At 66.6% G+C, this 47485-nt stretch carries 51 protein-coding genes (1 of these 51 only partly in view); 26 read left to right on the plus strand and 25 right to left on the minus strand.

The genetic code is table 11. The features are described from left to right. The 4 genes from FEZ61_RS12490 to pyrE form a co-directional block, all read right to left on the minus strand. Nucleotides 1-247: the beginning of a DUF1989 domain-containing protein gene (locus FEZ61_RS12490; RefSeq protein ID WP_017639224.1), read on the minus strand. Its footprint begins 605 nt before the window's first position; only the first 247 of its 852 coding nucleotides appear in the window; it begins with the start codon at nucleotides 245-247; its stop codon lies off the left edge, out of view. Nucleotides 248-262: 15 nt separating this feature from the next. Then, entirely contained in the window at nucleotides 263-928 is a 666-nt protein-coding gene (locus FEZ61_RS12495; RefSeq protein ID WP_017639225.1) for a GntR family transcriptional regulator, read from the minus strand. A 143-nt stretch (nucleotides 929-1071) separates the two neighbouring features. Continuing rightward, the gene (locus FEZ61_RS12500; protein WP_068384510.1) at nucleotides 1072-1668 is read right to left on the minus strand and encodes a DUF4124 domain-containing protein; all 597 of its coding nucleotides are present in this window, start codon (nucleotides 1666-1668) and stop codon (nucleotides 1072-1074) included. Nucleotides 1669-1691: 23 nt separating this feature from the next. Beyond that, nucleotides 1692-2333, minus strand: a complete 642-nt coding sequence (gene pyrE, locus FEZ61_RS12505) for an orotate phosphoribosyltransferase (RefSeq protein WP_017639227.1) — start codon at nucleotides 2331-2333, stop codon at nucleotides 1692-1694. A gap of 80 nt (nucleotides 2334-2413) precedes the next feature. On the opposite strand from pyrE, the gene FEZ61_RS12510 reads away from it, so the two are divergent. After that, nucleotides 2414-3193, plus strand: a complete 780-nt coding sequence (locus tag FEZ61_RS12510; RefSeq protein ID WP_007160046.1) for an exodeoxyribonuclease III — start codon at nucleotides 2414-2416, stop codon at nucleotides 3191-3193. Nucleotides 3194-3251: 58 nt separating this feature from the next. On the opposite strand, the gene FEZ61_RS12515 is transcribed toward FEZ61_RS12510, so the two are convergent. Both FEZ61_RS12515 and FEZ61_RS12520 read right to left on the minus strand, forming a co-directional pair. Beyond that, nucleotides 3252-3680, minus strand: a complete 429-nt coding sequence (locus FEZ61_RS12515; protein ID WP_017639228.1) for a universal stress protein — start codon at nucleotides 3678-3680, stop codon at nucleotides 3252-3254. Between the two features lie 81 nt (nucleotides 3681-3761). Further along, complete coding sequence (locus tag FEZ61_RS12520) at nucleotides 3762-5120, minus strand: PAS domain-containing methyl-accepting chemotaxis protein (RefSeq protein WP_173148871.1); 1359 nt, start codon at nucleotides 5118-5120, stop codon at nucleotides 3762-3764. 216 nt (nucleotides 5121-5336) lie between these two features. Between FEZ61_RS12520 and glyA the strand changes: the two genes are divergently transcribed. The 6 genes from glyA (at nucleotide 5337) to purU (ending at nucleotide 12850) form a co-directional block, all read left to right on the plus strand. Then, nucleotides 5337-6590: a serine hydroxymethyltransferase gene (gene glyA / locus FEZ61_RS12525; RefSeq protein ID WP_017639230.1), complete on the plus strand. Its 1254-nt coding sequence runs from the start codon at nucleotides 5337-5339 to the stop codon at nucleotides 6588-6590. A gap of 78 nt (nucleotides 6591-6668) precedes the next feature. Beyond that, entirely contained in the window at nucleotides 6669-7919 is a 1251-nt protein-coding gene (locus tag FEZ61_RS12530) for a sarcosine oxidase subunit beta family protein (protein WP_017639231.1), read from the plus strand. A gap of 11 nt (nucleotides 7920-7930) precedes the next feature. Then, on the plus strand, nucleotides 7931-8230 hold the full coding sequence (locus tag FEZ61_RS12535; protein ID WP_017639232.1) for a sarcosine oxidase subunit delta: 300 nt from the start codon (nucleotides 7931-7933) through the stop codon (nucleotides 8228-8230). Continuing rightward, entirely contained in the window at nucleotides 8227-11247 is a 3021-nt protein-coding gene (locus FEZ61_RS12540) for a sarcosine oxidase subunit alpha (protein WP_017639233.1), read from the plus strand. Before FEZ61_RS12535 ends, FEZ61_RS12540 begins: the two co-directional genes overlap by 4 nt. Nucleotides 11248-11262: 15 nt before the next feature. Then, nucleotides 11263-11892 carry a sarcosine oxidase subunit gamma family protein gene (soxG, locus tag FEZ61_RS12545; protein WP_017639234.1) on the plus strand — a complete coding sequence of 210 codons (630 nt, stop codon included), beginning with the start codon at nucleotides 11263-11265 and terminating at the stop codon, nucleotides 11890-11892. Between the two features lie 100 nt (nucleotides 11893-11992). Then, nucleotides 11993-12850 carry a formyltetrahydrofolate deformylase gene (gene purU / locus FEZ61_RS12550; RefSeq protein ID WP_017639235.1) on the plus strand — a complete coding sequence of 286 codons (858 nt, stop codon included), beginning with the start codon at nucleotides 11993-11995 and terminating at the stop codon, nucleotides 12848-12850. Nucleotides 12851-13160: 310 nt separating this feature from the next. Here the strand turns inward: purU and choV are convergent, their stop codons facing one another. The 4 genes from choV to choX form a co-directional block, all read right to left on the minus strand. Continuing rightward, nucleotides 13161-14393, minus strand: a complete 1233-nt coding sequence (gene choV, locus FEZ61_RS12555) for a choline ABC transporter ATP-binding protein (RefSeq protein ID WP_017639236.1) — start codon at nucleotides 14391-14393, stop codon at nucleotides 13161-13163. 3 nt (nucleotides 14394-14396) lie between these two features. After that, the gene (choW, locus tag FEZ61_RS12560; RefSeq protein WP_017639237.1) at nucleotides 14397-15239 is read right to left on the minus strand and encodes a choline ABC transporter permease subunit; all 843 of its coding nucleotides are present in this window, start codon (nucleotides 15237-15239) and stop codon (nucleotides 14397-14399) included. Nucleotides 15240-15355: 116 nt separating this feature from the next. After that, nucleotides 15356-16294 carry a choline ABC transporter substrate-binding protein gene (locus FEZ61_RS12565; protein WP_017639238.1) on the minus strand — a complete coding sequence of 313 codons (939 nt, stop codon included), beginning with the start codon at nucleotides 16292-16294 and terminating at the stop codon, nucleotides 15356-15358. 272 nt (nucleotides 16295-16566) lie between these two features. Next, nucleotides 16567-17505, minus strand: coding sequence for a choline ABC transporter substrate-binding protein (gene choX, locus FEZ61_RS12570; protein ID WP_017639239.1), 939 nt, complete (start codon nucleotides 17503-17505; stop codon nucleotides 16567-16569). Nucleotides 17506-17970: 465 nt separating this feature from the next. Here choX and FEZ61_RS12575 point away from each other — a divergent pair, with 465 nt between their 5' ends. Further along, a complete protein-coding gene (locus tag FEZ61_RS12575; RefSeq protein WP_017639240.1) occupies nucleotides 17971-19068 on the plus strand; it encodes a GlxA family transcriptional regulator in 1098 nt (365 codons plus the stop codon). A 15-nt stretch (nucleotides 19069-19083) separates the two neighbouring features. On the opposite strand, the gene FEZ61_RS12580 is transcribed toward FEZ61_RS12575, so the two are convergent. From FEZ61_RS12580 to FEZ61_RS12590, 3 genes are all read right to left on the minus strand, one after another. After that, nucleotides 19084-19869 carry an N-acetylmuramoyl-L-alanine amidase gene (locus tag FEZ61_RS12580; RefSeq protein ID WP_017639241.1) on the minus strand — a complete coding sequence of 262 codons (786 nt, stop codon included), beginning with the start codon at nucleotides 19867-19869 and terminating at the stop codon, nucleotides 19084-19086. A gap of 25 nt (nucleotides 19870-19894) precedes the next feature. After that, entirely contained in the window at nucleotides 19895-21664 is a 1770-nt protein-coding gene (locus FEZ61_RS12585; RefSeq protein WP_173148873.1) for a GGDEF domain-containing protein, read from the minus strand. A gap of 177 nt (nucleotides 21665-21841) precedes the next feature. Beyond that, nucleotides 21842-22471 carry a thiol:disulfide interchange protein DsbA/DsbL gene (locus tag FEZ61_RS12590; RefSeq protein WP_017639243.1) on the minus strand — a complete coding sequence of 210 codons (630 nt, stop codon included), beginning with the start codon at nucleotides 22469-22471 and terminating at the stop codon, nucleotides 21842-21844. A 201-nt stretch (nucleotides 22472-22672) separates the two neighbouring features. Between FEZ61_RS12590 and yihA the strand changes: the two genes are divergently transcribed. Beyond that, a complete protein-coding gene (gene yihA / locus FEZ61_RS12595) occupies nucleotides 22673-23311 on the plus strand; it encodes a ribosome biogenesis GTP-binding protein YihA/YsxC (RefSeq protein WP_173148875.1) in 639 nt (212 codons plus the stop codon). A gap of 188 nt (nucleotides 23312-23499) precedes the next feature. Here the strand turns inward: yihA and argC are convergent, their stop codons facing one another. Next, a complete protein-coding gene (argC, locus tag FEZ61_RS12600; protein WP_173148877.1) occupies nucleotides 23500-24453 on the minus strand; it encodes an N-acetyl-gamma-glutamyl-phosphate reductase in 954 nt (317 codons plus the stop codon). Nucleotides 24454-24714: 261 nt separating this feature from the next. On the opposite strand from argC, the gene FEZ61_RS12605 reads away from it, so the two are divergent. The 5 genes from FEZ61_RS12605 (at nucleotide 24715) to FEZ61_RS12625 (ending at nucleotide 28030) form a co-directional block, all read left to right on the plus strand. Further along, the gene (locus FEZ61_RS12605) at nucleotides 24715-24924 is read left to right on the plus strand and encodes a DUF1127 domain-containing protein (protein ID WP_064307700.1); all 210 of its coding nucleotides are present in this window, start codon (nucleotides 24715-24717) and stop codon (nucleotides 24922-24924) included. Between the two features lie 73 nt (nucleotides 24925-24997). Further along, nucleotides 24998-25318: a DUF2388 domain-containing protein gene (locus tag FEZ61_RS12610; protein ID WP_007160027.1), complete on the plus strand. Its 321-nt coding sequence runs from the start codon at nucleotides 24998-25000 to the stop codon at nucleotides 25316-25318. A gap of 99 nt (nucleotides 25319-25417) precedes the next feature. After that, nucleotides 25418-25717, plus strand: coding sequence for a DUF2388 domain-containing protein (locus FEZ61_RS12615; protein WP_037006567.1), 300 nt, complete (start codon nucleotides 25418-25420; stop codon nucleotides 25715-25717). Between the two features lie 34 nt (nucleotides 25718-25751). After that, the gene (locus FEZ61_RS12620) at nucleotides 25752-26072 is read left to right on the plus strand and encodes a DUF2388 domain-containing protein (RefSeq protein ID WP_007160025.1); all 321 of its coding nucleotides are present in this window, start codon (nucleotides 25752-25754) and stop codon (nucleotides 26070-26072) included. 17 nt (nucleotides 26073-26089) lie between these two features. Then, on the plus strand, nucleotides 26090-28030 hold the full coding sequence (locus FEZ61_RS12625) for a DUF4105 domain-containing protein (RefSeq protein WP_178121545.1): 1941 nt from the start codon (nucleotides 26090-26092) through the stop codon (nucleotides 28028-28030). 205 nt (nucleotides 28031-28235) lie between these two features. Here FEZ61_RS12625 and FEZ61_RS12630 read toward each other — a convergent pair whose 3' ends face one another. Then, on the minus strand, nucleotides 28236-29696 hold the full coding sequence (locus tag FEZ61_RS12630) for a YdgA family protein (protein WP_173148880.1): 1461 nt from the start codon (nucleotides 29694-29696) through the stop codon (nucleotides 28236-28238). Between the two features lie 273 nt (nucleotides 29697-29969). Between FEZ61_RS12630 and FEZ61_RS12635 the strand changes: the two genes are divergently transcribed. Next, nucleotides 29970-30641 (plus strand): nucleoside/nucleotide kinase family protein, encoded by a 672-nt coding sequence (locus FEZ61_RS12635; RefSeq protein WP_173148882.1) that lies wholly within the window; start codon nucleotides 29970-29972, stop codon nucleotides 30639-30641. On the opposite strand, the gene FEZ61_RS12640 is transcribed toward FEZ61_RS12635, so the two are convergent. Further along, nucleotides 30638-31459 (minus strand): AraC family transcriptional regulator, encoded by an 822-nt coding sequence (locus FEZ61_RS12640; RefSeq protein WP_173148884.1) that lies wholly within the window; start codon nucleotides 31457-31459, stop codon nucleotides 30638-30640. The genes FEZ61_RS12635 and FEZ61_RS12640 overlap by 4 nt on opposite strands. Nucleotides 31460-31582: 123 nt before the next feature. On the opposite strand from FEZ61_RS12640, the gene FEZ61_RS12645 reads away from it, so the two are divergent. Then, nucleotides 31583-32098: a peroxidase-related enzyme gene (locus FEZ61_RS12645; RefSeq protein WP_173148886.1), complete on the plus strand. Its 516-nt coding sequence runs from the start codon at nucleotides 31583-31585 to the stop codon at nucleotides 32096-32098. Between the two features lie 98 nt (nucleotides 32099-32196). Here the strand turns inward: FEZ61_RS12645 and FEZ61_RS12650 are convergent, their stop codons facing one another. The 4 genes from FEZ61_RS12650 to FEZ61_RS12665 form a co-directional block, all read right to left on the minus strand. Next, nucleotides 32197-32772, minus strand: a complete 576-nt coding sequence (locus tag FEZ61_RS12650) for a PIN domain-containing protein (protein WP_173148888.1) — start codon at nucleotides 32770-32772, stop codon at nucleotides 32197-32199. Further along, entirely contained in the window at nucleotides 32772-33236 is a 465-nt protein-coding gene (locus FEZ61_RS12655) for a helix-turn-helix domain-containing protein (protein ID WP_173148890.1), read from the minus strand. Before FEZ61_RS12655 ends, FEZ61_RS12650 begins: the two co-directional genes overlap by 1 nt. Nucleotides 33237-33425: 189 nt before the next feature. After that, the gene (locus FEZ61_RS12660) at nucleotides 33426-34190 is read right to left on the minus strand and encodes an SDR family NAD(P)-dependent oxidoreductase (protein ID WP_173148892.1); all 765 of its coding nucleotides are present in this window, start codon (nucleotides 34188-34190) and stop codon (nucleotides 33426-33428) included. Nucleotides 34191-34216: 26 nt separating this feature from the next. After that, the gene (locus tag FEZ61_RS12665; RefSeq protein WP_144945900.1) at nucleotides 34217-35017 is read right to left on the minus strand and encodes an SDR family oxidoreductase; all 801 of its coding nucleotides are present in this window, start codon (nucleotides 35015-35017) and stop codon (nucleotides 34217-34219) included. A gap of 97 nt (nucleotides 35018-35114) precedes the next feature. Here FEZ61_RS12665 and FEZ61_RS12670 point away from each other — a divergent pair, with 97 nt between their 5' ends. Then, nucleotides 35115-36062 carry a GlxA family transcriptional regulator gene (locus FEZ61_RS12670; protein ID WP_044343147.1) on the plus strand — a complete coding sequence of 316 codons (948 nt, stop codon included), beginning with the start codon at nucleotides 35115-35117 and terminating at the stop codon, nucleotides 36060-36062. Nucleotides 36063-36073: 11 nt separating this feature from the next. Here FEZ61_RS12670 and FEZ61_RS12675 read toward each other — a convergent pair whose 3' ends face one another. After that, complete coding sequence (locus tag FEZ61_RS12675) at nucleotides 36074-36607, minus strand: DUF924 family protein (RefSeq protein WP_173148894.1); 534 nt, start codon at nucleotides 36605-36607, stop codon at nucleotides 36074-36076. A gap of 196 nt (nucleotides 36608-36803) precedes the next feature. Between FEZ61_RS12675 and FEZ61_RS12680 the strand changes: the two genes are divergently transcribed. Both FEZ61_RS12680 and FEZ61_RS12685 read left to right on the plus strand, forming a co-directional pair. Beyond that, the gene (locus FEZ61_RS12680; protein ID WP_173148896.1) at nucleotides 36804-37118 is read left to right on the plus strand and encodes a type II toxin-antitoxin system RelE/ParE family toxin; all 315 of its coding nucleotides are present in this window, start codon (nucleotides 36804-36806) and stop codon (nucleotides 37116-37118) included. Between the two features lie 5 nt (nucleotides 37119-37123). After that, entirely contained in the window at nucleotides 37124-37411 is a 288-nt protein-coding gene (locus FEZ61_RS12685) for a helix-turn-helix domain-containing protein (RefSeq protein WP_027598600.1), read from the plus strand. A 305-nt stretch (nucleotides 37412-37716) separates the two neighbouring features. On the opposite strand, the gene FEZ61_RS12690 is transcribed toward FEZ61_RS12685, so the two are convergent. Beyond that, nucleotides 37717-38475, minus strand: a complete 759-nt coding sequence (locus FEZ61_RS12690; protein WP_027600415.1) for an SDR family oxidoreductase — start codon at nucleotides 38473-38475, stop codon at nucleotides 37717-37719. Between the two features lie 147 nt (nucleotides 38476-38622). Then, nucleotides 38623-39252: a glutathione S-transferase family protein gene (locus FEZ61_RS12695; RefSeq protein ID WP_242455155.1), complete on the minus strand. Its 630-nt coding sequence runs from the start codon at nucleotides 39250-39252 to the stop codon at nucleotides 38623-38625. Nucleotides 39253-39328: 76 nt separating this feature from the next. Between FEZ61_RS12695 and FEZ61_RS12700 the strand changes: the two genes are divergently transcribed. Together FEZ61_RS12700 and FEZ61_RS12705 are read left to right on the plus strand one after the other, a co-directional pair. Continuing rightward, nucleotides 39329-39919 carry a TetR family transcriptional regulator gene (locus tag FEZ61_RS12700; protein ID WP_173148898.1) on the plus strand — a complete coding sequence of 197 codons (591 nt, stop codon included), beginning with the start codon at nucleotides 39329-39331 and terminating at the stop codon, nucleotides 39917-39919. A gap of 37 nt (nucleotides 39920-39956) precedes the next feature. Beyond that, nucleotides 39957-40445 carry a GNAT family N-acetyltransferase gene (locus tag FEZ61_RS12705; RefSeq protein ID WP_173148900.1) on the plus strand — a complete coding sequence of 163 codons (489 nt, stop codon included), beginning with the start codon at nucleotides 39957-39959 and terminating at the stop codon, nucleotides 40443-40445. On the opposite strand, the gene FEZ61_RS12710 is transcribed toward FEZ61_RS12705, so the two are convergent. Continuing rightward, nucleotides 40442-41338, minus strand: coding sequence for an alpha/beta hydrolase-fold protein (locus tag FEZ61_RS12710; RefSeq protein ID WP_173148902.1), 897 nt, complete (start codon nucleotides 41336-41338; stop codon nucleotides 40442-40444). The two genes, FEZ61_RS12705 and FEZ61_RS12710, sit on opposite strands and share 4 nt — an antisense overlap. Nucleotides 41339-41435: 97 nt before the next feature. On the opposite strand from FEZ61_RS12710, the gene FEZ61_RS12715 reads away from it, so the two are divergent. Then, the gene (locus FEZ61_RS12715; protein ID WP_173148904.1) at nucleotides 41436-42083 is read left to right on the plus strand and encodes an HAD-IA family hydrolase; all 648 of its coding nucleotides are present in this window, start codon (nucleotides 41436-41438) and stop codon (nucleotides 42081-42083) included. Between the two features lie 55 nt (nucleotides 42084-42138). Here FEZ61_RS12715 and FEZ61_RS12720 read toward each other — a convergent pair whose 3' ends face one another. Beyond that, nucleotides 42139-42474: an I78 family peptidase inhibitor gene (locus FEZ61_RS12720; RefSeq protein WP_173148906.1), complete on the minus strand. Its 336-nt coding sequence runs from the start codon at nucleotides 42472-42474 to the stop codon at nucleotides 42139-42141. Between the two features lie 394 nt (nucleotides 42475-42868). Here FEZ61_RS12720 and FEZ61_RS12725 point away from each other — a divergent pair, with 394 nt between their 5' ends. Genes FEZ61_RS12725 through FEZ61_RS12740 form a run of 4 tightly spaced genes read left to right on the plus strand, consistent with a single transcriptional unit; the run spans nucleotide 42869 to nucleotide 47375 of the window. Beyond that, nucleotides 42869-44332 carry an alginate export family protein gene (locus tag FEZ61_RS12725; protein WP_173148908.1) on the plus strand — a complete coding sequence of 488 codons (1464 nt, stop codon included), beginning with the start codon at nucleotides 42869-42871 and terminating at the stop codon, nucleotides 44330-44332. 10 nt (nucleotides 44333-44342) lie between these two features. Next, entirely contained in the window at nucleotides 44343-45575 is a 1233-nt protein-coding gene (mhpT, locus tag FEZ61_RS12730; protein ID WP_173148910.1) for a 3-(3-hydroxy-phenyl)propionate transporter MhpT, read from the plus strand. Next, on the plus strand, nucleotides 45568-46119 hold the full coding sequence (locus FEZ61_RS12735; protein ID WP_017639261.1) for a DUF3237 domain-containing protein: 552 nt from the start codon (nucleotides 45568-45570) through the stop codon (nucleotides 46117-46119). Before mhpT ends, FEZ61_RS12735 begins: the two co-directional genes overlap by 8 nt. An 11-nt stretch (nucleotides 46120-46130) precedes the next feature. Further along, on the plus strand, nucleotides 46131-47375 hold the full coding sequence (locus FEZ61_RS12740) for a thiolase family protein (RefSeq protein ID WP_242455156.1): 1245 nt from the start codon (nucleotides 46131-46133) through the stop codon (nucleotides 47373-47375). Nucleotides 47376-47485 lie beyond the last annotated feature (110 nt).

Below are 47485 nucleotides of genomic sequence, written 5' to 3' on the forward strand. Positions count from 1 at the left end.
TCCGTTCGCGTGGATCCTCGGCGTTCCAGACGTTGAAGTCGCCGACCTGGGGGCCGTGCGGGGTGGTGACGCGGAACAGATGGCCCGCCGGGACCTTCCAGGCACGGCCGGTGCGGATCGGAATCTCGAATTGCTCGATCAGGGTGCGCCCGTCCTTGCGTTCACGCAGCCGATCATAGAAGGCCTGATCGACCTGCAGGGCGGAGCCCTGGGTGGACTGGTAGGCAGCGGGGTAGTCCTTGTACATGGGAGGTCTCCTCGGTCAGAGCGGCCTGGCTGCGCTGAGCAGATCCAGCAACCGGTTTTCGGAATCGTCGAGATAGCTGGCCATGGCCTCGCCGGCCGCCTGGCGCTGTCCGGCGCCGAGCAGGTCGTGGATCTGGCGGTCACGGGCTGTCCAGGGCCGCTGGAAGTGTTCCTCGTCGGGCGCGAGGGAAAACAGCAGGCGCATCTGGGCGGCGACGGTGGCGAAGAATTCATCGAACAGCGGGCTGCGCAGCAGGCCGACGATGTGCTGATGGAAATGCAGGCCGTGGGTACCGAGGGCGCGCCAGTCTTCCCGCGACTGCGCCAGCTCGGCGGCCTCCAGGGCATCCAGCATCCGATCGGACTGGTATTCGCGCAGCGGGCGGCTGGTGAGGATGGCCTGCAGTTCCAGGGTGCGGCGCACGGTGAAGAGGTCACGCACCTCGGCCAGGCCCAGGCGCCGCACCATCACCCCCTTGTGGCGCACATAGGTGGCCAGGCCCTCGCGATCCAGCTGGTGCAGGGCTTCGCGGATGGTGTTGCGCGAGGCGTTGTAAGCCTTGACCAGTTCACTCTCGACCAGCGCCGTGCCGGGCAGCAGGCGACCGCCGATGATGTCTTCACGCATTTCCAGCAGCAGCTGAGCCCCCAGGGGCAACTCGCCGGCGTCTTTACCACTCATGAATCTTCACGCCCGATTGTTCAACAATGTGTTGAAAACCGTTTTGCACGGTGCGTGCCAGAATCTGGCTTGAAAGAGTCAGGGAGTTCGTCGCTACCCAGGTGGCAACGGCCGGATACGACCAGGTAGCGGATTCTGCAGGACTAGCGATTCGCGCCCTGAGCCGCTTCCAGTCGCTGCATGCGCGCACGGTCGGCGTCGAAGGCAGCGCTGGTGCTGCTGCGCAGCTCGTCGAAGCGCTGCAGATCGGCCTGCAGACGCACCTGATCGGCCGCCGCGGCGTCGAGGCGGGCCTGCAGATCGGCCGGGAGCGCCTGGCCATTGCGCTGCTGTACCGCCGCCTGCTCCATCAGTTGGCTCTGCAACTGGCGCGTGGCTTCCAGGTTGGCCTTCTTGATCTGCAGCAGGCCGTCCAGCTCGGCCAGCTTGCGCGCCTTGGCGCGGTCGACGTCCTCGACATTGCTGTAGAGCCTGCGCAGCTGGCCATCGACCAGGGCCTGCTGGCGCTCGCGTTCACGGCGGTCGAGTTCGGCGGCGGGCAGTGCCGGGGCGACCTTGCGGATCACCCGGCCCTGCTCGTTGAGCACGTCGTAGCCCTTGCCGGCGTATTCCGGCGGCACGCCTTGGCGGTCGATGACCAGGGTGCCGTTGCGGTCCAGATAGCGATACAGCTCGGCCGCCTGGCCGGCCAGCGGCAGGGCGATGAGCAACAGACTGGCAGCGGCGCGACGTACGACCATGACCGTCTCTCCTGGGCTGACGACTAGATACCGTATTGAGCGCGATAGTCCTGGACGGCGGGCAGGTGACGCTTGAGCTCGGCGTCCTCGGCCAGGTATTCGAGCACCTGGTCCAGGGCGACGATGCTGAGCACCGGGATGCCGTAGTCGCGCTCGACTTCCTGGATGGCCGACAACTCGCCGCGGCCACGCTCCTGGCGATTCAGGGCGATGAGCACCCCGGCCGCGCTGGCGCCCTGGCCGTCGATGATCTGCATGACCTCGCGGATGGCGGTGCCCGCGGTGATGACGTCATCGATGATCAGCGCCCGACCGGTCAGGGGCGCGCCCACCAGCAGGCCGCCCTCGCCGTGGTCCTTGGCTTCCTTGCGGTTGAAGCACCAGGGCACGTCGCGGCCGTGGTGCTCGACCAGGGCCACCGCCGTGGCCGCGGCCAGGGGGATGCCCTTGTAGGCCGGGCCGAAGAGCACGTCGAAGGGCAGGTTGGCCTGCACCAGCGCATCGGCATAGCAACGGCCGAGCTGGGCCAGGGCCGCACCGCTGTGGAACAGGCCGGCGTTGAAGAAATAGGGGCTGATACGACCCGATTTCAGGGTGAATTCACCAAAGCGCAGAACTCCGCGCTCGATGGCGAAACGAATGAAATTACGCTGATACGCCTGCATATAAGTCCTTGCGCGGCTTGTATTTAGCTAAACCGGTTTAGCTCGGGTATCATACATCCACGATTTTTTGGGGGCCATTTATGCGGATCATCAGCTTGAACGTCAATGGTATTCAGGACGCTGTGGAGCGGGGCCTGTTGCCCTGGCTCAAGGCGCAGAATGCCGACGTGATCTGCTTGCAGGATACGCGCGCCTCTTCTTACGACATGGACGATCCGGCCTATGCGCTGGAAGGTTACATCCTCTATGCCTGCGACGCCGAAGTGCCGTCCCAGGGCGGGGTCGCACTCTATACCCGGGTCCAGCCGAAGGCGGTGATCAGCGGCCTGGGCTTCGAGTCCTGCGATCGCTTCGGTCGCTATCTGCAGGCGGACTTCGACAAGGTCAGCATCGCCAGCCTGCTGCTGCCCTCGGGCAAGCGCGGCGACGAAGACCTGAACATGAAATTCAAGTTCATGGACGACTTCACCCACTACCTGAACAAGCAGCGCCGCAAGCGTCGCGAGTACATCTATTGTGGCTCGCTGTATGTGGCGCACCAGAAGCAGGACGTGAAGAACTGGCGCGATTGCCAGCAGATCCCGGGCTTCCTGGCCCCCGAGCGGGCCTGGATGGACGAGGTGATCGGCAACATGGGCTATGTGGATGCCCTGCGCGAAGTGAGTCGCGAAGGTGACCAGTTCAGCTGGTGGCCGGACAGCGACCAGGCCGAGCACCTGAACCTGGGCTGGCGCTTCGACTACAACATCCTCACCCCGGGTCTGCGCCGCTTCGTGCGCTCGGCGCGCCTGCCGCGGCAACCGCGCTTTTCCGAGCACGCGCCGCTGATCGTCGACTACGACTGGACCCTGAGCATCTGATCCACGCGGTGCCCGGAAACGAAAAAACCAGCCCAGTGGCTGGTTTTTTGTTGGGCGGCTATTTCACCAGGATCACCGGCAAGGGCACCTGGTGCACCACGCGATGGGCCACCGAGCCGAGCAGCAGGCCACTGAGCGACCCCAGGCCGCGGGTGCCCATGACCACGGTGTCCACCTCCAGGCGCCGGGCCGTCTCGCCGATGGTCTCGGCGATGCTGCCGAAACCGACATGGGTCTGGGCCTCGATACCGGCTTCGAGCAGGGCCGGGCGCGCCCGCACCAGGATGTCTTCGGCCTTGTCCTGCAGGCTGCCGCGCCATTCGCGCAGGATGCGGTCGTCGAAGGGCGCGCCGTAGATCTCCGGCTCGTTCTGCACGTTGAGCAGGTGCAGCTCCAGCGACAGCCCGGCCTTCACCAGGTCGAGGATGTAGCGCAGGGCGTTGTCGGCGCTGGGGGAACCGTCGTAGGCGACCAGGACATTGTGCATGGGGCATCTCCACGAGAGGGGTATGCCTTCATGCTAGACCCTGGCTGTCAGAGGCGCTTGATCCCGATCAAGCCCGCGCTCTCAATGCCCCACCCAGTTGCGCGCGCCCTTGGGAATCACCTCGGATTCGTCCAGCTTGCTGGCGAACATGCTCACGGCTTCCACGGCGTCGCTGGCGCCATCGCGGATCTGCACGATCACCGCACCGGCCTGATCGGCCAGCTCGACGCCCTTGGCCGCCCGGCCCTGGGTGCTTTCCATGCTGGCGACCGCCTGCTGGGTTTCGCTCAGGATCCGCCCGATCATCTCGGCGATCTCCGCCGTGGCGCTACTGGTGCGTCCTGCCAGCTGGCGGACCTCGTCGGCGACCACGGCGAAGCCACGGCCCTGGTCACCGGCGCGCGCGGCCTCGATGGCGGCGTTGAGCGCCAGCAGGTTGGTCTGGTCGGCGATGCCGCGGATGGTGTTGACGATGGCGGTGATCTGTTCGGAGCGCTGGCCCAGCTGTCCGATCACCTCGGCGGAGGCGCTGACGTTGTGGGCGATCTCGCGCATCTCGCCGGCGGCCGCCTGGATGATCCGGGTGCCGTGCTCGGCGACCTTCTCGGTCTCGGCGGAGATGTGATAGGCCCGCGAGGCGCTGCGGCCGTCGCTTTCGTGCTTTTCCACCCGCTCGCTGATGTCGCTGGCGTACTTGACCACCTTGTATAGCCGGCCGGTGGCGTCGTACACCGGGTTGTAGCTCGCTTCCAGCCAGATCACCCGGCCGTGCTTGCCCAGGCGCTTGAACTGGCCGCGAAAGAATTCGCCGGCGTTGAGGCGGCGCCAGAAGTCGGCGTATTCGCTGCTGTTGACCAGAGCCGGTTCGCAGAATAGCCGATGCTGCTGGCCCTGGAGCTCCTTCAGGCTGTAGCCCAGAGTGGCCAGGAAGTTGTCGTTGGCGTCCAGGATACGTCCGTCCAGGTCGAACTCGATGCGCGCCAGGGCGCGGTCCAGCGCCTTGAGCTTGCTTTGGGCTTCGCTGTCGCGCTCGACCTGGGCGGTGATGTCGAGGGCGTACTTCACCACCTTGGCGATCTTGCCGCTGCTGTCGGGTACCGGGTTGTAGCTGGCTTCCAGCCAGAGGGTACGGCCCTGGGCGTCCAGGCGCTGGAAGGTGCCGGAGACGAAGTCACCGCGTTTCAGGCGCGCCCAGAAATCGCCATAGTCGCGACCCTGGACCACGGCGGCCGGGCAGAGTCGGCGGTGCTGCTGGCCGACCAGGGCGTCGGCGCGATAGCCGGTCAGCCGGAGAAAGTTGTCGTTGGCGCGCAGGATGGTGCCGTCGAGATCGAACTCGATCACCGCCATGGAACGCTCCAGTGCCAGGGTCAGGCCCTGGTTGGCGTGCAGCTCGGCTTCCAATCGGGCGATGGTCTTCTTGTAGTGGGCGTTGAACATGGCGGAGCTCGCTGGCCGGTAGAGGTGATACGTCTACTTATCGGCGCGGATCAGAGCGACTTGACGGGATCCGGCGAACGGCAGAACCCACCTGTTGAGTGGCTGTCGCAAACGCGCCGGCCCGGGGCGTAAACAGGCATCTTGGGGGTTGGGGCCGGGCCTACCATCGCGGCCAAGGGGGTGGTTTTCACCGCCACAGACTTTAGGAGCGCCGCGATGTTCAGCAAGCAGGACCAAATCCAGGGCTACGATGATGCGTTGTTCGCCGCCATGGGCGAGGAAGCGCGGCGCCAGGAGCATCACCTGGAACTGATCGCGTCCGAAAACTACACCAGCCAGCGCGTCATGGAAGCCCAGGGCAGCGTGCTGACCAACAAGTACGCCGAAGGCTATCCGGGCAAGCGCTACTACGGTGGCTGCGAGCACGTCGACAAGGTCGAGCAGCTGGCCATCGAGCGCGCCAAGCAGCTGTTCGGCGCCGACTATGCCAACGTCCAGCCGCACTCCGGCTCCCAGGCCAACTCGGCCGTCTACCTGGCGCTGCTGCAGCCCGGCGACACCATCCTCGGCATGAGCCTGGCCCACGGCGGTCACCTGACCCACGGCGCCAAGGTCAGCTCCTCCGGCAAGCTCTACAACGCGGTGCAGTACGGCATCAACACCGACACCGGGCTGATCGACTATGACGAGATCCAGCGTCTGGCCGAAGAGCACAAGCCCAAGATGATCGTGGCGGGCTTCTCCGCCTATTCCAAGACCCTGGACTTCCAGCGCTTCCGCGACATCGCCGACAGCGTGGGCGCCCTGCTGTTCGTCGACATGGCCCACGTGGCCGGTCTGGTCGCTGCCGGTGTCTATCCGAACCCGGTGCCCTTCGCCGACGTGGTGACCACCACCACCCACAAGACCCTGCGTGGCCCCCGTGGCGGCCTGATCCTGTGCAAGGCCAACGCCGACATCGAGAAGAAACTCAACGCCGCGGTGTTCCCGGGTGCCCAGGGTGGCCCGCTGATGCACGTCATCGCTGGCAAGGCGGTGTGCTTCAAGGAAGCCCTGGAGCCGGGCTTCAAGACCTACCAGCAGCAGGTGATCAAGAACGCCCAGGCCATGGCCGGCGTGTTCAAGGCCCGCGGCTTCGACGTGGTCTCCGGTGGCACCGACAACCACCTGTTCCTGGTCAGCCTGATCAAGCAGGGCATCACCGGCAAGGATGCGGACGCCGCCCTGGGTCGCGCCTGCATCACCGTGAACAAGAACGCCGTGCCCAACGATCCCCAGTCGCCCTTCGTGACCTCGGGTCTGCGCATCGGTACCCCGGCCCTGACCACCCGTGGCCTGGGCGTCAGCGAAAGCGAGCGCGTCGCCGGCTGGATCTGCGACATCCTCGACCACCTCGGCGATGCCGATGTGGAAGCCCAGGTGGCGCGCCAGGTGGCCGCGCTGTGCCGCGACTACCCGGTTTACCGCTAGTCGCCGCGCGCCTGACGCAACCCTTATCCAACCCCTTTTCTCCTCGCGGAAAGGGGCGTCGTCTGCAGGAGTCTCCAGATGCAACGCTATTCCGGCTTCGGCCTCTTCAAGCACTCCCTGAGCCATCACGAGAACTGGCAGCGGATGTGGCGTACCCCGACGCCCAAGCCGGTCTACGACGTGGTCATCGTCGGCGGTGGCGGTCACGGTCTGGCTACCGCCTATTACCTCGCCAAGCAATTCGGCGTGAAGAACGTCGCGGTGATCGAGAAAGGCTGGCTGGGCGGCGGCAACACCGCACGCAACACCACCATCGTCCGCTCCAACTACCTGTGGGACGAGTCGGCGCACCTCTATGAGCACGCCATGAAGCTGTGGGAAGGCCTGTCCCAGGACCTGAATTACAACGTCATGTTCTCCCAGCGCGGCGTCTACAACCTCTGCCATACCCTGCAGGACATGCGCGATTCCGAGCGCCGGGTCAGCGCCAACCGCCTCAACGGCGTGGACGGCGAGCTGCTCGACACCCGCCAGGTGGCTGAGGAGATTCCCTACCTGGATTGCAGCAAGAACACCCGCTATCCGATCTTCGGCGCCACCGTGCAGCGTCGCGGTGGTGTGGCCCGTCACGACGCCGTGGCCTGGGGCTTCGCCCGCGCTGCCGACGCCCTGGGCGTCGACCTGATCCAGCAGACCGAGGTCACCGGCTTCCGCAAGCAGGACGGCAAGGTGATCGGCGTGGAAACCAATCGCGGTTTCATCGGCGCCCGGCGCGTCGGCGTGGTCACCGCGGGTAACTCCGGGCACATGGCCAAGCTCGCGGGCTTCCGCCTGCCGCTGGAATCCCACCCGCTGCAGGCGCTGGTCTCCGAACCGATCAAGCCCATCATCGACAGCGTCATCATGTCCAACGCGGTGCACGGCTACATCAGCCAGTCCGACAAGGGCGACCTGGTGATCGGCGCCGGTATCGACAGCTGGGTCGGCTACGGCCAACGCGGCTCCTACCCGGTGATCGAGCACACCCTGCAGGCCATCGTCGAGATGTTCCCGATCCTCTCGCGGGTACGCATGAACCGCCAGTGGGGCGGCATCGTCGACACCTCGCCCGACGCCTGCCCGATCATTTCCAAGACCCCGGTGGAGAACCTGTTCTTCAACTGCGGTTGGGGTACCGGCGGCTTCAAGGCTACACCCGGCTCGGGCAACGTCTTCGCGGCGTCCCTGGCCTCCGGCGAGATGCATCCGCTGGCCAAGCCCTTCTCCATCGACCGTTTCCACACCGGCGCGCTGATCGACGAACACGGCGCAGCGGCCGTCGCCCACTAAGGAGCCCGAGCATGTTGTACATCCACTGCCCCCACTGCGGGGAATTGCGCTCCGAAGAAGAATTCCACGCCGCTGGCGAGGCGCACATCCCGCGTCCGCTGGATCCCGAGGCCTGCAGCGACGCGGAGTGGGGCGATTACATGTTCTTCCGCGACAACCCGCGCGGTCTGCGTCACGAGCTGTGGGTCCACGCGTCGGGTTGCCGCCAGTACTTCAACGCGACCCGTAACACCGAGACCTACGAAATTCTCGAAACCTATCCGATCGGCGAGCAGCCCCGCTTCACCGCCGAGCGAGGAGAGCGCACATGAGCCAGGTCCATCGACTCACCCAGGGCGGTCGCCTGGACCGCAGCCAGGCCATCACCTTCACCTTCAACGGTCAGACCTACCAGGGCTTCAAGGGTGACACCCTGGCCTCGGCGCTGCTGGCCAACGGCGTGGACGTGATCGGGCGCAGCTTCAAGTACTCCCGCCCCCGCGGCATCGTCGCCGCCGGTGCCGAAGAGCCCAACGCCATCATGCAGATCGGCGCCACCGAGGCCACCCAGGTGCCCAACGTGCGGGCCACCCAGCAGGCGCTGTATCCGGGCCTGGTCGCCGCCAGCACCAATGGCTGGCCGAGCGTCAACAACGACCTCATGGGCATTCTCGGCAAGGTCGGCGGCAAGATGATGCCGCCCGGGTTCTACTACAAGACCTTCATGTATCCGCAGAATCTGTGGATGACCTACGAGAAGTACATCCGCAAGGCCGCTGGCCTCGGGCGTGCGCCGACCCAGGTCGATCCCGACACCTATGACAACTTCAACCAGCACTGCGACGTGCTGGTGGTGGGCGGTGGCGCTGCCGGTCTGGCGGCGGCCCTGGCCGCCGGTCGCAGCGGTGCCCGGGTGATCCTGGCCGACGAACAGGAAGAATTCGGTGGCAGCCTGCTGGACAGCCGCGAGCGTCTCGACGGCGCCCCGGCCGCCGACTGGGCGGCCAAGGCGGTCGCCGAGCTGCAGGGCCTGGACAACGTGGTCCTGCTGCCGCGCGCCACGGTCAACGGCTACCACGACCACAACTTCCTCACCATTCACGAGCGGCTGACCGATCACCTGGGTGATCGCGCGCCCCATGGCCAGGTGCGTCAGCGCCTGCACCGTGTCCGCGCCACCCGCGTGGTACTGGCCACCGGCGCCCACGAGCGGCCGCTGGTGTACGGCAACAACGACCTGCCGGGCAACATGGTGGCCGGCGCCGTTTCCACCTACATCCGCCGCTATGCCGTGGCCCCGGGCCAGCGGCTGGTACTGTCCACCAACAACGATTACGCCTACCGCGTGGCGCTGGACTGGCTCGAAGCCGGTCGCCAGGTGGTGGCCGTGGCCGATGCGCGGCCCAATCCGCGCGGTGCCTGGGTCGAGGAAGTGCGCAAGCGTGGCGTGCGGGTCATGGGCGGGACCGCCGTGAGCGAAGCCCGTGGCAACACCCGCGTGACCGGCGCCAAGATCGCCACCATCGACCTGACCGCCTTCCGCACCCTGGGTGGCGGCGAGTGGCTCGACTGCGACCTCATCGCCACCTCCGGCGGCTACAGCCCGGTGGTCCACCTGGCTTCGCACCTGGGCGGTCGTCCGCAGTGGCGTGAGGACATCCAGGCCTTCGTGCCCGGTCCGGCGCCGCAGAAGCGGGTCTGCGCCGGTGGCGTGAACGGGGTCTTCGCCCTGGGCGACGTCCTCGCCGATGGTTTCGAAGCCGGCGCCACCGCGGCGGCCGAAGCCGGTGCCAAGGTGGTCAGCGGTGAACTGCCCCAGGCCGAATTCCGCCAGGAAGAGCCGAGTCTGGCGCTGTTCCAGGTGCCCCACGACAAGCCGTCGTCGCGAGCGCCCAAGCAATTCGTCGACCTACAGAACGATGTGACCGCCGCCGGCATCGAGCTGGCCTGCCGCGAGGGCTTCGAGTCCATCGAGCACGTCAAGCGCTACACCGCCATGGGCTTCGGCACCGACCAGGGCAAGCTGGGCAACATCAACGGCCTGGCCATCGCTGCCCGCGTGCAGAGCAAGGCCATCCCGGAAGTCGGCACCACCATGTTCCGCCCGAACTACACGCCCATCACCTTCGGCGCCATCGCCGGACGGCACTGCGGCCACCTGTTCGAGCCCAAGCGCTACACCGCGCTGCACGCCTGGCACCTCAAGCAGGGCGCCCTGTTCGAGGACGTCGGCCAGTGGAAGCGCCCCTGGTACTTCCCCAAGGCGGGCGAGGACCTGCATGCCGCGGTCAACCGCGAGTGCCTGGCCGTGCGCCGTAGCGTCGGCCTGCTCGACGCCTCCACCCTGGGCAAGATCGACATCCAGGGCAAGGATGCGCGCGAGTTCCTCAATCGCGTCTACACCAACGCCTGGACCAAGCTGGACATCGGCAAGGCCCGTTACGGCCTGATGTGCAAGGAAGACGGCATGGTCTTCGACGACGGCGTCACCGCCTGTCTCGCCGACAACCACTTCCTGATGACCACCACCACCGGCGGCGCGGCGCGCGTCTTCGAATGGCTGGAGCTCTACCATCAGACCGAATGGCCGGAGCTGGAGGTGTACTTCACCTCGGTCACCGATCACTGGGCGACCCTGACCCTGTCCGGTCCCAACAGCCGCAAGCTGCTGGCCAAGCTGACCGACATCGATCTGGACAACGCCGCCTTCCCCTTCATGGCCTGGAAGGAAGGCCAGGTGGGCGGGGTGCCAGCGCGGGTGTTCCGCATCTCCTTCACCGGCGAGCTCTCCTACGAGATCAACGTGCCGGCCAACTACGCCATGGGCGTGCTGGAGCAGGTGGTCGCCGCGGGCAAGGAGTTCGACCTGACCCCCTATGGCACCGAGACCATGCACGTACTGCGAGCGGAGAAGGGCTTCATCATCATCGGTCAGGACACCGATGGTTCGGTCACGCCCCAGGACCTGGGCATGGGCTGGGCGGTGAGCCTGAACAAGAGCTTCTCCTTCATCGGCAAGCGCGGCATGCATCGCGTGGATTGCGTCCGCGAGAATCGCAAGCAACTGGTCGGCCTCAAGCCTCTGGATGCCCGCGACGTCCTGCCGGAAGGCGCGCAACTGGTGTTCGAGCGCAACCAGCCGATCCCCATGGACATGGTCGGTCACGTGACCTCCAGCTACCACAGCGCGACCCTGGGCTACGGCTTCGCCATGGCGATGGTCAAGGGTGGGCTGGGCCGCATGGGCCAGACCGTCTACGCCCCGCTGGCCGATGGCCGCTACATCGCTGCCGAGATCGTCTCGCCGGTGTTCTACGACCCCAAGGGTGAGCGGCAGAACGTCGCCTAACGAGGATAGCGCCCCATGAACAACATCAATGTCTACGACCAATACTCCGCCAAGGCGCGCGCCGAATCCCCGCTGTTCCACGCCGAGCTGAGCAAGCTCGCGGGCCGCGGCCCGGCCACCGCCGGGGTGACCCTGCGCGAGCGGGCCCTGCTGGGGCACCTGGTGCTGCGTGGCGACGCCCATGACGAAGGCTTCACCGGCGCCGTGCAGAGCGTGGTCGGTCTGGAAGTGCCCGGTCCGCTGGCGATCACCCAGAAAGGCGAGAGCTCGCTGCAGTGGCTCGGCCCGGACGAGTGGCTGCTGGTGGTGCCCGGTGGCAGCGAGTTCGCCACCGAGCAGGCCCTGCGCCAGGCGCTGGGCGAGCGCCATGTCGCCATCGTCAATGTCGGCGGTGGCCAGACGCTGGTCGAACTTAAGGGCCCCAAGGTGCGTGAAGTGCTGATGAAGTCCACCTCCTACGACGTCCACCCGAGCAACTTCCCGGTGGGCAAGGCCGTGGGTACGGTGTTCGCCAAGTCCCAGCTGATCATCCGCCACACGGCGGAAGACACCTGGGAGCTGGTGGTGCGCCGCAGCTTCGCCGACTACGTCTGGCTGTGGCTGCAGGACGCGAGCGCCGAGTACGGACTGCGCATCGAGGCCTGATCACGGCCTACGTTCAGTCCCGTTCTAGCGAACCCGACCTGCGTGACGCGCAGGTCGGGTTTTATGGTTTTGGCTTCATCTCTATGCAAAGGAATTCAACATGAGCCGCACGCCCGATACCTGGATTCTCACCGCCCAGAGCCCGAGTCGCCTCGGCACCGTGGACGTGGTCACGCGCTATCTCTTCGAGCAGGGCTGCTATGTCACCCAGCACCACAGCTTCGATGATCGCGAGGCCCAGCGCTTCTTCATCCGGGTGGAATTCCAGGTGCCCGGCGATTTCAACGAAGGTCTGTTCCGCGTTGGCCTCGACCTGCGCTTCACCCCCTTCGACATGACCTTCGAGCTGACCCCGCCAGGCTATAGAGCCAAGGTCGCCATCATGGTCTCCAAGGCCGACCACTGCCTCAACGACCTGCTCTATCGCCAGCGCATCGGCCAATTGCCCATGGACGTGGTGGCGGTGATCTCCAACCACCCGGACCTGGAGCCCCTGGCGGCCTGGCACGGCATTCCCTATCACCATTTCCCCCTGGACCCTCAGGACAAGCCGGCCCAGGAAGCTCGGGTCTGGCAGGTGCTGCAGGAGACTGGCGCCGAGTTGGTGGTCCTCGCCCGCTACATGCAGGTGCTGTCGCCGGAACTCTGCCGTCGCCTCGACGGCTGGGCGATCAACATCCACCACTCCCTGCTGCCCGGCTTCAAAGGGGCGCGGCCCTATCACCAGGCCTATGCCAAGGGCGTCAAGCTGGTAGGCGCCACCGCGCACTACATCAACAACGACCTCGATGAGGGCCCCATCATCGCCCAGGGCGTCGAGTCCGTGGACCACGCCCACTATGCCGAAGACCTGGTGGCCCGCGGCCGTGACATCGAGTGCCTGACCCTGGCCCGGGCGGTGGGCTATCACCTGGAACGTCGCGTCTTCCTCAACGCCGGGCGGACGGTGGTGCTCTAACCCTTCTCGCTACCCATCCCGGCAGGCTGCGAGATCGCCAAGGCGTTCGCAGCCTGCCTGTCCTGCGCCACCTCGATCATTTTTCTATCAGCTCGGCGGTACCCATCAGGCGCTGCCCGGAGACGTGCGTGCGTCCTTTGGCCGTGCTAGGCGAACAGGGTCAGGCTGGGCGACGGCCAGGGATGGAGGTGTAGCTCGGGATGAGCAGAGGTGTCGGGTAAGCGCGCCGTGGATGGTGCTGCCGGCGGTGGAGCAGGAGGGCGGTGCGCACCCGCCTCCGTAGGGGAGAGGCGGGTGGCGGGGCAGGCGGTCAGCCGGCCTGGGACAGGGTCGAGCGGACCGCAGGCGGGGCGACGTCTTCGCCGGCCTTTTCCAGATTCTTGCCCAGCAGGGCGTGGTAGAGCTCCTTGTCACCGAGGATGCCCACGGCGCGGCCTTCGGTCTCCAGCACCAGCTTGTGCCCGGTGTGGTAGCGGATCTCCAGGGCATCGCGCATGCGGATGTCGGCCGGTGCCAGGGTCGGTTGGCGTTGCAGGCTGGTGACCGGCATGCCCGGGGTCCAGCGTTGCAGGGCCAGGCTCTCGCCGCCACGGCGCAGGGCCTTGACCGTCTGGTTTTCCAGGGCCAGCCAGATGTCGTGGCTGCGCTCCAGGCAGATCTCGTTGCCTTCACGACCGCACTTGTCCAGGCCACGCATCAGGCTATAGCCGCTGAGCACGTTGAGCGGATTGGTGTGGGCGACGAAGGTGCGCACGTATTCGTCCGCCGGATTGAGCACGATGTCTTCGGGGCGGCCGTGCTGGATGATGCGGCCGTCCTTCATGATGGCGATGTTGGTGCCGATCTTGAGGGCTTCGTCGAGGTCATGGCTGACGAAGACGATGGTCTTGTTGACCTTGGCCTGCAGCTGCAGCAATTCGTCCTGCAGTTGCTGGCGGATCAGCGGGTCGAGGGCGGAGAAGGGCTCGTCCATCAGCAGGATGTCGGCGTCCATGGCCAGGGCGCGGGCCAGGCCGACGCGCTGCTGCATGCCGCCGGAGAGGGAGTCGGGCTTCTTGTTGCGCCACTGGGTCAGGCCCACCAGCTCCAGCTTCTCGTCGACCAGCTTCTTGCGCTCGGCGGCCGAGCGACCCTGCATCTCCAGGCCGAAGCCGACGTTCTCGGCCACGGTCAGCCAGGGCATCAGGGCGAACTTCTGGAACACCATGGCGATGCGGGTGGTGCGCATGTCCTTGAGTACGGCGGGCGAGCAGTTGGCGATGTCCACCTCGGCGCCCTGGTGCTCGATCAGCAGCTTGCCGCGGCTCACGGTGTTGAGGCCGTTGATGCAGCGCAGCAGGCTGGACTTGCCCGAGCCGGACAGGCCCATCAGCACGCAGATCTCGCCCTTCTGGACCTCCAGGCAGGCGTCCTCGACGCCCAGTACCTGGCCGGTCTCCTGGAGGATCTCGCTGCGACCCTTGCCCTGGTCGAGCAGCTCCAGGGCGCGCTTGTTCTGCTTGCCGAAGATGACGTCGACGTGTTCGAAACGAATGGCGGTCATGACTTATTTAACCTCGCGTGGGGCGGGTTGCTTGCACACCCGGTCGAGCAGGATGGCGATCAGGACGATGGACAGGCCGGCTTCGAAGCCCAGGGCGATGTCCGCGGTGTTGAGGGCGTTCACCACCGGCTTGCCGAGGCCATCGGCGCCCACCAGGGCGGCGATCACCACCATGGACAGCGACAACATGATGCACTGGGTGATACCGGCGCCGATGCTGGGCATGGCGTGGGGCAACTCGATGCGGGTCAGCAGCTGCCAGCGCGAGCAGCCGAAGGCCTTACCGGCGTCCATCAGCTCGGCGGGAACGTCCTGGATGCCGAGGCAGGTCAGGCGGATCGGCGCGGCCACGGCGAATACCACCGTGGAGATCAGCCCGGGCACTACGCCCAGGCCGAACAGAGTCAGGGTCGGAATCAGATAGACGAAGGTGGGGACTGTCTGCATCAGGTCCAGGACCGGGCGCAGGCCGGTGTAGAACCAGGGTTTGTGCGCGGCGATGATGCCCAGCGGCACGCCGACGGCGATGCAGACCAGGGTGGCGAAGACCACCTGGGCCAGGGTTTCCATGGTTTCCTGCCAGTACCCCAGGTTGAGGATCAGCAGCAGGGAGATGAGGGCGAAGATCACCAGGCCGATGCTGCGTTGCAGCAGATAGATCCCTACCGCGACCAGGGCAATGAAGGCCAGCGGGTGGAACCACATCAGTCCGGCGGTGAGGCCGTGGATGAGGCCGGACAGCACATCGGAGATCTTGTCGAAGACGCTGGCGCCATGCAGCGTCAGCCAGTCGATGAAATCGGCGATCTGCTGGCCGAGAGGGAGCTTGTGGTCGGTGATTAACATAACGGTGCCCGTCAGGTAGGAGTGGACAGGTCGAAGCACGATAACCGCTGATTCGTGCTTCGGCTGTGGCAGTACCCGCCCGAACTGGCGCGGGACAGTCGAATGTTAGTGTTCGATCAGGGGGCCAGGGCGGTCTTCGCCGCCTCCAGCGCAGGCTTGCCATCGCGGGTGGTCACGCCGGCCAGCCACTGGTCGAGCACCTGCGGATGCGCCTTGAGCCAGGCCTTGGCGGCGGCGCTCGCGGCTTGTTTTTCGTTGAGCACCTTGTCCATCAGCTGGTTTTCCATGTCCAGGGTAAAGGACAGGTTGGTCAGCAGCTTGCCCACGTTGGGGCATTCCTGGACGTAGCCCTTGCGCACGTTGGTGTAGATGGTGGCGCCGCCGTAGTTGGGGCCGAAGACGTCGTCGCCGCCCTGGAGATAGGCCATCTTGAAGCGAGTGTTCATCGGGTGGGGTTCCCAGCCGAGGAAGACCACCCACTGCTGGCGCCGCTCGGCGCGCTGGATCTGCGACAGCATCCCGGCCTCGCTGGACTCCACCAGCTTGAACTTGCCCAGGTCGAAAGTGTTCTTGTCGATCATGCCCTGGATCAGGCGATTGCCATCGTTGCCCGGCTCGATGCCGTAGATCTTGCCGTCGAACTTGTCGGCGTTCTTGGCGATGTCGGCGAAGCTCTTGACCCCGGCGTCATAGACATACTGGGGGACCGCCAGGGTGTACTTGGCACCTTCCAGGTTGGCGCGCACGGTCTCGACGCTGCCGTTGTCGGCATAGGGCTTGATGTCAGCCGCCATGCTCGGCATCCAGTTGCCGAGGAAGACGTCGATGTCCTTGTTCTGCAAGGATTTGTAGGTGACCGGTACGGAGATCATGTTGGTCGTGGTCTGGTAGCCGAGGGCGTGCAGCACCTCGCTGGTCACGGCCGTGGTCACGGTGATGTCGGTCCAGCCGACGTCAGCAAAGCGCACCTTGGCACAGGAAGCCGGTTCGGCTGCCTGAACAGCGAGTGGCGCCAGCAGAGCGGCACTCAAGAGCCAACGGGAACAACCTTTCATGGACACATCTCCTTGCGTTTGGCGGGGTACCTTTCGGTGCGCCCCACGTGTATTTATCTGTAACCCATCCCCCCAGGCTCGCCTACCGCCTGCGTCGCTACCAGTGTACGCGGCGTCGCAACCAGAAGCGGAAATGTCGTATCCAGCACGAGCCCCGGGACAGGTCCGCGCCCAGGGCGGCGTGGCCGCGCGAGGCGGCGGCGCGAGCGCACATGCCCCTTGCGGCGAGCCGCTGCCCAGAGGGGTTGATAGCCATCGCACAGGCCCGTGATTCAGTTGGCCAGGCTGGCCTTCACCGCGACGTTGCCCGGCGCACCGCCGCGGGTGGCGACGCCCTTGAGCCAGGCGTCGAGGCGTTCGGGATTGCGCTTGAGCCAGTTGCGCACGGCGCGGCGCGGATTGTCCTTTTCGTTGAGCACCCGATCCATCAGCTGGTTCTCCATGTCCAGGGAAAACTCCAGGTTGCCCAGCAGCCGGGCCACGTTGGGGCACTGCTGGGCATAGCCCTTGCGCACCACCGTGTAGACCGTCGCCCCACCCTGATTGGGTCCGAAGTAGTCGTCGCCGCCGTCCAGGTAGGCCAGCTTGTGCCGGACGTTCATCGGATGCGGTTCCCAGCCGAGAAAGACGATCCACTGGCGGTCCAGCAGCTCCTTCATCCGCACCTGGGTCAGCATGCCCTGCTCGCTGGATTCGTCGAGCCTGAAGTCGCCCAGGCCGAAGGCGTTGCTGGCGATCATCTTCTTGACCAGGGCATTGCCGTCGTTGCCGGGCTCGATGCCGTAGATAGTGCGGTCGAAACGCTCGGCGAAGCGGGCGATGTCGGCGAAGTTCTTGACCCCAGCCTCGTAGACATACTGGGGCACCGCCAGGGTGTAGCGAGCGCCCTCCAGATTGGCGTGCAGGCGTTCGACCGCTCCTGCGTCGACCATGGGCTGGCTGAGCTTGGCCTGCGCCGGCATCCAGTTGCCGAGGAAGACATCGGCCTCGCCTGCGGCCAGGGCGTCGTAGGTCTGCGGCAGGGACAGGCGCAGCACCTCGGTCTCGTAACCGAGGGCGCTGAGCAGATAGCGGGTCATGGCGTTGGTGATATTGAGATCCGACCAGCCGACATCGGCCAGGCGCACCTGCTGGCAACTTTCGGCCTCGCCCGCCTGCACGGTCGAGCTCAGCAACAGACCGGACAACCACAGCGCTTGGGAGATTTTCATCCTGAACTCCAGGGAATCGCGAAGGGAAGGGCCCTGGCCACTGCACGTACCGGTCCGTCTGGTCCCGGTCTTGATGGCTTTTCGCCACAAGTGGCCAGAAGGGCGACCAACGGTCGCTGGCCTGAACTACAACCGTGCCAACTGAGTCGCCATGCCACATTTTGGCGCGCATCGGTTACGTCCTGGTGTTACCGATGGGATACCTCTGGCGAAGTGCTATCTCCCAGAGGTCGGTCTCAGACCTGAAAGGTCGCAATTAAAAACCCTATCTAATCAACGCCATTGACCGCTGCTTAATGGATTATTCGCCCCAGACAGCCTGCCTGCAGCGGGGTTCACCCATTTTCGGCATGGGAATTGCGACATGACTTATGCGTCCGCGACACATCTTTCGCCCAACGTTGTCCGCCGCACCTCATTAGAGCCCAGCAAAGGGCCCCAGCCTGCGTGAAGGAGATTCAAACCATGTCGCCCATTCCCACCTCGTCACAGGCCCGTGCGATCCAGTCCATCGGCTTTCTGCTCCTGGACAACTTCACACTTATCTCCCTGGCGTCGGTGGTGGAGCCGCTGCGCATGGCCAACCAGCTGTCGGGACGCGAACTCTATCGCTGGTGCACCCTGAGTCTGGACGGCCGTCCGGTGCGGGCGAGCGACGGCTTGCAGATCACTCCGGACAGTGCCGTCAGCGCCGCCCCGGCAATGGACATGGTGATCGTCTGCGGCGGCGTGGGCATCCAGCGCAGCGTGTCGCGCGAGCATTGCACCTGGCTGCAGAGCCAGGCGCGCCAGGGCCGCAAGCTGGGCGCGGTCTGTACCGGCAGCTGGGCCCTGGCCCGTGCCGGTCTGCTCGACGGCTACGACTGCAGCGTGCACTGGGAAACTCTAGCGGCATTGCAGGAAGCCTATCCGCGCGTGGTGCTCAGCACCCGTCTGTTCACCATCGACCGCAACCGCTGCACCGCCTCGGGCGGTACCGCGCCGATGGATATGATGCTGCACCTGATCGGTCGCGAGCATGGTCGCGAGCTGTCGGCGGCGATCTCGGAGATGTTCATCTACGAGCGCATCCGCAACGAGCAGGATCACCAGCGCGTGCCTCTCAAGCACATGCTGGGTACCAACCAGCCCAAGCTGCAGGAGATCGTGGCGCTGATGGAGGCCAATCTCGAAGAGCCCATCGACCTCGACGAGCTGGCGGTCTATGTGGATGTGTCCCGTCGCCAGCTGGAGCGCCTGTTCCAGAAGTACCTGCACTGCTCGCCGTCGCGCTACTACCTCAAGCTGCGGTTGATCCGCGCCCGGCAGCTGCTCAAGCAGACCACCCTGTCGATCATCGAGGTGGCCTCGGTGTGCGGCTTCGTCTCCACCCCGCACTTCTCCAAGTGCTACCGCGAATACTTCGGCATCCCGCCGCGCGACGAGCGCCAGGGTCCGACCATCCAGCAGCCCATCGCCCTGATGCCGCTGTCCCAGGAGCTGTCGCTGATGCCGGCCTCGTCCGCGCTGGCGGCCCTGAGTCAGGCCCAGGGCGAATCCACCTTCGCCAGCGTGCGGCTGTAGGTCGCCTAGGCCGGCCTAGCGACCGCTGGGCAGGCTGAGCAGCAATGCCGCCGTCTGCAGATCCGGCTGGCCGTCGAAACGGCCGGGCCGGTACTTCATCTGGAAGGCGCCGATGACATCGCGAGTGGCCGCATCGAGCACGCCGGTGCGCGGCACCGCATAACCGATCCGCGCCAGCTGATCCTGGAACCAGGCCGGCGGCGGCAGCACGCCGCCCAGGCTGGCCTGGCGCTGGGCGACCACGTTCTGATTCGGCCAGTTGATCAGCCCCGCCGCGGCCAGGCGCGCCCAGGGAAACAGCGGACCCGGATCCTGCTTGCGTCCCGGGGCGATGTCGCTGTGTCCGACGATGGCGCGGCGATCCAGGCCGTGGCGTTGTTCGATGTCCTTGAGCAGCGGAATCAGCGCCTGGATCTGGGCTTCGCTGAAGGGATACCACTGGCGTCCGGCCGGGGTGTCGCGAAAGCCCAGGTTGACCATCTCGATGCCGATGGAGGTGGAATTGAGCCAGGTACGGCCTTCCCATTCGCTGACGCCGGCATGCCAGGCGCGACGATTCTCATCCACCAGGCGGTAGATGGTGCCGTCAGTGTCGATCAGGTAGTGGGCGCTGACGCCGGCCTGGGTCAGCAGCTTGAGCGACTGCTTGGAATCGGCCGCGGTGTAGTGCAGGACGATGTACTGCACCCGGCTGTCCTGATCGCGGGCGGTGTAGTCGTCATTGATGCGCGGACCGCTGGAGCAGCCGGCCAGGAGCAGGCCGCAGAGCAGCCAGGGGAGGAACTTGAAGGGATTTCGCACGATTACCTCGCGAACGGCGGAAGGGTCAGGCCACGTCCAGGCGATCGCGTCCGGCGCGCTTGGCGCGGTAGAGCGCCTGGTCGGCACGTTCGAATACGGTATCGGCATCCTCGCCCGGCGCAAAGGCGGCAAGACCAGCGGACAGGGTGATCACCACCCGCTCGCCCTTGAAATGGAAGGGGCAGGCGGCGACGGCGGCGCGTAGCTGCTCGATCAAGGTCACCCCGCCGGCGACCGGCGTGGCGCTCAACAGCACGACGAACTCCTCGCCGCCGAAGCGGGCGATGAAGTCGGTCTTGCGCAGGCGGCGCTGCAATTCGCTGGCGATGATCTTGAGCACCTTGTCGCCGGCCAGGTGACCGTAGCCATCGTTGATGCGCTTGAACAGATCGACATCGAGCACCGCCAGCAGCAGGTCGCCGCCATGGCGTTGCCAGCGGGCCACCTCCAGTTCCAGGCGTTCGCTCCAGGCGGCACGATTGGGCAGCCCGGTGAGGGGGTCGCAAAGGGCCTTCTGTCGCTGTTCTTCGAGATGGCCGCGATACTGCTGGGCCTCGCGCTCCATGCCGGCGACGCGCTCGGTGAGGGCGTTGAATCGTTCGCTGGCTTCCTGCTCGCGGGTCTCGCGCTGGCTCTGCTGCTCGGCCAGGCTGGTCAGCAGGCCTTCCAGTCGGCTGTCGAGGGACAGTTTGAGACTGTCCAGGTCGGTGGCCTCCTGGACCTCGTTCTGCAGTTCGTTGACCTGACCGCGCAGGGCCTCGCCAAAGGCCCGCTCCTGGGTCTGGCCGTCCTGACGCTGGTCGTGGACGTGTTGCAGACCGGTCTGGAAGGCGGCGAGGCGCTCGTTGAGGCGGCGCAGATAGAGCTGGAATTCGCTCTGCCCGGAATGGTTGAGGGCCAGCACCAGTACCGACAGGTCGTCGAGCACCGGTACCAGTTCGTACCAGTTCAGGCTGCCCTGGATGCGCTGGCGCAGGTGCTCGGCCTGGGGCTTGTGGCTGTCGGGCAGCGCCAGGTCGTCGAGCAGGCGCAGCAGGGTGGCTTCCAGATGCGGGGCGATGGCGCTGTAGCCGGGCTCGGGCACCGGTGGCAGGGCATAGGCCGGATCGGCCGGCGCAGGCTCAGCATCGCCGCTGATTTCGATGGCAGCGGCTGGCGGAATGGCCAGCGCTGGCAATTCGGACGTTTCCGCCGGCTCGGCCTGGGCGAGAGGCGCAGCGGTGTCGGGCATCTGCGCCGGTAGCGCCGCTGGCGCCTCTTCCGCATGCTCGCCTCGTCCTCCCAGCAGGCGCTGCAGGAAGCCGGGACGGGCGGGCTGCTCGGGGTGCAGCTGGCTCAAGGCCTGTTGCTGCAGGCGGCTGAACTCGCCGAGCAGCGCGGGCAGCTCGCTTGGCTGGCCGGCAGCGGCCTGGGCGCGCTTGGCAAAACCCTTGAGCGCCTTGCGCTGGTCACGCGGCAACTCCAGGGTCTGCAGCAGCCGGCAGAGTTCGGCAAAGGCCTCGGTTACCTGCCGCGCACGCAATTCCCGGCGCTGCTCGGAATCGAGCACGGTGCGCTCCAGGCGCGGAATCAGCTTGGCGAGATCGGCGTCGCTGTCGTCCCGGCGGAGAATGTCGCGCAATTCGACCAGGCAGGCGTCCACCGCCGCGTCGTTGCCTTCGGCGGCCAGACTGCTGCGCACGAGGCCACGACGCACCAGGTCCAGGCGGTTTTCCCACCGGCTCTCCAGGCGTTCGAGATTCTCGAGGCTCTCCAGGTACTTGTTTTTCCAGCGTTCGACGTCCGCGCGCTCCATCCGCCCGCTCCAAAGGCTTGAGGGTGGCCAGCAGGCAGGCACGACGGGGCGCCCAACCAACTTGATAGTGGCTAGGGTATCGGCGGTTTCGGGGAAAGTTTGAGCAGGACGACCAGAGGCCGCTTGGGCGGGACGAACTGAGGAGCCGCCGCCGCAGGACGCGGCGGCGGATGAAGCTTACTTGGCGGCGCGTTCTTTCTGGATCAGGAAGTCGGCGACCTTCAGGGTTTCGTCCGGACCACCTGAGGAGCCCAGGTCGAAGCGATACTTGCCGTTGACCACCATGGTCGGTACGCCGGTGATCTGATAGGCCATGGCCAGTTTCTTGTCCTTTTCCACCTGACCCTTCACGGCGAAGGAGTTGTAGGTGCTGAGGAACTTGTCGCGATCCACGCCCTGGGTGGCGAGGAAGTCGGCCATCTCTTCGGGTGTGGCGAGCTTCTTGTGCTCCTTGTGGATGGCGGCGAAGACGGCGTCGTGCACCTTGGCTTCCACGCCCATGGCTTCCAGGGTCACGAACAGCTGACCATGGACGTTCCAGACGCCACCGAACATGGCCGGCACGCGCTTGAAGGTGACGTCGTCGGGCAGCTTCTTGGACCAGGCGTTGAGGGTGGGCTCGAAGGCGTAGCAGTGCGGGCAGCCGTACCAGAACAGCTCAACCACTTCGATCTTGCCGGGTTCGGACACCGGAACCGGACTGCTCAGTTCGGTGTACTGCTTGCCGGCCTGGATGTCGTCGGCATGGGCGGCCGCGCCGAACAGACTGGCGGCGGCGAACACGGCGGAGAAAAGCAGGTTGCGCATGGGACTACTCCTGGAAGAAGGCACGCCCACCAACCGGGCATGACGGATTGCGGGCATTGTAGCCGGGTGCATCGCCGCGCCTAGTCGCCGACGCGCCCGAGGCCGGCCATGTTCAGGCTTCGTTCAGGTTGCCGGGGGCACGGCTCTCGCCCGGCGCATCCGATATACTGCTGGCTTTGCCGCGCGCTCGCGAGTACCCCCATGTCCAGCTTCAAGAATCCCATCGTCGGTCTGTGCCAGCAGGCGTCCTTTCTCATCAGCGCCGCCAAGGTCGATCAGTGCCCGCTCGACAGCGGCCTGGAAGTGGCCTTCGCCGGTCGCTCCAACGCCGGCAAGTCCAGTGCGCTCAACACCCTGACCCACGCCAATCTGGCGCGTACCTCGAAGACGCCGGGGCGGACCCAGCTGCTCAACTTCTTCAGCCTCGACGACGAGCGGCGTCTGGTGGACCTGCCCGGCTATGGCTACGCCAAGGTGCCGATCCCGCTCAAGCAGCACTGGCAGGAGCACCTGGAGGCCTATCTGAGCAGCCGCAATTCGCTCAGCGGCGTGGTGCTGATGATGGACATCCGCCATCCGCTGACCGAATTCGACCGCCTGATGCTGGACTGGGCCCAGGCCAGTTCCATGCCGCTGCACATCCTGCTGACCAAGGCCGACAAGCTGGCCTTCGGGGCGCAGAAGAATGCCCTGCTCAAGGTGCAGCGCGACATACGCCAGGGCTGGGGCGATACCGCCAGCATCCAGCTGTTCTCGGCGCCCAAGCGCCAGGGCGTGGAAGACGCCCAGCGCGTGCTGGCCCGCTGGCTGGGCCTCGACGAGCCCGCCGCCGAGGCATAAAAAAACTCCGGACTTCCATCGGGGGAGGGGAGAAGTCCGGAGTTCAAGACTGGACCGCCAAGCAGGGGTCCAGCATCTGCCAACACTAAACAGCAAAGGAGCAGAACGGCTATCCAAACCGTTCAGCAGTTCAGACGGGGCGCCAGGAAAAAGGTTCGCCCCGGCCGAGCAGAAAGCCGGCGCCCTGACTAGCGGCCGCTGGCGAGCCCCAGACCCTCGTCGGCGCCCAGGTGCACGTTCATGCACTGGACCGCCGCGCCCGCCGCGCCCTTGCCCAGATTGTCCAGGCGCGCCACCAGCGTCATCCGCTCGGCATTGCCATAGACGAAGAGATCGGCGCGGTTGGTGTCGTTGCTGGCCTGGACGTCGAAGAAGCCATTGTCCAGCTCCTCCTCGGCGGCCACCGGGGCCACCCGAATGAAGGCTTCGCCGTCATATTGACGGGCCAGCGCCGCCTGCAGATCGACAGCGGTGGTGCCCGGGCGCAGCTGGCTGGCGTGCAGCGGGATGGTTACCGCCAGGCCCTTGAGGAAGGGGCCGACGATGGGGCTGAACACCGGCGCGGCGGTCAGACCGCTCTGCACGCGCATTTCCGGCAGGTGCTTGTGGCCCTGGCCCATGGCATAGGGGCGCGGACTCAGCAGACGCGCATCGCCGCCGGCTTCGTAGGCAGCGATCATCTGCTTGCCGCCACCGCTGTAGCCGGTCAGGGAAAAGGCCGACAGCGGGGTGTCCGGGGCCAGCAGACCGGCATCCACCAGCGGCCGGGCCAGCAGGATGAAGGCAGTGGCGTGGCAGCCGGGGTTGGCGATGCGCTTGCTGGCGCGCAGCGCTTCGCGCTGACCGGGCGCCAATTCCGGCAGGCCGTAGGTCCAGCTGCTGTCGGTGCGGAAGGCGGTGCTGGCGTCGATGATGCAGGTGTTGGGATTGGTCACCAGGCTGACCGCTTCGCGGGAGGCGGCATCGGGCAGGCAGAGGAAGGCCACGTCGGCGGCATTGAGGAAGCGCGCACGCTCGGCCGGATCCTTGCGCTTGCTCTCGTCGATGCGCAGCAGTTCGATGTCCGAACGGCCGGTCAGGTAGTCCAGCAGACGCAGGCCGGTGGTGCCTTCCTGGCCGTCGACGAAAACTTTGAAGCTCATGGCGGTGCCTCTCGCGAATGGGCGCTGAAAGGATCGATTGTAGCGACTCGGGCAGATCAGGCATACGCCGCAGGGCGGGGATACAGCCGTGTGCCTTCCAACCGGCGCAGTCCGTCGTGCTAGAGCGGTCCGGACAGTAGCGACAGGTACAGATTAGAAATTTTTAATTTTGTACGGATACAGTGTAGCGCAGCTGTAAGTGGTTCGCTCCGGCGTCAGCGGCGAAGCTGAGACTCCTCTGCCACCTCGCTGGATCTCGCCATGGATCGCTTATCGCCCGGTATCGCCCTTGCCCGTTTCGTCATTCACCGGCGTGGATTACGCCACCTGTGCGAGCTGCTCGTCCGCTGGCGATCGCGGGTCCAGAGCCGACGGCAACTGCAGCAACTAGACAGCCGCGCCCTGGCCGATCTGGGACTGAATCTCGCGGATCAGTACCGCGAAGGCGGCAAGCCCTTCTGGCGGGAGTGAAAATCTGCGCCGAAGTGCGACTTCCTCGGGCTGGCGGTAGTCTCAGTCAAGCCTATCCAGACGGGAGTCCCCCATGAAAACCCTGCACCTGGGCGCCGCCGCGGCGCTGTTCTGCCTGTCCACCGCCGCCTCGGCGTCGAGTTTCTATGTCACCACCGACATCATCGTCAACGCCATCGACGCGACGTCCGACACCACCTCGTCCATCACCGGCTCCTTCAAGAACGACAAGCTGGTCCAGGAAGCCCGTGACGATGCGGCCACCTACGTTGGCAGCGCCGGCGACATCCGCGGCGTACGCCTGGAAGCGGCGCTGGACCACCTGCGCAGCCAGGCGCCCGAACTGCGTCAGGCCAGTGATGACCAGCTGGCCCAGGCGATTCTCGCCATCTGACGCGCAACACCGCGATACCCCCGTACCCCGTGGCTGCTAGCCCGGAACGGGGGGCTGCGTTAGCCTTGGCGACCATCTGCCACCGGAGGGTCGTCATCCATGCATATCCGTCGTTCTGCCGCGCTGTTGCTCGGCCTCTGTCTCGCCACGCCGGTCCTGGCGTTCGACTCCACCACCGAGGGTCTGGTCAAGACCATCTACGGCACCAGCCAGCTCACCACCGGCCCCTTCCAGAACAAGCTGGTCCTGGCGGCCCGTGACGATGCCGCGGCTTTCGTCGCCACCGATGGCGCCCTGCGCGGTGCCCAGCTGGAAGAAACCTTGAGAGCCCTGCGCGCGGCCGATCCGGCGCTGCACGCCTCCGACCGGGAACTCGCCCAGGCGATTCTGAGTCAGTAGTCCGTTTCAATTCCGTGACATCCCTGGAGTATCCATGCGCCGTTCCCTGCTTATCGCCGCTGCCCTGACCCTGGGCGTTTCGAGCCTGGCTCAGGCCCAGACCCTGGTGGCCACCAGTAACATCGTGGTGCGGGCGCTGCAGCGCAGCATCGACTTCACCTCCGACACCACCACCTCCATCCGCGACGCCAAGATGATCCAGGCCGCGCGTGGCGATGCCGCCAGCTTCGTCGCCACCGACGGCGACATCCGTGGCGTGCAGTTGGAAGAAGCCTTCCGCAGCCTGCGCGACCAGTTCCCGGCTGCGCGCCAGGCCAACGACCTGCAGCTGGCCCAGGCCATCCTGGCACTGTGAAGAACCGCGCCGGCCGGCTGCGGCAGTGGCTGGCTGGCCTCGCGGCCGGCCTGGCCCTTGGCGGGGCCCAGGCCGCCCTGCACCTCGAACTCGACACCCAGGGCCTGACGCCCGCGCAGATCCAGGCGACCCAGCAACTGCTGGCTGAAGCCCAGGCCCTGCTGCCACCCAAATTCAAGGCGGCGCTGGACGAGCGCATCCCGGTGCGCTGGAGCAGCGAGCTGCTGGAAGAAGCCTATGGCGAGGCGGATCGGCGCAACCTGCTACTCAATCGCCGCCTGCTGCCCAGTCTGGTGGACGGCAGCGACACCCGCATCCAGACCGGCCGCCCCCACGGCACCCAGCACCGCGAACTGCTGGCCACGGTGCTGCACGAGCTGACCCACTTCTATGACCGCGAGCGCGTCTGGACGCCCGAGCAGCGCCAGCTGATCCTCTCCTGCGGCGGCCTGGGGCTGACCTCCGACCAGCTGCCGGTGAAATGCCAGGGCCAGGCCGGGCGCAGCTACACCCTGTCCGACGATCCGCGGCTGCTGGACCTGGCCGGTTGGCAGGTGAAGACGCGCAAGCATGGCAATCGCGAGTCCAAGAATCTCTTCATCGCCCGCAGTCCCGATCTCTATGAAGTCACCAACCCGAAGGAATTCGTGGCGGTGAACCTGGAGTACTTTCTGCTCGACCCGAGCTACGCCTGCCGGCGGCCGGCGCTGCAGCGCTACTTCGCCGAGCACTTCGGCTGGTCGCCGGCGCACGATGCCTGTCCGGGGCGCTATCCCTATCTCAACGCCGGCAACGACTTCGGCGAGGCACCCCTGGGCTGGCTCGATCCGGAGCGGGTCTATGCGGTCGACTACCTGCTGGCCGAGGGCAACGAGCAGGTCATGAGCCGCTGGGGCCACAGCATGCTGCGCCTGGTGGTCTGCGCCCCCGGTCGGCCACGGGGTCCGGATTGTCGGCTAGACCTGCAATACCACCTGGTGCTGTCGTTCCGCGCCTTCGTCAACGATGTCCAGCTCTCCAGCTGGCGCGGCCTGACCGGTTCCTATCCGTCGCGGCTGTTCGTGCTGCCGCTGGCCCAGGTGGTGGACGAGTACACCAAGGTGGAGTTGCGCGGTCTGCAATCCGTGCCGCTCAAGCTGACCCGTCCGGAGATCGCCGACTTCCTCGAGCGGACCGCCCAGGTGCACTGGAGCTATGACGGCCAGTACTACTTCGTCACCAACAACTGCGCGGTGGAGACCTTCAAGCTCCTGCACGACGGGGTACCGCGCCTGGCCGCTGCCCAGCTCGATGTCATCACCCCCACCGGGCTGATGGATGCGCTCAGGTTCAAGGATCTGGTGGACACCTCGGTGCTGGACGATCCGCGCGAGGCGCTGCGGCTGGGCTATCGCTTCGACAGCTTCCGCGAGCGCTTCCAGGCGATGTTCAAGGTGGCCAGGCAGCGCCTGAACCTGCCCCAGGCGGACGTCGAGGCTTGGCTGGCGCTGACCCCCCAGCAGCGCCGCGAGCAATTCCAGCGCGCCGATCTGCGCGCCAGCGCCGCCTTGCTGCTGCTGGAGCAGGCAGCCTATCGCCGGGCGCTGCTGCAGGCGCAGACCGAGCTCAAGGATCGCTACCTGGGTGAGGACGCGGTGGACAAGGCACGCTTCGGCAAGGCCGGTGGCGCCCTGGAGCAGATCCTCAAGGACAGCGGCTACCTGAGCCGCCCCGCCGAGTTGCTGGGCACCGACGGCTACGGCCTGCCGCAACCGGGCGAGTGGGAGCAACTGACCGCCGAGAGCCAGAAGCGCCAGGCGCACCTGCGCAGCCTCAGAGACACCCTCAACAACGAGGTCCGCCAGCTGCTCTCGCCAGAGGCCCGCGACGGCCTGGACCTGACCGAAGCCAACCTGGACCTGCTCGGCAACCACCTGCGCGAGCTGAACAAGGCCAGTGGCGGGCTGGAGTTGAAGTAGGGCGGTTGGGGCGTTGGGCTTTGTGTTGCTCAACCCAATCTACGGAGCCTGCGTAGGTTGGGTTGAGACGGCTTTATCGTCGAAGCCCAACGGCCAGCGGTGACGAGCATCGTTGGGCTTCGCCTTGCTCAACCCAACCTACAAGACCCTACGTAGGTTGGGTTGAGGCAGTTCTATCGCCGAAGCCCAACAGCCCAAACATCCACTAGCGCTGCGGCGCCTTGCCCTGGGGTTTGGCGGGTGCCGTGGGTTGCGGGCGTTCCAGCAGGGCCAGCAGCTGTTCCGGCGGTACCTCCCGGCCGTTGAGCATCAGCCGCCCGGCGCTGTAATTCAGGGTGGCCACCAGATCCTCGCCTTCGGCCTTGAGCAGGCCGCTGTTCAGGCCGATGCCGGCCAGGGCTTCGGCGGTGGCCTGGGCCTGCTGCTGCATGGCCGGCTGGGTGCGCTGGGCGCCCGCCTGGAACAGGACGCCATCCACCAGGCTGCCCCGCGCCACCGACAGGCGCGCATCGAGACCGGCCAGCAGTTGGGCCGCGAGTTGCTCGGGCGGCAGATCGTAGGTCGCCGGCTTGGCCAGGGTCAGGTCCAGGCGCAGGTGGTTGCTGCCGCCGGGGGTATCGAAGCGCAGGTCATCCACCACCAGTTGAGGGCGCGCGGCGAGCACATCGCCGAGGTGCTGCTGCAGGGTCGCCTGGGTGGTGGGATCGAGACCCTGCTCGGTATCCAGCTGCAGGTGCTGCAGCAGGGCATTGAGCTGAGCCAGAGCCGGGCTGTCGAGATTGCTGTAGTGACTGCTCAGACTCGCCTTGCCCAGGGTCTGGCCGGCGATGTCGAGTCGACCGAGGCTGGCATTAAGCGTCCCCGCCAGCTGCTGGCCCTGTTGTTGGGTGTCGCCCTGGAGCTGCAGGTCCCGCAGCTCCACCGCGGGCTTGCCGGGCATGGCCAGCAGCAGGCGCCCCAGGCGCAGCTGACCCGGGCCCAGCCAGAAGCCATCGGCATTGCGGCGGTTGTCGCCGGTCAGCCCGAAACCTTCGGTCTCCAGCTTGGCCCAGCCATCCGGCGTGCGCACATTGAGGCTGAATTGGCCGACCGTGCTGTCCAGACGCAGTCGGCTGGCCTCCATGTCAGTGTGGAAGGTGGCGTTCAGACCGGAGAAGGCCACCGCGCCCTGGGGCTGGTCCAGGTGCAGGGCGGCCAGGGTCAGGCCGCCGTCCACCGCACGGTCGTAGCCCAGGGTGGCGTCGAGCTGCACGGGTTCGGCGCCCTTGGCCAGGGTGAAGAGATCGGCCGTGAGCAGCGTACGCGCCAGGGTAAAGCGGTTGACCGCCATGACCGGCGCCAGCTGCAGGGACTTGAGGCGGGTCAGGGGGAAGGGACCGTGCTGGATGTCGTCGAGCACCCGCAGTACCTCCACGGGCGGCCGATCCTCGGCCTGTACGGTCAGGCTGAAGGTGGCGGTGCTGCTGAAGACACCGCGTTGCAGCTCGACCAGCTGCAGCTGCAAGGGGTACTCGGGCAGTTGCGCCTGCAGGGCCAGCTGGGCCTGGCTCGCGGCCTGGCGCAATTCGCCTTCCAGCCGGGTACCGGTGTACCAGGCGCCGCCCACGGCGGTACCGACGACCACCAGGGTCACGCCGGCGAGGGTGGTAAGTAGCGGTTTCTTCATGGCGACCAAATCCCTTTGTATGAGGCACACGGCGGCCTGCGGCCGATTGGAAGCGGAGTGTACGAGAGCGCCGGGTGGATGCCGAGGGGGCGCAGCGGTGATCCGCTCGTATGGCTGCAGACTGTGATCGCTTTCCGCCGGCACAGCCTCCAAGTCGACGACCAGCTCTGCTGGGTGCTAGCGTGCCGCGATCCCCACTGCCGGAACCTCCGCCATGACCGTTTTCCCGTGCCTGCCTGCCGTTTCCATCCGTTCACTGCCGGAGGTGCCGGCATGAGCAGTCAGCGTCCGGTCGATGGCCTGCAACTTCCCGCCGAACTCCTGGCTCGCGCCGAGGCGCTACTGGCCCAGGGTGGACGTCGCCTGCTGGGCATCGCGGGCACTCCGGGCGCGGGCAAGTCGACCGTGGCCGAGTTGCTGGCGGCGGCGCTCGGCGCGCGCGCCGTGGTGGTGCCCATGGACGGCTATCACCTGGCCAATCGCGAGCTGGCGCGTCTGGATCGCGCGCAACGCAAGGGCGCGCCGGACACCTTCGATGCACGCGGCTATCGCGCCCTGCTGCAGCGGCTGAAGACGCCGGTGGCCGGCGAGACCGTCTATGCGCCGCTATTCAATCGCGAGATCGAAGAACCCATCGCCAATGCCATCCCGGTCCACGCCGAGACCCAACTGGTGATCAGCGAGGGCAACTACCTGCTCTTGACCCAGGCGCCCTGGAGCGATGTGGCCGAGGTGTTCGACGAGTGCTGGTACGTGCGCGTCGATCCCGCGGAGCGTCGCGAGCGGCTGGTCGCCCGGCACATGCACTTCGGCCGCAGCCGCGCGGACGCGGAGGCCTGGGTGGCGAGCACCGACGAGCCCAATGCGCGCCTGATCGACGGCGACCGGGCGCGGGCGGATCTGGTGGTGGAGTGGCGGGATGGGGCGGCTGTCGGCAAGGCCTAGGCCTGTGCCCGCTGCCATTCGGTCGGGCTCGCGCCAATGATGCGACGAAAGGCGCGGGCCAGGGCCGAGGGACTTTCGTAGCCGACCTCGTCGGCGATCAGCGCCAGGGGGCGGCGCTGCTGCAGGCGCTGTTGCGCCAGGGCGATGCGCCAGCGGGTGAGGTAGTCGCCTGGGGCACTGCCGACGACACGTTGGAAATGTGCGGCGAAACCCGCGCGTGACATGCCGGCCAGGCCCGCCAGCTCGGCTACGGTCCAAGCTTGCTGGGGTCGTTCGTGCAGGGCGGTCAGGGCACGCGCGAGCCGGCGATCCGCCAGGCCGGCGAGCATGCCAGGCGTGGCGCTGGGGCGGGTCAGCAGTTCACGCAGCAGCTGGATGATCATCAGTTCGAACAGGCGGTTGAGCACCAGGCTGCGCCCGCAGTCGTTGCCAAAGGCCTCGGCAAACAGCCAGTCGGCGCTGGCGGCGAGACCTGGCAGCTGGCGCAGTGGACTGACCAGGTAATCCGGCAGGGCGCGGGTCAGCGGGTTATCCGGGCCACCGCGAAAGGCCAGCGAGGCGCACACCAGCTCGGCAGGGCTATCGTCCGGGGTGCTCAGCTGATGCGCGCGCGGACGGATCACCAGCATGAGGCTGGGCTCGACCAGGTCCTGCCGCTCGCCCCGTGCGGTTGCGAAGCTCAGGCGTCCGCCGCGCAGCAGGTGGACCTGGCCGGTGGCTTCACCGTCCGCATGGCGGCTCACGCCACAGAAGGCGCCCTGGTGGTAGCTGTCCGCAGTGAAGGCGAAGTGGTCGAGCAAGACGGCGAGGCGATCCATGGATGAGGCACCGATTTGGACGATCTGTCGCGATGTTTGGACGCTGGGCGTCCAGGCGTCAAGTCGCTCCGCCTAATCTGGTTCCACGCCTGATGACCAGGCCGCAACCCAAGGAGCACCCTCATGACCCGTATCGCCCCCCTTACCCTCGACCAGGCTTCCGCCGAGGCGCAAACCGCCCTGCAGGGCATCCAGAAAGGCCTCGGTTTCCTACCCAACGCCTTCGCAACCCTGGCGCATTCGCCGGCAGCGCTCAAAGGCTATCTGGCGCTGGCCCAGGCGCTGGGCAGGAGCGGACTCAGCGCCCAGGAGCGCGAGGTGGTGGCCTTGGCGGCCTCGGCGGTCAATGGTTGCGACTATTGCCTGGCGGCCCATGAATTCTTCGGTGGCAAGACCGGCCTGACCGCTGCGGAGCTGACCGCCGCCCGGGCGGGTACGCTCAACGCCGTGGCGCGCCTGGCGCGAGAGGTGACCGAGCAGCGTGGCCAGTTGCATGACGAGCAGTTGCAGGCCGCCCGCGCAGCCGGTCTGGATGATGCCAGGATCGTCGAGGTGGTGGTGCAGGTCAGCCTGCTGACCCTGACCAACTACCTCAACAACCTGGCGGCGACCGAAGTGGACTTTCCGCCCGCCGCCTGAGCATGAAAAAGGCCCCGGTCAGGGGCCTTTTTGTTGGTGATATCCCGTTCCAAACAAGGCCCGTATCTATCGTCCTAGTGCTCTGGCCCTAGCAGGGGTCAGATCAATGACTCGAAGTTGGAGAGATGCTTAACGAGCTCGGGGAGCTGCTGCTTAAGCAGCGTATCGAGTAGCTCGCGGGGCGTATGGGTAGGGTTCTTCAAAGAAGCACGCTGTCTTCGGGCTGCTTCAAGCACAGCTGCTTGATCCAAGTCCCATATGTCGGACAGGAAGACGTCGGGATGCAACGCCTCAATCTCGAAGCACTTGAGGATTTCAGCAGGAAAGTCCCTGAGGTTATAGGTGACGATGACCGAAGCACCGCATTTGATGGCAGCGGCTAAGACATGCCGGTCGTCTTCGTCTGGTAGGTCGAGCCCTTTCACCAAAGGCTCATAGTCCTTTACAAGACAGTCAGGAACTGCCCGATTCATGAGTTCGACAGTACGATCAAGCTGCGCGCTTGTCAGGTCGGGACGGTTCTTCAACACGTTTCTCGTCCACTCATCATGGATCTGCTCGGACCAGCGCGCTCGATACGCTCCAGTGAGGGTCAGTTGCATCAGCAAATCGCGCAGAGGTGCGGGGTACAGAACACAAGCATCGTAGATGACAGTGAACGGTGAATGTCTCATCAATACCCCATGTTAAGCGCTTGGGCTTGCGCAGCCAGTTCTTCCATAGCGTCCTGACTCGCCCTATCACGGTCAGCTTTGTAGACCATGAGGTCGGTGAACTTAATGCGTCGATGACTACCGGTCTTGGTGTGTGGAATCTGGCCTTCGTCTAGCAGTTTAACGAGATGAGGACGCGAGACATTGAGCATGTCGGCGCATTCTTGGGTCGTCAGCTCTGCGTGAATCAGCACTACTTTCACGGTGTTGCCTAAGGCCAGCTCGCTGAGTATGTCCCCGAGCAATTTAAGCGCGAGCGTAGGTAATTCAACGACCTGGCGTTGCTGGGCCTCGTCAACCAGTTCAATACGCTGAGTATCCAGCTTCGTCGAAACGAAAGCAGCGATCTGACGGCTTGATTCAGTAGCCGCAGCGATTGCTTTCTCATCCGGGAGAATGCTCCGAGCAAGATCGGCGGTGGTCATGATGTCTCTCCCAAAAGCAACGCACATTTCTGGCATCTCTTACGCCGCTAGCGTTTATAGTCGAAATAAACGAAATTCGCAATATTCGAAATAAACGAAATGGTGTCGATGCCTACGTGCCGCTGCTGGAGAGACATTCACGTCGGTGCTTATACCTGCCGACCGCAGAAGGTGGCCGGCGTGTCGAGGTCAGGCGACGGGGATGGGGTTCTCGACCAGCGAGAGGTTGAACTGGTTGATCAGCGCGTGCTCCTGGGGACCGGGGTTGGCGCGCAGCGGCACCACGCGATCCACCAGCACCTCGGTCTCGGCGGTGGCCAGCTTGTCCAGGGTCTCGGCGATGAAATCGTCGAGGGGCATGGCGCGGCTGTCGCCACTCTTGTGGACCAGATCGGTGTCCACCCACGGCGGGGCGATCTCCAGCACCTGCACCGAGGTGTCGCGCAGCTGGAAGCGCTGGGACAGGGTGTAGGAGTGCAAGGCCGCCTTGGTGGCGGAGTAGAGCGCCGTGGCCGCCAGCGGCAGGAAGGCCAGCACCGAGGTGTTGTTGATCAGCGTTGCCGTCGGCTGCCGCTTGAGGTGCTCGATGAAGGCGGCGCTCACCCGCACCGGGCCGAGCAGGTTGGTGGTGACCAGCTGCACCGCCTGGGCATCGTCCAGATCGCCGGCGCCGGCATCGTCGAAGGGCATGATGCCGGCGTTGTTGATCACCACGTTCAGACTGGGGTGACGGGCGATGACTGCGGCGGCGACGGCCTTGATCTGCGCCGGGTCGCCGATGTCGAGCAGCACGGTATCCATACCGGGATTGGCGGCGGCGATCTCGTCGAGCAGCGCCTGGCGGCGGCCGGCGACGATCACCTGGTTACCGCGACTATGCAGGGCCTCGGCCAGGGCGCGGCCAATGCCGGAGGTGCCGCCGGTGATGAAGACGGTGTTGTCGGTCAGTTTCATGGGGTGTGCTCCTCTCGGGATCAAGATCAATGGGCGGTGTGATAACGGGGGGCGAGCTGGCGGCTGGACAACTGGTCGGCCATGGCCAGGCGACTGGCTTCGTAGGTCTCCCAGCGGGACAGGTCGTGCAGCGAGGGGATGGAGATGGCGACCTCACGCTCGAAATCGGCCAGGGCGGCGGCGACCAGGTCGGCCGGGCTCATGACGATCTCCGGATCGAGGTGCGCCAGCGGCAGGCCGCCGCGCGCCCAGAAGTCGGTGGCGGTGGCGCCGGGCAGCACGGCCTGGGCGCGCACGCCGGTCCCGGCCAGCTCGCGCTGCAGGGATTGGGTAAAGGCCGTGACATAGGCCTTGCTGCCGCCGTAGACGCCGTTGAGCAACTCCGGCGCCAGGCTGACGATGGAGGAGACGTTGATGATGGCGCCACGGCCGCGGGCGACGAAGGCGGGCACGGCGGCATAGGTCAGCTGGGTGAGGGCGGTGACGTTGAGGGCGATCATCCGCAGCATCTGCGCCGGATCGCTCTGCAGCAGCGGCGTATGGGTACCCATCCCGGCGTTGTTGACCAGCAGGGTGAGGCTGGCGTCTTCACGCAGAGTGCGCTCGACCTCGGCCAGGGCGGCAGGGTCGGCCAGGTCGGCCGGCAGGACCTGGACGCTCTGGCGGGTCGCGTCGGTCAGGCGCTGGGCGAGGGCATCCAGGCGCTGGCGATCCCGGGCGACCAGGATCAGGTCGTAGCCGCGCTGGGCCAGTTGTTCGGCGTAGTGGGCACCGATGCCGGACGAGGCGCCAGTGATCAGGGCAGTACCTTGTGGGGAGCGGGTCATCATCGTGTCTCCGGGGTGGGTGTGAGGCCATGATGAGCGCGCTGGTCGATGGCGCAAATGACGCTTATAGTCATGATTTAGGACATCAGGAGCAGCCATGCACCGGATCGGCTATGTATTGGGCGAGCGTTTCCAGGTGATGGCGCTGGCGACCCAGAGCGTTTTCGAATTCGCCAATCTGGTCCTGGGCGAGCCCTTCTATACCCAGGCGATCTTTTCCGAGCAGGGCGGCCTAGTGCGTTCTTCACAGCAACTGCTGGTGGAGACCGAAGCCCTGGGTACGCCGGGCCGCGCCGATACCTGGTTCATCGTCGGCAACCTGACGCCCCTGGCCACCGAGCCATCGCCGACGCTGCTGGACTTCGTGCGCCAGGCCGGCGCCCAGGCGCGGCGCACCGCCGGCATCTGTACCGGCGGCTTCGCCCTGGCGGCGGCTGGCCTTCTCGATGGGCGCCGGGCCACCACCCACTGGTCGTTCGCCCGGGCCATGCAGGAACGCTATCCACAGATCCGCGTCGAGGAAGACCGCATCTTCATCGTCGATGGTCCGGTATGGACTTCCGCCGGCATGACCGCCGGCCTGGATCTGGCGCTGGGGATGGTGGAGAAGGACCTGGGCATGGACGTGGCCCGTTCGGTAGCGCATCGCCTGGTGATGCAGCAATTTCGCTCGGGCGGTCAGACCCAGCATTCGGAGCTGCTGGCCCTGGCGCCCAAGTCGGATCGTATCCAGACCGCGCTCGCCTACGCCCGGCAGCACCTGGGCCGCGCCTTGAGTGTCGAGGAGCTGGCCGAGGTGGCTCACCTGAGCCCGCGGCAATTCAGCCGGGTGTTCACCGCCGAGACGGGACAGTCACCGGCCAAGGCCATCGAGGGGCTGCGCCTGGAGGCGGCGCGGCTGATGATCGAGCAGACTCGTCATTCGCTGGAAACGGTCGCCCGCGAGACCGGCTTTCGCGATCGCCGTCATCTGCGCGAGGTGTTCATGCGCGGCTTCGGCGTACCGCCGCAGATGATCCGCCGCGATGCCCGCCGCCTGGCCTGAACCCTGGGTCTTCAGAAACCGCCGCCGGCATCCAGCCAGGCCTGTTCGTCCGGCGTATTGATGCGGCCTAGCGCCCGGTTGCGGTGCGGGAAGCGGCCGAAGCGGGCGATCACCTGCAGATGGGCCTCGGCATAGCGCCGGTAGTGCTCGATGCCCAGGGCCTCGAACAGTTCGAGCGAGCGCTGCTGATCGGCCAGGGTCTCGGAGTGCTCGAACGGCAGATAGAAGAAGGCGCGCAACTCGGCTTCGACCTGCTGATCCAGGCTGGCGGCTATCGCCTGTCGAGCGTGCTGCAGGGCCAGGCCGTCGGTGGCGAAGGCGTGGCCGCTGTGGCGATAGATATTGCGCGGGATCTGGTCGAGCAGCAGACACAGGGCCAGGGCGCCTTCGGCGCTGGCGGCCCAGCTATCGAATTCGCGACGACTCGCAGCGAAATGCCCTGCCTCCAAGCGTGTACGGCATTCGGTGTCGAACTCGGGGCCGCCGCTGAACCATTTGCGCCTGCCGGCAGAGTGCCAGAAGGTTACGACCTCCTGTGGTTGCATGCTGTCTTCCTCCGATCGATCCCGGCTTGCCTGGGTGGTGGTTCCACAAAGCATAGCTTGGAGACCTGCGGCAAACGGTTGCTTGGTACGGTGAGACGCGGCTATCCGAGGAGGCTGCGTGATGGGGGTGGTGCGTCATTGACTTATATGTTGGCCCCCGTATGATTGGGTACGCCAATGACGCATGGATTGCGACATGATCTTTATCGAAACGCCGGTCTTCACTCGGCTCGTCAAAGAGCTACTTGAGGATGATGCCTACGCCGCTTTCCAACGTGAACTGGCGCAAAATCCGACGGCAGGCGATGTCATCAGGGATACCGGTGGCCTACGCAAGATCCGTGTCGCCAGCGGTGGCCATGGCAAGCGTGGCGGCTCTCGGGTGATCTACTATCACTTCGCTGCCGATGCTCGCATTGCCCTGCTACTGATCTACCCCAAGAGTGAGAAGGATGACCTTTCCGTCGAGGACCGGAAAGCCCTGAAGGCCATGATCGAAAAGTGGAGATAGACAGCATGACCAAGTTCCTGGATGACCTCATGGAAAGCGTTACCCAAATGGACGAGATCGTCCGGGGTGAGCGACAACCTTCCCGTGAATTCCACGTCGATGCCTTGCAGATCAAGCAGATCCGCAAGAATACCGGTCTGAGCCAGGCGCAGTTCGCCAGAAAGCTCAATATCGACGTCGGTACGTTGCGCAACTGGGAGCAGAGCCGCCGCGAACCTACCGGGCCGGCGAAGGCCTTGTTGGTAGCGCTAAAGAACGATCCCGTGCATGTACTGGCGGCGTTGGAGGCTTGACCGTCCCAGTCCTAGTTTGTGAGCTGCCGTTGCGGCAATGAATTTTCCCCCTTACCCCAGTCTGGGTTGGAATGCTTTCTTAGCTGCCTGCACGGCAGTGAACCTATCGCTACGCACCTTGGAAAAACCCGGCATTTTCTAATGCTGCCTATACAGCAGTGAACCGTGATACCGGCTCGCCAACGACGGGCTGAGTTTTCTAAGCTGCCTCCGCGGCAGCTTAGAAATCATCTCCATGCGAGGCGGCAGAAGGAATGGCTTTCACCGCCCTCTTGGCAGCCCATTGGGGTTCCACGTGGAACCCCTCAGCCCCGCCCCACATAGGGCATCTTGGTCGCCATCACCGTCAGGGTCTGGACGTTGGCGTCCAGCGGCAGGCTGGCCATGTAGCGGACGGCGTCGGCGACGTGCCTGACGTCCATGCGCGGCTCCACGGCGGTGCTGCCGTCGGCCTGGAGTACGCCGTTGGCCATGCGCTCGGTCATCTCGGTAGCGGCGTTGCCGATGTCGATCTGGCCGCAGGCGATATCGAAGGCGCGACCGTCCAGAGCCAGGGCCTTGGTCAGACCGGCCACGGCGTGCTTGGTGGCGGTGTAGGGCGCGCTGAAGGGCCTGGGCGTGTGCGCCGAAATGGAGCCGTTATTGATGATGCGCCCGCCACGCGGCGATTGCGCGCGCATCAGGGCGAAGGCCGCGCGGCTGCAGAGAAAGACGCCGGTGAGGTTGGTGTTGACCGCCCGGTGCCAGGCGTCCAGTTCCAGTTCGTCGATGGGCACCGCCGGGGCGCCGACGCCGGCATTGTTGAACAGCAGGTCCAGGCGGCCGTAGGTCTCGCGGATGCGTGCGAACAGCGCCTCGACGCTGGCGGCATCGGTGACGTCGCAGGGTACAGCCAGGGCTTCGCCGCCCTGTTGCCGCGCCTCTTCGGCGAGGGCCTCCAGGGGTTCGGCGCGACGGGCAGCGAGGACCACGCGGAAGCCGTCCTGCAGCAGGCCGAGGGCGACGGCGCGGCCGATGCCCTGGGAGGCACCGGTGACGAGGGCGATGGGGCGGGCGGTGGTCATGGGCGGTCCTTGGACAGGGGAGGAGCTTCCAAGGCTAGCAGGTAGGGAGGGGTGGTGGGCGGCCCTCACCCTAGCCCTCTCCCAGGGGGAGAGGGGATGGTTGTGGTGTGTTGGGGAGGTAGGTGGTTCCTGGTAGCTCCGGTCGGCTCAGCGCAGCTTTAAGTCGGTCGCCACCAGGATCGCCTGGCCGGAGGGTCGCGCGCGCAGGCGGTCGAGGTAGGCGGCGAGGCGGGGCCAGGTCGTCTGCCAGTGTAGGTCGGGCAGGGGCTCCAGGTAGTCGAGCATGGGCGCCAGCAGGGCGTCGGGCAGGCTGAAGTCGGCGCCGCAGAGAAAGCTCTGGTTGCCCAGCTGGCGATCGAGCACGGCCAGGGTCGCGTCGACGTCGGCCAGGGCGCGCTGTTCGTCCTCCGGCGTGCGGAAGGGGGCGGGTCGCGGCCCGGCGACGCGCAGCAGATAGTGGCGGACCAGACGGCTATCCACAGTGGTGAGCAGGGCGCTGCTCCAGGCGTCCTGCTCCGGGCTGCCGCCGCGCTCCGGCGAGAGCCGACGATCGAGGTGGCGGCAGATGGCGAGGGTTTCGAAGATCCGCAGCTCGCCATCGAACAGCACCGGCACCTGGCCGAAGGGGTGCAGCGCCAGGTGGGCTTCGCTGCGCCAGGCGATGGCCTGGCCGGTGGGTGCGAGGCCACAGGGCAGCTCCAGGCCCTGTTCCAGGGCATGGAGGCGCACGCTGCGCACCAGGGTGCTGAAGGCGGGACCGAATAGATAGGGCGTCATGCTGCAGGCTCCTTGCAAAGAAGGCTGCATGCTGGCAAAGGAGACCTTATGTTCAAGAACATAATCTGGAGTAGCCATGGCCTGGCCCCTTGATCAGCGCGAGCAGACCCGCCAGCGCATCCTCGACAGCGCCGCCCGCCTGTTCGCCCTGCGCGGCTTCGATGCGGTCGGTCTCGACGACCTGATGGCCGATGCCGGTCTCACCCGCGGCGCCTTCTACCACCACTTCCGCACCAAGACCGAGGTCTATGACCAGGCCATCGCCCATGCCGCGCGGGTCGGCAGTGCCCGGCTCGACGATCTCGGTAGCCAAGGCATCGGGCAACTGATCGAGCATTACCTGAGTCGCGAGCATGCCGAGGGCGAAGCGCTGCGCTGTCCGCTGGCCTTTCTGGCGGCCGACGTCACCCAACGGGAGGCCGCCATCCGGGGCAGCTATACCCGCTTCTTCGCGCGCTTCGTCAGCCGGCTGGAACGGGATCTGTCGGGGCCGCCGGCGCAGCGGCGCGCCCGGGCGCTGCAGCTGGCCACCACCCTGATCGGTGGCGTGGCCCTGGCGCGGGCGCTGGACGACGAGGGCCTGGCCGAGGAGTTGCTGGCGGCCTGTCGCCAGGGCGGTCAGGGACTGCTGGAAGAGGGCGATGATTTGGCAGCGGCAGCCGGCTAGGCGACACTGGCGACTCTTTCGTCCACCGGAGTCACCCATGCAGATTCGCCCCTTCGTAGCCGCCGATTTCGATCAGGTCTGGCCGCTGATCCAGCAGGTCGTCCAGGCCCGGGAGACCTACGCCTACGACCCGGACATGAGCCGCGACGACGCCTGGCGATTATGGGTGGAATTGCCCCGGGCAACCTTCGTCGCCGAACGCGATGGCCAGATTCTCGGCAGCTACTACCTCAAGGCCAATGCCATGGGCCCGGGCGATCACGTCTGCAATTGCGGCTACATGGTCGCCCCCGCCGCCCGCGGCCAGGGCGTGGCTGGCGCCCTTTGCGAGCATTCCCTGCAGGTGGCCCGCGAGCTGGGCTTCCAGGCCATGCAATTCAACTCGGTGGTGGCCAGTAACCAAGTGGCGGTGCGGCTCTGGCAGAAACACGGCTTCGAGATCGTCGGCACCCTGCCCAGGGCCTATCGCCATGCCAACCTGGGGCTGGTGGATTGCTATGTGATGTATCGCTGGCTGGCGGACTAGCGCCACTCGCTCAGCACGGCTTTCAGCGAGGCCGGCAACATGGGGCCGTGGCCCAGGCCTGCGAGGACCTCGTAGCGCACCCGGATGCCGGGGAGCTGGCCGAGGCGGTCGGCCAGGCGCCGGGTGGCATCGGCAGGGACCTCGCTCTGGAAGTGCGCGGGCAGTTCGCGTTCGGCGCCGCCCTGCAGCAGCACCAGGCGGGCCGGATGGGCCTTGAAGCGCGCCTTCAATTGCTCGTCATCTTGCGGCAGCACGGTAGGGCTCCACCACAGCGAGGGGCTCACGGCGTAGCCCTGGGCGAAGGCGTCGGGGCGGGTGAGCAGGGCGTGGAGGACGAACAGCCCGCCCAGGGAGTGCCCCCAGAGCGCGCGCTGGCGGGGATCCAGCGGCACCTGACGGCCAACTGCCGGTTCCAGGCGGTCCAGTAGCCAAGCCAGAAAGACGTCGGCGCCACCGGTGGCCATCTCGCGAAAGCGTTCGCTGGTAGGCGCCGACGGCGTGTAATCGTAGGCCCGTCCGGGGCCGTCGATGCGCTTGCCGCCCACATAGCCCACCGCGACCAGCACGGGCGGATGGGGCTGCTTGGCCAGGGTGTCGAGCAACTCGGCGTTCAGCCCGCCCAGGGCGGCGTTGCCGTCGAGCAGATAGAGCACCGGATAGCCGGCGGCCGGTGCCGGGGTGGCGGGTCGGGCGATCCATACCTGGTAGTGGCGGGCGCCGTCGACGGAATCCAGCTGGAGTTCGCTGAAGGCATAGCCGTGGCCTGGCTGCTGGAGCACCAGGGCATCCATGGGCTGATCGATGGGACGGGCCTGGCCGGGAGCGGCGAGGGCGAGCAGCAGCGGCAGGGCTAGCCAGGCGCTCTGACGGGCGAGACGGGGCGAAAGCGGCATCAGCGAACAAGACTCATTTCCAGTGGAACGGTCGAGCCTACCGATCTCTGCCCCCGGTCGCCATACTGGCCAATATCCCCGCCGCCCAGGACACCCCATGCATCACCCCCATCTGCTGTTCGATCTCGATGGCACCCTCACCGATTCGCGCCTGGGCATCACCCGGGCGATCCAGGTGGCGCTGCGCGCCGAGGGCATCGAGGAGCCCGATCTGCACAAGCTGGAGGTCTTCATCGGCCCGCCGCTGCTGCAGAGTTTCATGACCCACTACGGCTTCGACGAGGCGCGGGCCTGGCGCGCGGTGGAGGCCTATCGGGGGTATTTCCGCGCCACCGGTCTCTATGAGAACGAGGTCTATGCGGGCATCCGCGAGTTGCTGGCCGAGCTGCAGGCGGCCGGGCGGCGGCTCTATCTGGTGACGGCCAAGCCGCGGGTGTTCGCCGTGGAGATCCTCAGACATTTCGCCCTGACGGAGTTCTTCACCGCCCTGCATGGCAGCGAGCTGGATGGCACCCGCACCGACAAGACCGAGCTGCTGCGTTTCGTGCTGGAAACCGAAGGTCTGGCGCCCGAGAGTTGCCTGATGCTGGGTGACCGCGAGCACGACCTGATCGCCGCCCAGGCCAACGGTGTGGCGGCGGTGGCCCTGGGCTATGGCTTCGGCAGTCGGGAAGAACTGGAACGCCACTGCCCGGCCTTCCACTTCCACAGCGTGGCGGCCCTGCGCCAGGGCTTCGGCCTCTAGCGGCAGACGTCGACCTGCGCGGCAGTGGCCGGCAGGTCATGGGGTGCGCCGGGGATCAGCCGCAGGTGGCGGTCTGTACCACCAGGCTGGCGCTGGTGGTGATGGTCAGCCGCTGGGAGTTGAAGTCCATGGTCATGGGGTCCTGCGGACGGACCACGCGGACGACCTGGGCACCGGCGCGCTGCCGGCCTTCTTCGGCCAGGGCCGGGGAGAGGGCCTTGCCGACCAGATCCTGGACCGCATCGGAGTTGCAACGGCCACTGCTGCTGACGGCACCGCTCGGGGCCGAGGAGGCCGCCGTCGGGCCGCTCTGGGTTTCGTGCGAGCCGCAACCCGCCAGCAGGGTGAAGAGCGCGGCACCGGCCAGCAGGAGAGGGGTCTTGGAGCTCATGAGTTCGCCTTTTCGATCGTGAGAGAAGGAACCTTAACCCGTACGGGCCTCCTCATGGACCCCTCTAGGGTAGGCATTGTTACAAATCGCGAGTCAGGCGACGTTGATAGGCGCAGGTGACCAGTCGTCTCCCAGAGATAAAGTTAACAAATATAACGTTCGGTAATCGGCCAGATTTGGGCGGGATGGCTTGATCCATTTTTGGCATCGACCATCATCGAACCAGGGCCGCACGGCCTCTTACGGTGACGACAACAACAAAAAAGGAACACCCGCCATGTCAGCTCGCTATCCCACCGCCTTCCCTCCTGACGCTCGGCCGATCCGCGCCCGCTAGGCCCTGATCCCCGCGCCTCGCGGCGCCTTCCGCCTCTTTCGTCAGGACGGTCACCTCATGTCTCTTTCGCGCTCGCTTCCGGCCTGCGCACGGGCCCGCTCGTGCCTCGCCTTTGCCTCTCTCGCCTCCCTGCTGGCCAGCCAGGGCGCCTTCGCCGCGCCTTCCACCACCCTGGAAAGTGCCCGCCCCAAGCCCCTCAACAGCCTGGAGACGGCGCGTCCCCTGCCGCCCGGGCCGCCGCGCTGGGCCGAGGACTATCGCTTCCTCGACGATCCGGCCAAGCGCACCGATGCCTTCGACGGGCTGCGCTACCAGCGCCTCGGCGACGCGGCCTGGCTGCAGACCGGCGGCGAGGCGCGCTATCGCTTCGACAGCATCCGCAATCCGGTCTTTGGCCGGCGCGGAGTGGCCACCGATCACTACATCCAGCAGCGCCTGCAGCTGCACGCCGACCTGCACCTGTTCGACGACGCCGTGCGCGCCTTCGTCCAGCTGGAAAACACCCGCGCCTGGAACAAGGCGCTCTACGGGCCCTACGACCAGAGCCGCACCGAGCTGCACCAGGCCTTCATCGACCTCAACACGCCGCTGGCCGGCGGCAAGCTGATGACCCGCATCGGTCGTCAGGAGCTGGGCTATGGCAACCAGGCCTTCGTCACCTACCGCGACGCCCGCAACATCCGCCTCAACTTCGACGGCCTGCGCCTGGCCTGGAGTCGCCCGGACGGCTACCGGCTGGACGCCTTCGGCCTGAGACCCGTGGTGACCGGCGAGGACAGCTTCGACGACGGCTCCAACAACGCGGTCAAGTTCTATGGCCTCTACGGCACCCTGCCGCTGGCCGGACCGCTCAAGCTCGATGTCTACGGCTTCGGTCTGGAGACCGATCAGCGCACCCTGGACGGCCTGACCGGTGCGGAAAAGCGCTACACCGCCGGCATCCGCCTGTTCGGCAACGCCGGTCCCTGGGACTGGAGTTGGGACCTGGCCGGGCAGGGCGGGCATCTGGCCGGCGCCCAGATCCGCGCCTGGGGCCTGAGCAGCGAAACCGGCTATCGCCTGGGCGGCGCCTGGAAGCCGCGGCTGGCCCTGCGGGTGGACGCCGCCAGTGGCGATCACGGCCTGGGCGACGACCGCGTCGGCACCTTCGATCCGCTCTATCCGAAGAATGGCTTCTATGGCGACTCCGGTCTCACCACCCTGGCCAACCTCTATCTGGTCGGCCCGCTGCTGACCCTGGCGCCGCGACCGACCCTGCAGCTGGAAAGCGGGCTGTTCGGCGTCTGGCGGCAGAGCACCGAAGACGGCGTCTACCTGCCGGGCATGACCACGGTGCCGGGCACCGCGGCCAGCTCGGCGCGCAAGGCCGGCACCCTCTGGCGCAACAACCTGCGCTGGATGCCCACCGCCAACCTGACCCTGGACCTGGAATACAGCTACTTCCAGGCCGGCGCCGCCGTGCGCCAGGCCGAGGGCGACGACACCAGCTTCCTGATGGCCGCCACCACCTTCCGCTTCTGAGGAGTCCACCATGCGCCTGCTCTCGACCGTTCCGCCCGGGGCCTGCCTGACCCTGCTGCTGTGCTTTATCGTCGCCCTGCTGGAGGGCATGGACCTCCAGGCCATGGGCATCGCCGCCCCGGCCATGGCCAAGGCTTTCGGCTTCCAGCCGGGGCAGATGGGCCTGGTGTTCAGCGCCAGCATCCTCGGCCTGCTGCCCGGCGCCTTCATCGGCGGCTGGTGCGCCGATCGCATCGGCCGCAAGAAGGTGCTGATCGCCTGCGTGCTGATCTTCGGGGTCTTCTCGGTGGCCACCGCCCATGTTTGGAGTCTGGAGAGCCTGCTGCTGGCGCGGCTGCTCACCGGCATCGGCCTGGGCGGCGCCCTGCCCAATCTGATCGCCTTGTCCGCCGAGTCGGTGGACGAGCGCGCCCGCGCCACGGCGGTCAGCCTGATGTACTGCGGCGTACCCCTGGGTGGCGCCCTGGCGGCGGTGGTGGGGCTGCTGGACGTCGGCCGCTGGCAGACGGTGTTCTATGTCGGCGGCCTGGCGCCGCTGCTGGTGGCGCCGCTGCTCGGACGCTACCTGGCGGAGACCGCCGGCTTTCTGCGCAATCGAGGCGGACCTCAGGCGAGCGGGCCGCGCGGGGCCTGGCTGGGCGCCATCCCGCTATCGACCACCCTGCTGCTGTGGCTGGGCTACTTCTTCACCCTCACGGTGATGTACATGCTGCTCAACTGGCTGCCGTCGCTGCTGGTGGGCCAGGGCTTCAGCCGCGGCCAGGCGGTGGGGGTGCAGATCCTCTTCAACCTGGGCGGCGGCATCGGCTCGGTGCTGTTCGGCCTGCTCATGGATCGCTGGCGGCCACGGCTGACGGTGCTGGCCATCTACCTGGGCATCCTGCTGGGTCTGGCCGGGCTGGGTCTGGCCAAGGCCTATCCGCTGGTGGCCCTGGCCGGTTTCGCCGCCGGGCTGTTCGTGGTTGGCGGCCAACTGGTGCTCTATGCCCTGGCGCCGCAGCTCTATCCGGCGGCGGTACGGGCGACCGGAACCGGTGCGGCGGTGGCGGTGGGGCGCTTGGGCGCCATGGCCGGCCCCTTGCTGGCCGGCCAGGTGCTGGCCGTGGGCGGGGGTGCGGCGACCCTGGTGGTGGCCACCACCCCGGCGGTAGTGGTGGCGGCGGGCGCGGTGCTGGCCCTGCTGCAACGGCGGACGGCGGCACCCGCGGCCACCGCCCGCGTGGAGGCTCCCCGTCATGCGTAGCCTGCTGCTGGTCACGTTGCTGATGCTGACCGGCCTGGCCCGCGCGGCCACCGCGGACGGCGATCCGGCCACCGCCACGCCACCACCATTGCAGCTCGAACCCCTGGCGCGTTTCGAGGTAGCCCTCGACGCCCCGGTGTGGGAGCTGGGCCAGACCAGCGACCTGGGCAAGCGGCGCATCATCCCCATCACCGGCGGTCGCTTCGATGGCCAACGCCTGCACGGACGGATCCTCGACAACGGCGCCGACTGGCAGGTGGTGACCGCCGATGGCCTGGCCATCATCGACACCCGCTATCTGCTGCAGACCGACGATGGCGCCCTGATCTATCTGCAGACCAAGGGCTATCGCTACGGCCCGCCGGAGGTGATGCGCGAGCTGGCCGCCGGCAAGCCGGTGGACCCACGGCGCTATTTCTTTCGCGTCACCCTGACCTTCGAGACCGCCGCCCCGGCCTATGCCTGGCTCAACCGCGCCATTGGCGTGGGCAGTGCCATGCGCCTGGGCAAGGCGGTGGTCTACGACGCCTATCTGCTGCAATAGAGGAGTACCCGATGGCTAGCGGAATGAGTGCGCTCTACGACGATGTCCTGCTGCTGGATGGCGTGCGCACGCCCTGGATTGATCTGAATGGCGCTCTGGGGCAGGTATCACCCACCGACCTGGGTATCGCCGTGGCCCGGGGGCTGCTGGCGCGCGGCCACGCCGCCGGGGCGGTGGATTCCGTGCTGGCCGGCTCGGTGGCCCAGGCCAGCTTCGATGCCTATCTGCTGCCACGCCATATCGGCCTCTATGCCGGGGTGTCCGAGGCGGTGCCGGCGCTGCAGGTGCAACGGGTCTGCGGCACCGGCCTGGAGCTGCTGCGCCAGGCAAGCGATCAGTTGCAGAGCGGCCAGGCCAGCCGGGTGCTGGGCGTGGCGGCCGAGTCCATGACCCGCAATCCCATCGCCGCCTACACCCACCGCAGCGGCTTTCGCCTCGGCGCGCCGGTGGAATTCCACGACTTTCTCTGGGAGGCGCTCAAGGACCCGGCGGCCGGGCTGGACATGATCGCCACCGCCGAGCGCCTGGCGCAGCGCCACGGCATCGCCCGCGAGGCTGTGGATGCCTGGGCGCTGCGCAGTTTCGAGCGCGCCCTGGCGGCCCAGCGCCAGGGCTGGTTCGCGGAAGAGATCGTGCCGGTGGCGGCGGCCCATTTCGAGGCCGAGGGCCTGGCGCCGCGGGCGTTGCGCCTGCCGCGGGGCTGCGCGGTGGTCGAGCATGACAGCCATCCGCGCGAGACGTCGCCGGAGGCCCTGGCGCGGCTGACGCCGGTACATCCGGGCGGCGTCCAGACCGCCGGCAACAGCTGCGCGGTGGCCGACGGCGCCGCCGCCGTGCTGCTGGCGCGGGGCGCGGACGCCGCGTCGGAACGGGCGTTGGCCTGGGTGCGGGGTAGCTGCGTGGTCGGGGTGCCGCCGGACCTCATGGGCAGCGGGCCGGTACCGGCCATCCAGGGCCTGCTCGACCGCGCCGGCCTGACCCTGGACGCCATCGACCGCCTGGAGATCAACGAAGCCCAGGGCGCCCAGCTGCTGGCGGTGCAGCAGGCCCTGGAGCTGGATCCGGCGCGCCTCAATGTGCACGGCGGCGCCATCGCCCTGGGTCATCCGCTGGCCGCCACCGGGCTGCGCCTGGCCATCACCCTGGCGCGTCAGTTGCGCGCCGAGGGGCTCAGGTATGGCGTGGCGGCGGTGTGCATTGGTGGCGGGCAGGGGATGGCGGTGCTGCTGGAGAATCCGGGGTGGCGGGGGCGTTAGGGGATGAGGCTAGGTGTGTTGGGCTTCGCTGCGCTCAGCCCAACCTTGTATCTCTCCCGGGTAATGGGATTAGCTACCTCATTACCCGGAGCCGGCTAAGCACCTGCCCA

The organism is Pseudomonas sp. MS15a(2019), assembly GCF_013277805.1.
GTDB classification, from domain to species: Bacteria; Pseudomonadota; Gammaproteobacteria; order Pseudomonadales; family Pseudomonadaceae; genus Chryseomonas; species Chryseomonas benzopyrenica.

Coding starts and splice junctions, on each gene's coding strand:
- FEZ61_RS12495 (WP_017639225.1), bottom strand. CDS start 928: ATGAGTGGTAAAGACGCCGGCGAGTTGCCCCTGGGGGCTCAGCTGCTG.
- FEZ61_RS12500 (WP_068384510.1), bottom strand. CDS start 1,668: ATGGTCGTACGTCGCGCCGCTGCCAGTCTGTTGCTCATCGCCCTGCCG.
- pyrE (WP_017639227.1), bottom strand. CDS start 2,333: ATGCAGGCGTATCAGCGTAATTTCATTCGTTTCGCCATCGAGCGCGGA.
- FEZ61_RS12510 (WP_007160046.1), top strand. CDS start 2,414: ATGCGGATCATCAGCTTGAACGTCAATGGTATTCAGGACGCTGTGGAG.
- FEZ61_RS12515 (WP_017639228.1), bottom strand. CDS start 3,680: ATGCACAATGTCCTGGTCGCCTACGACGGTTCCCCCAGCGCCGACAAC.
- FEZ61_RS12520 (WP_173148871.1), bottom strand. CDS start 5,120: ATGTTCAACGCCCACTACAAGAAGACCATCGCCCGATTGGAAGCCGAG.
- glyA (WP_017639230.1), top strand. CDS start 5,337: ATGTTCAGCAAGCAGGACCAAATCCAGGGCTACGATGATGCGTTGTTC.
- FEZ61_RS12530 (WP_017639231.1), top strand. CDS start 6,669: ATGCAACGCTATTCCGGCTTCGGCCTCTTCAAGCACTCCCTGAGCCAT.
- FEZ61_RS12535 (WP_017639232.1), top strand. CDS start 7,931: ATGTTGTACATCCACTGCCCCCACTGCGGGGAATTGCGCTCCGAAGAA.
- FEZ61_RS12540 (WP_017639233.1), top strand. CDS start 8,227: ATGAGCCAGGTCCATCGACTCACCCAGGGCGGTCGCCTGGACCGCAGC.
- soxG (WP_017639234.1), top strand. CDS start 11,263: ATGAACAACATCAATGTCTACGACCAATACTCCGCCAAGGCGCGCGCC.
- purU (WP_017639235.1), top strand. CDS start 11,993: ATGAGCCGCACGCCCGATACCTGGATTCTCACCGCCCAGAGCCCGAGT.
- choV (WP_017639236.1), bottom strand. CDS start 14,393: ATGACCGCCATTCGTTTCGAACACGTCGACGTCATCTTCGGCAAGCAG.
- choW (WP_017639237.1), bottom strand. CDS start 15,239: ATGTTAATCACCGACCACAAGCTCCCTCTCGGCCAGCAGATCGCCGAT.
- FEZ61_RS12565 (WP_017639238.1), bottom strand. CDS start 16,294: ATGAAAGGTTGTTCCCGTTGGCTCTTGAGTGCCGCTCTGCTGGCGCCA.
- choX (WP_017639239.1), bottom strand. CDS start 17,505: ATGAAAATCTCCCAAGCGCTGTGGTTGTCCGGTCTGTTGCTGAGCTCG.
- FEZ61_RS12575 (WP_017639240.1), top strand. CDS start 17,971: ATGTCGCCCATTCCCACCTCGTCACAGGCCCGTGCGATCCAGTCCATC.
- FEZ61_RS12585 (WP_173148873.1), bottom strand. CDS start 21,664: ATGGAGCGCGCGGACGTCGAACGCTGGAAAAACAAGTACCTGGAGAGC.
- FEZ61_RS12590 (WP_017639243.1), bottom strand. CDS start 22,471: ATGCGCAACCTGCTTTTCTCCGCCGTGTTCGCCGCCGCCAGTCTGTTC.
- yihA (WP_173148875.1), top strand. CDS start 22,673: ATGTCCAGCTTCAAGAATCCCATCGTCGGTCTGTGCCAGCAGGCGTCC.
- argC (WP_173148877.1), bottom strand. CDS start 24,453: ATGAGCTTCAAAGTTTTCGTCGACGGCCAGGAAGGCACCACCGGCCTG.
- FEZ61_RS12605 (WP_064307700.1), top strand. CDS start 24,715: ATGGATCGCTTATCGCCCGGTATCGCCCTTGCCCGTTTCGTCATTCAC.
- FEZ61_RS12610 (WP_007160027.1), top strand. CDS start 24,998: ATGAAAACCCTGCACCTGGGCGCCGCCGCGGCGCTGTTCTGCCTGTCC.
- FEZ61_RS12615 (WP_037006567.1), top strand. CDS start 25,418: ATGCATATCCGTCGTTCTGCCGCGCTGTTGCTCGGCCTCTGTCTCGCC.
- FEZ61_RS12620 (WP_007160025.1), top strand. CDS start 25,752: ATGCGCCGTTCCCTGCTTATCGCCGCTGCCCTGACCCTGGGCGTTTCG.
- FEZ61_RS12630 (WP_173148880.1), bottom strand. CDS start 29,696: ATGAAGAAACCGCTACTTACCACCCTCGCCGGCGTGACCCTGGTGGTC.
- FEZ61_RS12635 (WP_173148882.1), top strand. CDS start 29,970: ATGAGCAGTCAGCGTCCGGTCGATGGCCTGCAACTTCCCGCCGAACTC.
- FEZ61_RS12640 (WP_173148884.1), bottom strand. CDS start 31,459: ATGGATCGCCTCGCCGTCTTGCTCGACCACTTCGCCTTCACTGCGGAC.
- FEZ61_RS12645 (WP_173148886.1), top strand. CDS start 31,583: ATGACCCGTATCGCCCCCCTTACCCTCGACCAGGCTTCCGCCGAGGCG.
- FEZ61_RS12650 (WP_173148888.1), bottom strand. CDS start 32,772: ATGAGACATTCACCGTTCACTGTCATCTACGATGCTTGTGTTCTGTAC.
- FEZ61_RS12655 (WP_173148890.1), bottom strand. CDS start 33,236: ATGACCACCGCCGATCTTGCTCGGAGCATTCTCCCGGATGAGAAAGCA.
- FEZ61_RS12660 (WP_173148892.1), bottom strand. CDS start 34,190: ATGAAACTGACCGACAACACCGTCTTCATCACCGGCGGCACCTCCGGC.
- FEZ61_RS12665 (WP_144945900.1), bottom strand. CDS start 35,017: ATGACCCGCTCCCCACAAGGTACTGCCCTGATCACTGGCGCCTCGTCC.
- FEZ61_RS12670 (WP_044343147.1), top strand. CDS start 35,115: ATGCACCGGATCGGCTATGTATTGGGCGAGCGTTTCCAGGTGATGGCG.
- FEZ61_RS12675 (WP_173148894.1), bottom strand. CDS start 36,607: ATGCAACCACAGGAGGTCGTAACCTTCTGGCACTCTGCCGGCAGGCGC.
- FEZ61_RS12680 (WP_173148896.1), top strand. CDS start 36,804: ATGATCTTTATCGAAACGCCGGTCTTCACTCGGCTCGTCAAAGAGCTA.
- FEZ61_RS12685 (WP_027598600.1), top strand. CDS start 37,124: ATGACCAAGTTCCTGGATGACCTCATGGAAAGCGTTACCCAAATGGAC.
- FEZ61_RS12690 (WP_027600415.1), bottom strand. CDS start 38,475: ATGACCACCGCCCGCCCCATCGCCCTCGTCACCGGTGCCTCCCAGGGC.
- FEZ61_RS12695 (WP_242455155.1), bottom strand. CDS start 39,252: ATGACGCCCTATCTATTCGGTCCCGCCTTCAGCACCCTGGTGCGCAGC.
- FEZ61_RS12700 (WP_173148898.1), top strand. CDS start 39,329: ATGGCCTGGCCCCTTGATCAGCGCGAGCAGACCCGCCAGCGCATCCTC.
- FEZ61_RS12705 (WP_173148900.1), top strand. CDS start 39,957: ATGCAGATTCGCCCCTTCGTAGCCGCCGATTTCGATCAGGTCTGGCCG.
- FEZ61_RS12710 (WP_173148902.1), bottom strand. CDS start 41,338: ATGCCGCTTTCGCCCCGTCTCGCCCGTCAGAGCGCCTGGCTAGCCCTG.
- FEZ61_RS12715 (WP_173148904.1), top strand. CDS start 41,436: ATGCATCACCCCCATCTGCTGTTCGATCTCGATGGCACCCTCACCGAT.
- FEZ61_RS12720 (WP_173148906.1), bottom strand. CDS start 42,474: ATGAGCTCCAAGACCCCTCTCCTGCTGGCCGGTGCCGCGCTCTTCACC.
- FEZ61_RS12725 (WP_173148908.1), top strand. CDS start 42,869: ATGTCTCTTTCGCGCTCGCTTCCGGCCTGCGCACGGGCCCGCTCGTGC.
- mhpT (WP_173148910.1), top strand. CDS start 44,343: ATGCGCCTGCTCTCGACCGTTCCGCCCGGGGCCTGCCTGACCCTGCTG.
- FEZ61_RS12735 (WP_017639261.1), top strand. CDS start 45,568: ATGCGTAGCCTGCTGCTGGTCACGTTGCTGATGCTGACCGGCCTGGCC.
- FEZ61_RS12740 (WP_242455156.1), top strand. CDS start 46,131: ATGGCTAGCGGAATGAGTGCGCTCTACGACGATGTCCTGCTGCTGGAT.